This window comes from Saccharothrix sp. AJ9571 (assembly GCF_021725495.1).
In the GTDB taxonomy this organism is placed as follows: domain Bacteria; phylum Actinomycetota; class Actinomycetes; order Mycobacteriales; family Pseudonocardiaceae; genus Amycolatopsis; species Amycolatopsis magusensis.
In genome coordinates, this window is sequence record NZ_CP091382.1 from 6,303,570 (window position 1) to 6,357,760 (window position 54,191).

The following is a 54,191-nucleotide window of genomic DNA, read 5'->3' on the forward strand; positions in this document are numbered from 1 at the left end:
CACGGTTCCGCCCGGGTCACCGCTTGCCGTACCGGTCTAGTTCGAAGAAGAAGTCGGCGACGGTGTGGAGCTCACCGGCCGCGCGGAGCTCGTCCAGCACGTGCCTGCCCACCGCGAGGTCGAGCACGCCGAGCCCGAACGGCGAGAACACCAGCGGGCGCCCGGCGGGTGGGGTGAACTCGCCGGTCATCACGTCGTGCAGGGTGCCGGAGAGGAACTCCCGGCCGCCGGTGGCCTGCTCGGCCAGGTGCACCGAGGTGTTCGCCTTGAGGCAGTGCTCGACGTCGTCGACCACGTTGACCGAGGCGAGGATGACCTCCGGGGCCAGGTCCCGCAGCGAAACGTGCAGCACCAGCGGCGCGTGATCGAAGGCGCTCACGTCGTGGACGTGCGGTTCCCCGGCGACGGTGGCGAAGACGACCAGGTCGCTCGCGCGGATCAGGTCCTCCGCGGTTTCGTGCGTGGTGACCGTGGTGCTTCCGGACTGGCCCGAGGCGCTCAGGTAGTCGCGGAAACCGGCCGCGTGCGCGGCACTGAGGTCGAACACGCCCGCGTCCTCGAACTCCCAGCCGGTGCCCGCCAGGAAGGTGTGCACGTAGCGGGCGATCAGGCCGGTACCGACGAAACCGATCCGCCGCGGACGGCCCCGGACCCGGCTGAGCCAGTCCGCGGCCAGCGCCGCCGAAGCCGCCGTGCGGGTGGCGCTGATGATGGAACTTTCCATGCACGCCAGCGGATAACCGGTCGCCTGATCGTTGAGCACCAGCACCGCCGAGGCGCGGGGAAGCCCGGCGGCCACGTTCTCCGGGAAGCTGGAGATCCACTTGACGCCGTCCACCCCCCGCTCACCACCGAGCGAGGCGGGCAACGCGATGATCCGCGACGACGGCCGATCCGGGAACCGCAGGAAGTACGACGGCGGATTCACCGTGTGCCCCGCCCCGTGCAGCCGGTACGCCGATTCGACCAGCTCCACCAGCGACTTCTCCTGACCCGCGAGCACCTGGTGCACCTGGGCCCCCGACACCACCGCGAACTCCGGCACCGAGTCGATCTCGTTCATGAAAATCTCCTGTGTTGTCTGCCGTGCCTTCGGCACGGCGGGCGAGGTCGCTTTGAGCCGGTCTCCGGAGTGGGGCACGCCGTGCCGCTGGGCGGCCCGTCGCGCCCCACTCCGGAGACCGGCGCGACCTCGCGTGGTGGTTGGGAAGATCGGTTCAGGGGGCTAGCAGGGGGGCGAGAGCGGCGCTGATCCGGGTGTCCAGTTCGGCCAGTTCCGCTTCCGTGGTGGCGATGAGCAGCCCGTAGAGCCGACCGGCGAAGGGTTCCGCGCCGGCCCCGGCGTTCACCGTGGCGAAGTTGTTCACCAGCAGGCCACTGCCCACGCCATCGAACAGCAGCTCGCCCAAGGCGTCGCGGAGGCGGTCGAACGGCAGCGCCGAGGTCAGCCGCACCGGGTAGTGGCGGGCCATCGCGAACTGACCCCGGTCGACGAACCGCTCCTGCAGCACCACCTGGTAGGTCGACATGTTGTTGCGCGCGTTGATCTCCAGCACCGGGAACAGCCCGCCGTCCGGCTCCACCAGCGCGTCGACCCCGACCACGCCGTAGTAACCGTCCTCGGCCAGCCGGGCGCCGAGCAGCGCGGCTGTCTGCTCCAGCGTCCGCACCTGCTCCTCGTCGAGTCGCGCCGGGAAGCGGTGTCCCTTGTGGACTCCGCCCTCGGTGATCGCCTCCTTGACGAAGTCGAACCGGGTGGTCCCGTCCCGCCCGACGGTGAACTGGTAGTTCAGGTCCGCCTTCTTCTCCACCCATTCCTCGAGGACGAACGCGATCCGCTCCCGCCCGGCCCGCCGCGCGGTGGTGTCGATCATCCGGCGCAGCCTGTCCAGCCGCTTCTCCCCGTTGACCACGGAGATGCCCTTGCCGGAGACGCCGAACGCCTCCTTCACCACCACCTGCGAGCCGTCGGCGAGCACCTTCCCGGCCGCGGTCACCGCTTCGGCGAGCTGGTCGAGGGTGTCGCAGGCCCAGCCGCCCGGCTGCCGGATCCCCAGCTCGTCGGCCAGGCGACGGCTGTAGACCTTGCTGTTGACCGCCTTGCACAACGCGGCAGGGGGAGCGGCGAGCGGGATCCCGGTCCGCGCGGACAGTTCTTCCTCCAAAGTGGACACGCCGTGGGCGAGCAGGTGCGCGCCGCCGGAGGCCAGCTCGGCCAGCTCCCGCACCAGTGCCGGATCGGCGAGCGCGTCCTCGGTGACGTTGCGCCCCGGGTCGGACACGACCGGGACGTGGACCTCCGGCAGGTCGAGCCCGAGATCGGCGAGGTAGGCGTGGTACGCCGGTTCCGGGGCGTTCTTGAGCACCACGTGATCGCCCTTGCCGCCGAGCAGCAGCGCGAACTCGTCCATGCTGTTGACCACCGCGGTGCCACCGGCGGCGGACACCCGCGGCAGGCCCTGCTCGTCGGCCGCCCAGTGCTCCTCGACCTCGAAGTTGCCGAGGAAGACCAGCGGCGGTTCGGCCGAGCCGAGCACGGCGGTCTTGAGCCGGGGGATGAAGGCGGGGTTTCCAGTGTCCATTTCGGCCTCTCGCGATGGGGGTGGCGGGGCCGTCAGACGACCAGGCCGCCGTTGATCTCGAACACGCTTCCGGTGATGTAGGCGGCCCGTCCGGAAACCAGGTAGGACACCAGTTCGGCGACCTCTTCGGCCTGGCCGAACCGGCGCAGCGGGATGGTCCGCAGCAGCTTTTCCCTGGCCTGCTCGCCCATCTGGCCGATCATGTCGGTGTCGATCAACCCGGGTGCCACGGCGTTGACCCGCACCCCGAACCGGCCGACCTCCTTCGCCAGCGCCTTGGTGAACCCGATGACCCCGCTCTTGGACGCCGAGTAGTTGGTCTGCGTCGGGTTCCCGTGCACGCCCGACACCGAGGACAGGGTGACCACGCTTCCCGCCCGCTGCTTGATCATCCGGAACACCGCCGGACGGCAGACGTGGTAGACCCCGTCCAGATTGGTCCGCAGCACCTGCGACCAGTCCGGCTCCGGCATCAGCGCCAGCGAGCCGTCCCGGGTGATGCCCGCCGAGGTGACCACCGCTTCCGGCGGGCCGAGTTCGCCCGCGGTGCGGTCGATCCAGGCGGCGGTGGCCTCGTGATCGGTGACGTCCACCTTGGTGCCGACCGCCCGTCCGCCGAGTTCGCGGACCTCCTTGGTCAGCGTCTCGGCCGCGTTCTCGTCGCCGCGGTAGCAGAACGCCACGTCGAACCCGTCCTGCGCGAGACGCAGCACCACGGCCCGGCCGATGCCCCGGGACCCGCCGCTGACCAGTGCGACCTTCGGCGCGTTCACCGTGACCCCCCGAGTTCGAACAACGCGCAGGCCACCGAACCGTCGTCGTCGACGGCCGTCACCACGGCGTGGTCGCGGTCGCCGCGTTCGGCGCCCTCCGCCACGCTGAGCACGGCGGCGAGCTGGAACAACGCCGTCGCCGACGAGGTGTCGCCGATCAGCCCACTGTCCGGGACGCGATCGACGACCTCGTCGCCGAACAACTCGCGCAACACCGCCGACTCGACCGCGTTCCCGTTCGTGTCGAGGAAGTCGCCGCCGGTCGCCGCCCACACCCGGTGGGCGCCGACGCCGGCGCGCTTGAGCATCGACCGCACCGCCGCGGTGATCGCGCCGGGCAGGTACCCGTCGAGGCAGATCCGCGAGTCCGAACCGGCCAGGGTGGCCAGCACGGTCCGCCCGGCCGGGACCTGATCGGCCGGCTCGAGGAGGAACATCGCGCAGCCTTCACCCATCGCGGTCGCCGGGCCGCCGCGCCGGTGGTGTTCCACCCAGGAGCGGGCGGGGGAGTACTCCTCGGCGGCGCCGCAGAGCACCCGGGCGGCGCGGCCGGTGCGCAGCAGCCGCCGGGAGTAGTCCAGCGCCTGCAGCCCGGTGGTGCGCCCGGCCGCGATGGTGGCGTTGGGGCCCTTCAGCCCGTGCCAGATCGCGGCCTGCCCGGCGGCGCAGTTCATCACGCAGCCGGGTACCGCGGCGGGTTCGACGTGATCGGGCTTGTCCCCGGTCAGCGACGCCCTGGTCAGGTTCATCATGCTCTGGGCGCTGCCGGTGGTGGTGCCGAGCACGAAGCCGATGTCGTCACGGGCCGCGCCCGGCGGAACTTCGAGGTCGGCCAGCAGGTTCCGCGCCGCGACCACGGTCAGCCCGCTGACCCGGTTCATCGCTCTGGTGCCCTTGTTGCCGAGGAACTCCCGCGGCTCGAAGCCGGGCACCGTGCCCGCCACCGCTTCGGGGACCCGCGACCAGCGATCCGGATCCGGCGGGGCCGTCGCCACCCGCCGGGTCCGGACCCCTTCGGCGAAGGAGGCCCGGTCGGGGCCGAACGGCGAGATCGCCGTCCACGCCGAGATGACCGGCGCCGTCGTCGTGCTCATACCCCTACCGCCTGTCCGTCGTAGCGGCCGAAGAGCACCACGGAGTTGTTGCCCCCGAAGGCCCAGCCGTTGTTCTGCACGATCCGCAGGTCGGCTTCCACCGAGGTGTTGGGCACGCAGTCGATCGCGCACTCCGGATCGGTTTCCACGTGGTTGATGGTGGGCGGGATGAACCGGTCGGTGATCGCCACCGAGCAGCCGATCGCGGCCAGCGCGCTCGCCGCGCCCATCGTGTGCCCGAGCATGGACTTCATCGACACCACGCGGGGCGGGCGCTCGCCGAAGGTGTCGCGGATCGCGGCGGTCTCGGTCAGGTCGTTGGCCTTGGTCCCGGTGCCGTGCGCGGAGATCAGGTCCACCTCGCCGGGTTTCACCCCGGCGTTGGCCAGCGCCAGTTCCATGCACCGGGCGATGCCGCCCTGGTGCGGGGCGACCGGGTGGTGCGCGTCGCAGGAAAGCCCGTATCCGAGCACTTCGGCGTAGATCCTCGCGCCGCGGGCCGTCGCGGACTCCAGGCTTTCCAGCAGCAGGATCCCGGCGCCCTCACCGGTGAGGATGCCCATCCGGTTGCGGTCGAACGGGCGGCAGCAGTCCGGTGCGATGCTGCGCAGCCGGTAGAAGGAGGTGAAGGTCTTGCGGCACACCGCGTCCGCGCCACCGCAGAGCGCGTAGTCGGCGTCCCCGAAGCGGATCGCGTCGAAGGAGTTGCCGATCGCGTAGTTGCCCGCCGAGCAGGCGGTGACGATGGTCGATGTCTCCACATTAGACAGTTCGAGCTCGCGGGCGATCGAAGTGGCCAGCCTGCCGGCGGAGATCCGCCGGGCCAGCCGGGGGCTCATCGACTCCGGCCCGCCGTTCAGTTCCATCGAGACCAGCTGGTCGAGTTCGTGCGACTCGCCGTCGGTGCTGCCCACCGAGATCAGGCAGCGGGCCTCGGCCAGCGCCTCCTGCGACAGCCCGGAGTCCGCCAGCGCGAGCCGCGCCGCGGCGGTGGAGAACCGGCTGGCCCGTCCGAGCTCCTCGAAGTCGATCTGCCGGATCCACCGCTCCGGCTCGAAATCGGTGACCTCGCACCCGTTCACGTGCTCGAACCCGGTGGTGTCGAACACGCTGATCGGCCGGACGTTGCTGCGCCCGGCCCGCAGTGCGGCGCTGAACTCGGCGACCCCGGTGCCGATGCTGGAGACCACCCCGAGTCCGGTGATCACCACCCGGCGGCCGGGATCGGCTGGCTGCGAAGGCATCCGGGCCTACCAGCGCGCGGATTCGGCGACGACCCCGTACACGTTCCGCAGGTCGGTCATCCGCGAGAACTGCGCCTGGTCGATGCTGACGCCGAAGGTGCGCTCCAGCGCGGCGAGCACGTCCATCAGCGCCAGCGAGTCCGCCTCGTGCTCCTCGACGAACAGGCTGGTCTCGGTCAGCTGGTCGGGTTCGAGCTCCAGGTGCTCGCAGACGATCGTCCGGATCTGGTCCATACGTGCGGAGACTGCCGTCGTCATGAGGGCTCCCGGTAGGAAAGTGTTGACTGGCAAGAAAAAGGTCAGGATGGTGCAGGACGGAAGCTATGCGGATCCGGTGACAGGCGCCTGACCGGGCGCTGACAGGCCGGCGGCGTCGGTGAACTGTCAGCAACCGGTCAACCACACCCGGCACGCTCGGCGCATGAGTCAGGACGTCACGAACCTCGTCCCGGAGCTGCCGCCGCTGGATTCCCGCGACGCCACCGGGCGGGTGCTCGCGCTCACCGACCCCGGCTCGTTCGTCGAACTGGGCAGCCGCGCCCGGCACAACGCCACCGGCTTCGGCATGGCCGCCAAACGGCCGCCGGGCGACGGGGTGGTCACCGGGATCGGCCGGATCGACGGCCGCGACATCGCGCTGTTCGCCCAGGACCCCACGGTGATCGGCGGGTCGCTCGGCGAGACGCACGCCCGCAAGATCACCAGGGTGCTCGATCACGCCGACCGCTCGCGGGTGCCCGTGGTGGGCCTGCTCGACTCCGGTGGCGCCCGTATCCAGGAGGGTGTCGGCGCGCTCGACGGCTATGGCGAGATCTTCGCCCGCAACGTCGCGTTGTCCGGGAAGGTGCCGCAGGTCAGCGTGGTGCTCGGCACCTGCGCCGGTGGCGCGGTCTATTCCCCGGCGCTGACCGACGTGGTGATCATGCGCCGGGGCGCGCGGATGTTCCTCACCGGACCCCGGGTGGTGCACGCGGTGACGCACGAGGACGTCGGCCCCGAGGAACTCGGCGGGGTCGACGTGCACACCCGGCGATCCGGCGTCGTGCACCTGGAGTGCGCGGACGCGGCGGAGGGCTTCGCGCTGGCCCGCCGCGTGCTCGGCTACCTGCCCGCCTCCTGCTGGGAGCCGGCGCCGGTGGCGATGTCCCGCGAGCCCGAGCCGATGCCCGACGTGCCGTCGAACCCGCGGCTGACCTTCGACGTGCGAGGGGTCGCCAGGGCGATCGTGGACGGCGGCAGCTTCCTCGAACTGCAGCCGGACTTCGCCCGCAACGTGGTGATCGGCTTCGCCAGGCTGGACGGCACGCCGATCGGCGTGATCGCCAACCAGCCCCGGTCACGGGCGGGCACGCTGGACATCTCCTCGGCCGAGAAGGCCGCCCGGTTCGTCCGCATGTGCGACGCCTTCGGGCTGCCGATGCTGACCCTGGTGGACACCCCCGGATTCCTGCCGGGAACGGCGCAGGAATCGGCGGGGGTGATCCGCAAGGGCGCCAAACTGCTGCACGCCTACGCGAACGCGACCGTGCCCCGGGTGACCGTGGTGCTGCGCAAGGCCTTCGGCGGGGCGTACATCGTGATGAACTCGCGCTCGCTGGGTGCGGACGCGGTGTTCGCCTGGCCCACCGCGGAACTCGCGGTGATGGGACCCGAAGGCGCGGTCGACGTCATCCACCGCCGGGAGCTCGCCGCCGACCCGGCGAGCCGCGACGAGCTGATCGAGCGGTACCGGTCGACGGTGATGAGCGCGGAGGTGGCGGCGGGCAGGCTGTCGGTGGACGAGGTGATCACCCCCGAGCGCACCCGGCAGGTGGTGAGCACGGTGCTGCGCGCCCGTGCGCGAGGCATGCAGCACCGCTACCGCCACGACAACCTGCCGCAGTGAATCACCGTTGCTAGTCGAGCACCCGGTCCTGCACCAAGATCGCCTGGTAGAGCTGCCGCATGGTGCGGCCGGGTTCCAGGCCGAGTTCGGTGCCGAGCCAGCCGCGGGTGCGGTGGAACACCGACACCGCTTCGCTCTGCCTGCCGGTGCGGTACAGCGCGAGCATCAGGTACTCGCTGAGCCGCTCCCGGCCGGGGTTCTCGGCGGCCAGTTGCCGGAGTTCGTGCACCACGCCGCGTTCGTCGCCGACCGCCAGCCTCGCCGCGATCAGGTCCTCCTGCACGGTGAGCCGTCGTTCGTCCAGGTGCGCGGCGGCCGAGCGGCACCGGGAGCCGTCGAGCACGTCGAGCAGCGCGCCACCCCGCCACAGCAGCAGGGATTCGCGGAGCAGCTCGATCGCCTCCTGCGGTACGGACTCCACCAGCCCGGCGCCGCGCCGGGACAGGGTCAAAAAGCGGCTGGTGTCCACCGAATCCGGCGGCACGTCCAGCAGGTACCCGCCGCTGACCGTGCGGACCAGTTCCTCGCCGGGCTGCCCGGTGACCGATTCGAGCAGTTTGCGCAGACGGGCGATGTTGGCCTGCAGCGCGTTGCGCGAGTTGGCGATGGAGGTCTCACCCCAGAGCTCGTCGGACAGTTGCTCCAGGGACAGTGCTTTTCCCGGGGAAAGCGCCAGCAGGGCCAGCACGGTGCGGACCTTGCGTGAGCCGACCCCGTATCTTCGCCCGCCGTGGGTTAAGGACAGCGAGCCGAGCAGATCGATTTCCATTCCAGTTGTTCCCCCATCGTCAGCGAGGGCGCCCGGACTCCCGCCGCTCCGCGCGCCTGCTTGAAAATTAGTCAAGATGGTGGCAGGGGAAATAAATACGAGGTACCTCCATTTGGACCAAATGGCGCACTTACCTGCGGGTAGGCCGGAAATGTCCCGCTGCTCGGCACCGCCGGACCGGTCATATCCTGGAATGGCTCCGTTGTGGGATGAATAGGTGGTAGTAGTACCACCGACGATGGTGGTGCTAGACCTACCCCCGCGCATTTGCCGTCATTTCTACCCGCACCAATCAATTTGTCGCGCACGGCGAAGCGTACGCAATAAGCGATCGGCCCGGTAGGTTAATGGTGTTCACGAAGCAGGTTCGGGCCCCCGGGTAAAGGGCCGTCCGCGCGACGGGGAAAAGTGCGCCCGGCACACTCTCCGTATGTCTTCGTTCAGGAATCGGCCGCTCGCCGGGCCGTGACCAGCCAGGCTCGCGAGTCGAACCAGACGCCGTCGGCGCCGGAATGACCGGCCATGGTGGAGCGCAGCCGGTCGCGGGCGCGTCCGGCCTCGGCGGTGTCGAGGCGGCGCAGCGGATCGGCCATGCGCAACACGAGCACGGCTTCGACGGCGGCCTCGGGATCCGCGCCGTAGAAGACGGGCTCGCGGAGGTCGGTGAGGTGCACGCCGGTGAACCCGGCCGCGGTCAGCACACCCTCCACCGTGGCCGGATCACCCAGTGAGAAGGCGCCGGCGTCGTTCGCCGGAGCCTCGCCGCCGAGCGCCCGGTGGATCTCGGCCACCCATTCCTGCCGGTCACCGGCCTGCCAGACCAGCTGGACCAGCCGCGCCCCCGGTCGCAGCGCGCGGCCGATGTTGGTGAACGCCCGGACCGGATCGGTGAAGAACATCGTGCCGAACCGGCTCATCCCGAGGGTGAACCCGCCCGGCGGGAACGGGTGGACCTGCGCGTCCGCCTGCTCGAAGCGCACGTTGCGGAGCTGTTCCGCCGCGGCGAGCCGGCGCGCGTGCGCCACCATCGCCGATGAGGTGTCGACGCCGAGCGCGCTGCCCGCCCTCGCCAGCCCGGCGGCCGCCCGGGTGGTCTGCCCGCCACCACAGCCGATGTCGAGCACCCTGTCCTCGGCCCCGATGTCGAGCGCCGCGCTCAGCCGTCGCTGGTACCGCCGCAGTTCGGCGTCGTAGTCGAACACGCACCTGCCCCCACTTCCGCCGGGTGGACCACCAGCATCCCAGCTCACACAGGAGGAAGCGCGGGCCGCTGCGGATACCCCTCCGCCGGGCCGGGTGCGGGGTTTTTCCGCATCGGGATGTGCCTAGATGTGGTGAAGGGTCAACGGGGGTGCGGGCGGCAGTGGATCGAGCGTGGTCTGCCAGGCGGCGAGCATCGAGGCCACCAGCCGCCCGGAGGCCGCGGCGACCACGGCGGCCGGCCGGCCCGCCAGCTCGGCGGCCACCCCGCCGTTGGCCATGACCAGCAGCACCAGGTCGGTGCTGGTGAACTCGGGACGCAGCTTCCCGGTCGCCTGCGCGCGGCGGATCAGCTCGCCGAGCCCCCGTTCGGCGTCCCCGCGGGCCCGGTCGAAGTCCACGGCGCCGGGGAAGGCGGTCAGGAACGCGCCGGTGAACCCGCGGTCGGCGATCTGCATGCGGCACACCGTCTCCACCGCCGTGCGGAACCCGCGCCACGGATCCGGGTCCGCCAGTGCTTCGTCCACAACGGACACACAGCCGACCAGCTGGTCGGTGAACACCTCGGTGATCAGCGCCTCCCTGGTCGGGAACCGGCGGTACAGGGTGGCGACGCCGACCCCGGCCCGGCGGGCGATCGCGGCCATCGGCACGTCCAGCCCGCGGTCGGCGAAGACCTCCCGCGCCGCGGCCAGGATGCGGGTGCGGTTGTGCCGCGCGTCCGCGCGCAACGGGGGCGCGGCGGGTGCTTTGTGAGGGGAATCGGCACGCATGTCTCTCACCTTAGCGTCAAGTGGAAATCTGCGTCCGGTTAGCGCGTTGGCTGGGGCAGCGACGACGGTCCGAGAGAGGAAACGAAAAATGCGCGCAGCGTTGTACGACCGGTACGGCGGTCCCGAAGTGCTCTACGCCGGAACTGTGCCCACCCCCGTTCCCCGGGCGGGTGAAGTGCTGGTCCGCGTCCACGCCGCCAGTGTGAACGGTGGCGAAACCACCGTCCGGGCGGGAAAACTGCGTGCGGTGAGCGCGGTGACCGGCCGGGGTTTCCCGAAGCGGGTGGGCGTCGACTTCGCCGGTGAGGTGGCCGCGCTGGGAAACGGTGTTTCGGAATTCGCGATCGGGGACCGGGTGTGGGGGGTGCTGGGCCGGACCTTCGGCACCGCGGCCGAATACGTGGCCGTGTCCGCCGATCGCCCGGCCCTCGCCCCCGCCGGACTGGACCTGGTGCGGGCTGGCGCGCTTCCCGGCGCCGGTACGACCGCGCTCACCGCCCTGCGTGACAAGGCCCGGCTCGGCAGCGGTGAACGGCTGCTGGTGCGTGGCGCCGCGGGCGGGGTCGGCAGTCTCGCGGTGCAACTGGGCCGTGCCTACGGCGCGCACGTCACGGCACTGGCCGGGGCGAAGCACCTGGATTTCGTGCGCGGGCTCGGTGCGGACGAGGCACTGGACTACTCCACCACCGCACCGGGAGACCTCGGCCGGTTCGACGTCGTCCTGGACACCGTGGGCACGCGGCTCGCCGACTTCCGGCGGCTGCTCTCACCCACGGGCCGGATGGTGGCGATCACCTTCGACAGTGCCCACGTCCTGCGTTCGGCAGGTGCCCTGCTGGTCACCACCGTCTTCGACCGCCGCGTGCACGCCTTCAGCGGCGACCCCCGCCACGACCTGCTCGCGGAGCTGACGCGGCTGACCGAAGCGGGGGACATCGAACCGGTGGTGGACCGGACCTACCCGCTGGCCGGAATCGCCGAAGCGCACCGGGACTTCGAAGCGGGCGGCATCCGGGGGAAGCTGGTCATCACCGTGGCTTGAGCGCGGCTCACGGTGCCGCCGTGGTGAGTTCCCAGAAATCGGCGTAGCGACCGCCGGCGTGGAGCAGGTCCTCGTGCGTGCCTGCTTCCACGATCCGGCCGCGATCGAGGAAGACGACCCGGTCGGCCCGCCGGACGGTACGCAGCCGGTGGGCCACCAGCACCACGGTCCGTCCCGCCATCAGGCGCTCGATCCCTTCGTGGACGGCCATTTCGTTCACCGGGTCCAGCGCGGAGGTCACCTCGTCGAGCAGCACGATCGGCGCGTCCTTCAGCAGTGCCCGCGCGATCGAGACCCGCTGGCGTTCACCACCGGACAGCAGGGCGCCGCCCTCGCCGACCTTCGCCGACCAGCCGCCGGGCAGCCGCTCGATCACCTCGTCCAGCCGTGCCGCCGTCGCGGCTTCCCGCACCTCGGCTTCGGTCGCGTTCGAACGGCCGAGGCGCACGTTCTCCTCGATCGTGCCGTCGAACAGGTAGACCCGCTGGAAGACGATGGCGATCCGCGCCATCAACGCCTCCGTGCTGATCGAGCGCACGTCCACCCCGCCCACGCGCACCGCGCCCGAGTCCACGTCGTAGAACCGCGCGAGCAACTGCAGCAGGGTGCTCTTGCCCCCGCCCGACGGCCCGACCACGGCGAGCCGCTGTCCTTCCGGGACGGACAGCGACAGCCCGTCGGCCACCGTCCGGTCGCCGTGCCGGAAGACCACCGAATCGAACTCCAGCGCGTGGCCCCGCGGTTGGAGCGGCGTGCGGGGTTCCGGCAGGGGTTCGGTGCGCAGCACCTCGTCGAGCCTGCCCAGTTCGGACCGCGCACCGCGCAGTTTGCCGCCGATGTCCGACAACGACAGCAGCGGATCCGCGCAGCGTGCCGCCAGCACCAGGATCGCCAGCACCTCCGCCGCGCCGATGTCCCCGCCGAGCGCGAGCAGGGCACCGAGTGCCAGCAGCCCGGTGAACGCCACCTGCACCACCAGCGTCAGGCCCACCACGCCGGGCAGTGCGGCCAGCGTGGACCGGCGGCCCGCGCGCTGCACCTCCCGCAGCGAGTCGTCGAGCAGCCGGAACCGTTCGGTGGTCCGGCCACCGGCCCGCAGCACCGGTTGCGCCTGCAGGAATTCGATGACCCGCCCGGTGGCCTCGTGCCCGCGTGCGGCGTTTTCGGCGTCGGCGGCGGCCATCGAGCGTCCCGTCCGGACCTGGATCACCGCCACGATCGGCACGGCGACGAGCGCGGCCAGCCCGAGCCGCCAGTCGGCGGCGAGCATCACGGCGACGATCGTCAGCGGGGTCACGCAGGCGGAGATGAACGGCGACAGCAGGTGCGCGATGACCCCCATCGCCTGCAGCACCCCGGGACCGGCCGTCACGGACAACTCGCCGACGCGTTTGGCGTCGTACCAGCCGATGGGCAGCCGGGCCAGGTGGTCGCCGAGGCGGTGGTACATGCCCCGCAGCAGCGTGGTCCCGGAGCGGAAACCGGCCAGATCACTGCGGAAGCGCAGTACCGCGTAGGCCGCGACCGCGCCGCCGAACGCGATCAGCCACGGCCACGCGGCCGTGGGATCGCCGCCGAAGAGCGCCCGCAGCACCGGGACGAGCAGCGCGCAGGCCAGGCCTTCGGCGATCGCAGTCGTGGTCATCAGCGCGACGGTGCGGCGCACCGGCTTGGCGTACTCGTGGCCCAGCACACGCAGCAGCAGTCGGATCATCCGAGTTCTTCTCCTTGGTGGGATCGCCAGAACGCGGCGAATTCCCCGCCACGCGCCAGCAGTTCGGCCGGGCTGCCGCGTTCGGCGATCGACCCGTTCTTCAGCAGCACCACGGTGTCGGCGCCGGCCACCGTTTCCAGGCGGTGGGCGATGACCAGCACGGTCCGCTGACCATCCGATGTGGACAAGGCCTGGCGCACGGCCAGTTCGGTCCGCGGGTCGGCGAAGGCGGTCGCCTCGTCGAGCACCAGCACGGGTGTGTCGGCGAGCAGGGCGCGGGCGATGGCGATCCGCTGTGCCTCGCCACCGGACAGCTCGGCTTCTTCCCCGAGCACGGTGTCGTAACCGCGTGGCAGTTCGAGGATCCGCTCGTGGATGTTCGCCAGCCGGGCCGCGCGGACCACGTCGTCCGGATCGGCTTCCGGTACCGCCAGCGCGATGTTCTCCGCGACGGACGCGCGCAGCAGGCGGACGTCCTGGAAGACGAACGAGACCAGCCGGTAGAGCTGTTCGCTGGGAAGGTCGCGGAGGTCGACCCCGCCGAGGGAGACCGAACCGTGGTCCGGGTCGAAGAACCGCGGCAGCAACTGGACCAAAGTGGACTTCCCGCTGCCCGACGGGCCGGTGATCGCGGTGGTCGTGCCCGGTTCCAGCACCAGGTCGATGCCGCGCAGCACCTCGTGCCCGGTGTCGTAGCCGAACCGGACGTCCCGCAGTTCGACGCGGTGTCCCCGCGGCACGGCCGGGTTCTCCGGCTCCGGCAGCGACTCCACCTCGAGCACGTCCCGGATCCGGCCGACCGCGCGCCGGGCGGCCTGCAGTTCGTCGAAACCGTGGCCGAGCGCGGCCACCGGCGCGGTGAGTCCCAGGCCCAGCACCAGGAACGGCAGCAGGTCCGCCGGGGCCAGGCCACCGGAGGTGATCAGCACCGTGCCCCCGATCAGCACCACCAGCAGCACGAACGGCGGGGACAGGGCCAGCTGCATGCCGGCGGCGGGCCCGGCCATCCCGTGCACCCACCGGTTGAAGGTGGCGACGAACCCGTCCACCGCGCCGCGGAACTCCCGGTGCGCGCGCTCGCCCCCGCCGAACGCCTTGACCTCCGAGATGCCCTGGACGAACTCGACGACCGAATCGGAGATCCGCCCCATGCCCTCGTCGAACTCCGCCTGCTCGCGCAGGCGGGACGGCGTCATCATCAGCGGCACCAGTGCCACCGCCAGCACCACGGGGATCAGCGTGATGAGCGTGAGCCGCCAGTCGACCGCGAACAGGTAGACCAGCGAGACCAGCGGCACCACGAACGCGGCCACCAGTTCGCCGGGGGCGTGCGCGAGGAACGGGTGCACGGCACCGACGTCCTCGCCCACCACCTTCGCCAGCTCACCGGTCCGCCGCCGGGAGAACCAGCCGATGGGCACGCGCCCCAGCCGCTCGGCCAGCCGCCGCCGGAAGGCCAGTTGCACCCGGCCGTCCAGCAGGTGCCCGATCCCGGCCGACGCGGCGGTGAACACCAGCCGGACGAACAGGCCCACCGCGCCGAACACCACGGCGGAGTACACCGGACCGGACTCGACCGGACCGGGGGAGAGCAGCACCCGGCCCAGTTCGACGACCGCCAGCAGCGGCGCCAGCCCCGCGACGGCGCCGATGACCTGGAAGCCGGCCACGGCCGCGAAATCCCGGCGGAACGGGCGCAGGAGCCCGGTCACGGTGGCCATCAGCCGGCCAGCGCGCGCCGCAGCACGGCGCCGAGTTCGGCGTTCTGCCGCTGTGACACCTCGGCCGACAGGATCGCCTGCGAGCCGTGGAAGGTGCCCGCCCACTGGTGCAGTTCGACCGAAACCCCCGCCTGCAGCAGGCGCTGCGCGTAGGCGATGTCCTCGTCGCGGTTCGGGCACAGCTCGGCGGTGGCGATGTAGGCGGGCGGCAGGCCGGTGAGGTCTTCGGCGCACGCCGGGGCCGCGTACGGCGTGGCGGGCTGGGAGCCGAGGTAGTGCCGCCACGCGTCGGTCACCTTGTCGTGGTTCATCCAGGGCGTGTCGGTGAAGTTCCGCGCGGACCACGACTGCTGCGAGTTGTCGAGTCCGGGCTGGTTGAGCAGCTGGAAGCGGATCGGCGGCCCCTGCTCATCACGCGCCCGCAACGCCGTCGCGGCCGCGAGCCCGCCACCGGCGCTGTGCCCGCCGACCGCGATCAGCTCCGGGTCGATGCCGAGTTCGCCCGCGTTCTCGTACGCCCAGTTGAGCACCGCGTAGGCGTCGTCGAACGCGGCCGGGAACGGGTTCTCCGGGGCCAGGCGGTAGCCCACGGAGATCACCACGGCACCGGAGTTGTGCGCGACGCGGGAGGCCCACGGGTGCTCGGTTTCCACGTCTCCCATGACGAACCCGCCGCCGTGCAGCCAGATGAGCGCGCCGTGGGCCTCGTGCGGGCGGTAGATCCGCACCGGCACGGCCGGGTCGGCGGGCACCGTCCGGTCCTCCACGTCCATGCCGGTGGTGTCGGGAGCCGGTACCGAGGTGGCCAGCTTGGCGAAGTGTTCACGCGCGGTGACCGGATCGGACAGGTCGGCCTTGGGGAAGAGCGGGAGGAACGCTTCGAGTTCGGGATCCATGCCGATGATCCTGCCGGTCGGCGCCGCCGGGATCATCCGCCGCGCGTCGCGCATCCGGCCTGGTTCGCGCGCCGATCGTCGCTTACCCTCCGGATATGGAGGCACTCGCCGAACGGCTGTCGCACCTGGACGCGGAAGCCGGGGGCGCGCTGCGGGTCGTGATGTTCTACGACACGCTGATGCGCCGCCGGGTCGACCTGCCCGCCCTCGTGCGGGCCTCCGCCGGGCTGGCCGGATGCGTGGCCGGGGTCCGGCTCCACGGCACGGGCCGGGTGATCCGGATGGGGCCCGACGGCCGCCAGACCACCGATCCGGCCGGGGGCACCTCGGTCAAGCTGCCGATCGTCCTCGACGAGGAGGAGATCGGGCTGGTGTGGCTGGAACGGCCGGGCGAGCCCGTGCCGCTCGACGACCTGGTGCTGGACCGGCTCGCCATCGCCGTCGCGGCCGTGGTCGAACGCTACGGCCCGGCCCGCACCACGATGGCCGATCCCGCGTTGATCGAGCTGGTGATCGGCGGCGACACCGACGAGGCGGGCCGGGCGAGGGCGTTGCGGTTGCTGGGTTTCGGCGCCGGCGTGCCGATCCGGGTCGCCGCCGTGCGTTCGGAGTCGCCGCTGGACCGGGTCGCCGGCGCGATCTGCCAGGGACGGCCGGTGAAGGCGGCGCCGCTGGGCGGGGTGGGTGTCATCCTGGCGTCCACTATGGACACGGCACGGTTCCCGGCTGGCGTGCGCGCGGGTGTCGGCGCCGCGGGCAGCCCCGAGTGTTCCTGGCGGGAAGCACGCACGGCACTGCGCTTCACCACGGCACGGGAGCCGGTCGTGCGGTACGCCGAACTGGGAGCACTGGCGCTGCTGGCGCAGGTCCCGCCCGAAGTCGTCCGGGACAACGCCGACGTGGCCGCGATCGCCTGCCTGGCCGGTCAGCCGGACGAGCTGGCGACACTGGACGCCTACTGCGCCACCGGTTCCCTGCGCCGGGCCGCGGACCGGCTCCACCTGCACCACAGCAGCATCGCCCGGCGGCTCGAGCAACTCGGGAAGGCACTGGGCTTCGACCTCACCGAACCCGCCGGGCTGGTCCGGGTCCGGCTCGCGCTCACCGCGTGGCGGCTGCTCGGCGACTGAGGTGCCTGATCAGCGGCGCAGGGTGATCTCCCGGTCCATGTGGGACAGCTTCTCGGGATTGCGCACCGCGTAGAGACCGGTGATCCGGCCCTCGTCGAACCGGACCGCCAGCACGGAGTCGAGTTCGCCGTCGAACTGGAAGACCAGCGCCGGGTGCCCGTTGACCTGGGCCGGGTGCATCGAGCCCGCGTCGCCGACCCGGCCGAGCCCGGCGGTCAGCACCCGGGCGACCTTGTCCGCGCCGTGGATGGGCCGGAGCACGGCCTGCTTCACGCCGCCGCCGTCGCCGAGCAGCACGACGTCCGGGGAAAGAATGTCGAGCAGGCCCTGAATATCACCGGTTTGGACGGCTCGCTGGAACGCTTCGAGCGCGGAGCGGGTCTGCGCCGGGGTGACGATCCCGCGCGGGCGGCGCTCCGCGACGTGCGCCCGCGCCCGGTGGGCGATCTGGCGGACCGCGGACTCGGTTTTCCCGACGGCTTCGGCGATTTCGTCGTAGGGCAGGTCGAACACCTCGCGCAGCACGAACACCGCCCGCTGCGTCGGGGTCAGCGTCTCCAGCACCAGCAGCATGGCCATCGAGACGCTGTCGGCCAGTTCCACGTCGTCGGCCACGTCGGGTGCGGTGAGCAGCGGCTCGGGCAACCAGGAACCGACGTAGGACTCCTTGCGGCGCCCGAGCGTGCGCAACCGGGTCAGCGCCTGGCGGGTGGCGATCTTGACCAGGTACGCGCGCTGGTCCCGCACCTCGGTGAGGTCCACGTCCACCCACCGCAGCCAGGTCTCCTGCAGCACGTCCTCGGCGTCGGCGGCCGAGCCCAGCATCTCGTAGGCCACGGTGAACAACAGGTTGCGATGGGTGACGAACGCGTCCGTGCTCTCGCTGCCTTCGGTGCCCTGCATGCTGGCTCCCGCCTTTCCTCGTCCGGTTCGCCCACCAGACGCCGGGCCCGCCCGATCTGTGACACCGGTGTGACCGCCGTCTCCCGCTGTCACAGGATCCGGGGTGGCCGGCATCTGGTGTCCGTACCCCCTGCCACGACGAACGAGGAGACACCATGGACGCCCGATTCAACCTGATGGACAACGAGGTCGCCGCCAAGTTCAGCAAGCGCTTCCTCGGTGCCGCGCTGGTGATCGAGCACTCGGCGCTGCCCGCGACCACGCAGGAACTGGTCAAGATCAGGGCCAGCCAGCTCAACGGCTGCGGGTTCTGCCTCGACATGCACACCAAGGACGCCGCGGCCGCGGGGGAGAGCGCGGTCCGGCTCGCCCTGATCGCGGCCTGGCGCGAGGCGACGGTGTTCACCGAAGCCGAGCGGGCCGTGCTGGCCCTCACCGAGGAGGGCACCCGGCTCGCCGACGCGCACCAGGGCGTGTCCGACGAGACGTGGGCCCGGGTGCGCGAGCACTTCGACGACGACCAGGTGGCCGCGCTGGTGTGCCTGGTGGCGATGATCAACGCGGCGAACCGGATGAACGTGATCGTGCGCAACCCGGCGGGCGCCTACGAGCCCGGCATGTTCGCCGCGCTGAGCCAGTGATCGGACAGGCCCCGGATCCGCCGGATCCGGGGCCTCACCCCGGTTCGACGGTGATCGAGGCGAAGGCGCGGGAGAGCAGCGCGGGCAGCGAGCCGCCGGTGGCGACCCAGTCGTCCAGGCAGACGCGGACCGCGCCCATGGCGAGCACCGCCAGCAGGCGCGGCCGTGGATCGGGCTCGGACGACGCGGGGAAGCGGGGCGCCAGCAGCCCGGCGATGGCGTCCTCGTAGCGCTGGTAGGTCTGCGCGGTCCAGGCGTGCAGTGCCGGTGACGAGCGGGTGAGGCGGGCGAGCTCCCAGATCTCGCCGCGGTGGCCGGAGAAGTGCCCGGCGAGCTCGTCGAACGCCGCGACCAGCGCCGCCTTCGCGGACAAGTGCTCCGGCTGACGCGCCAGCGCTTCGGTGACCAGCACGAGCCAGGGGCCGGTGACGCCTTCCGCGATGGCGCTCTCTTTCGTGTTGTAGTACCGGAAGAAGGTGGCACGGGCGACCTCGGCGTCGGCCGCGATCTGCTCCACCGTGGTGCTCGCGACCCCGTGCCGCCCGGCGAGCCGGGCCGCCGACGCGGCGATGCGGGCGCTGGTCGCCCGCCTCTTGCGGGCGGCGAGACCGTCCGGTTCACTGTGAGACACAGTCTCATTATGTGCCCGGTCTTCTCGGAAGGTGTGCCTGCATGGGCGAGAACCAGCGCCGCCGGATCGTCATGTCCGCCGAGGAGATCGCGCGGTTCCTGGACGAGCAGCGCGTGGCCACGCTGGCGACGGTCGGCTCGTCGGGCCAGCCGCACCTGGTGGCGATGTGGTACGCCGTGCTCGACGGGGTGCTGTGGTTCGAGACGAAGGCCAAGTCGCAGAAGGCGGTGAACCTGCGCCGGGACGGCCGGGCCACGGTGATGATCGAGACGGGCCACACCTACGACGCCCTGCGCGGGGTGGCCATGGAGGGCCACGCGACGATCGTCGACGACCCGGACGCGCTGTGGGCGGTCGGGGTCGGCGTGTGGGAGCGGTACAACGGGCCCTACAGCGAAGAGGTCAAGCCGATGGTCGAGTTCATGCTCGCCAAGCGCGTGGCCGTGCGGTTCGACGCCGAGCGGATCCGCTCGTGGGACCACCGCAAGCTCGGCCTGCCCGCGCTGGAGGTCGCCGGGAGCACCGCCGCCCATCTCTGAGCGGTCCGAAGTGGACTTCCCAGAGCCGGCTCGGCGGGAACCCGTCGGGTCCATGGTGGGAGGCTCCCGCACCGAGCCGGCGAGATCGACCGTATCCGGCGTGACTGGTGCCCGGCTCGGTTCCCGCTCGTGAAGCCCCGGACGCCGGTCCCCGGTCGGGCAATTTCCAACCCGGCGCGAAAATGCTTGTCCTTTCGGTGAGTGAAATGAGAAAGCGGTGATTCCGCGCCGTTTCCGAAATGGCATGGCGCACCAGGGGAAAACGGGTAAAGTGTGGCCCCCGAGTGAGGGCGAAGCCTATGCCGAGGGGGCAGCATGAGTATTGTCCGGGAGGATTACCGGTGGACTGATGCGCCCGGCGCGGCGACGGCCGCCGAATCGCTCGGGGTGGCCGTGATCGATCTCGGCGCGATCGCGCACAATACCGAATTGCTGCGGGCACGCAGTTCCGGTGAGCTCATGGCGGTGGTCAAGGCGGACGGTTTCGGGCACGGCGTGCTCCCGGTCGCCACCACCGCGCTCGCGCACGGCGCGACCTGGCTGGGCGTCACCTCGCTCGCCGAGGCGCTGCACCTGCGTGCCGCCGGGATCACCGCGCCGGTGCTGAGCTGGCTCCACCTGCCGGACGAGGACTTCGCCCCGGCCATCACCGGTGACATCGACCTGTCGGTCTCGTCGATCGAGCACCTCGACGGCATCGCCGCGAGCGCCGAACGGGCGGGGAAGTGCGCGTATGTGCACCTCAAGGTGGATACCGGCCTGTCGCGCTCACCGCCGACTGCGCCTGCGGGACCACCATGACCGCCTTCGCGACGGTGACATTCACCAGCAGCACGACGATCGCGACGACGATTAACGCTGCGGTTGAGCGCGGCCATGCGCATGGCCCTGTTCGGCGGCGGCGCCATCGGGGGCCCGGTCGCCGGCCTGCCCGCGACCTGGTGGGGGCTGCACACGGCCCTGTGGGTACTGGCCATCGCCTCGGTGGCGATGTTGTTCCCGCTGATGGCTTCGCCGGTGGGGCGGTTGAAGGAGATGCCTACGCAGCCGGATCTGGTTCCTGGCGGCTGATCGTTGGTGGGGGCCACCCCGGTTTGGGGGCCACCCCGGTTTTTTAGTGTGACTACGGCGGGGGTGCCGTAGTGGTCGCGTTGGGCGGCCGGGTGGCTGTTCCGTGGGGGCGGGAGGGCGTGGGTGGGTGACACGAATGTGGCTTTGGGGGCCGAATCCGCTCCGAAAGCCACATTCGTGACATGGAGGTGGTGGGTTCGGGTACTCGGGGGGCACGAGCAGCGAAAACTAAGGAGTGGACTGATGCCGTCCTACCACCACACCGGCACCGTCGACGTGCCTGCCGAGGACCTCTTCGGCTACCTCGCCGAGCCGGGCAACCTGCCCCACTTCCTGCCCTCGATGACCGAGGCGCACCGCGAAGGCGGCGACCGGGTCCACGTGGAGGCCGAGGTGCACGGCAAGCACGTCGAAGGCGAGGCGTGGCTGCGCGTGGACCAAGGCGCCAGGACCCTGAAGTGGGGCGCGCCCGGCGAGGACGACTACCACGGTGAGCTGAGCGTGACCGAGACCGAACCGGGCACCAGCGAGGTCACCATCGAATTGCACACCGAGCGCGCCGGTGGCGACGACGTCCAGCGTGGGCTGGAGGAGGCCGTCGCCACGTTGTCCCAGCGCGCGGCCGCCGAAACCGACAAGGAGGCGGCCGAGCACCAGGAGGGCTGGTCTTAAACACCACCCGGCTGGGTGACGCCGTTGACCGACAGGGTGTACGGCGCGTACTGCTGCACCCGTTCGGTCGGCTCGTCGTAGGCGATCACCGCGACGACCCGGGGGAACGGGGCCAGCAATAGCAGCCGGGGCCGGTTCAGGCTGAACCGGTCCTGCCCGTCGAACTCCAGTTGCAGGGCCGCGGTGTGCCGCTCGTCGTACCCGATCAGGCGGACGTTCCAGTTGGCCACCTCGATCGGGGCGGCCTCCGTCGGCGAGTCGAACGCGTCGAGGTTCGAGCCGTCGCTGAGGGTGGCGCCGCCGAGGGTGACGTCGTCGACCCGGAGGCCGCCTTCGTTGGTGCCGCCGTCGCTGATGTAGCGGAAGCTGAGCAGGACCGATCGGCCCGCGTAGGCGGACAGGTCGAACGAGTGCGGCTCGAAACCGTCCGTGGTGCCGTTCAGCCCGGGGCCGAGCGGCGCCTCGACGGTCCGGTCACCGGCGACCGCGGTGTAGGTCTTGCCCCCGTCGGCGGAAACCATCACGTAGGCGTGGTCGAAGCCGAACTCGGCGCCGTACTTGGCGAGCAGGCGCAGCGTCGGATCCGCGGACGGCACGGTGACCGGGGTGACCGCCGCGGAGTCCAGGTTGTAGTCGTTGCCCGACCAGAGCACGGGATCGCCGGGCCGGTCCGGGTCGTCGGCGACTACCGTCCACTTGAGAGGGAGCGGTGGTAGCGCGTCCGCTCCGGTGAATTCGAGCGACTTCAGACTTCGTCCACTGAGGACCGTGCCATCGGCGCCGGACAGCAGGGTGTAGTCCGCGCCGTTGGGGGCCGCGCCCGGATCGTCGTGGACGTCCGGATTGGCGAAGTTGACGGTGGAGCGCAGGCTCGCCGTGGTCACGCGGTCCTTCGGGACGCCGAAGGTGACACCGCGCCGCTCGCCGACGACCTTGTCCAGGAGCGTTGAGGACTGGAAGTCGTGCAGCACCCGGTACAGGCCGGGCGCGCCTTCGGCCCGGACCGCGGCTTCCACACTGCCGAGCCCTTGGAGTTCGCCGTCCCGGTGCAGCCGCGTCACCAGGTCGGCACCGAAGTGGTCGTACAGGTAGAGCAGGAACGCGTACGCGTGGCCGATGTCGGCGGGCGATTTCCCCTCACCCCAGAGGTTGAGCGAGTTCTCCGGCCCGCCGCAGTCGCGGGGGGTGTTGAACGGGGTCGCCACGCTGCCGAAGCCCTGGAAACAGGCGATCCGGCTCTCGGAGAACGGTTCGAACACCGTGGCCTTCGTGTTCGCGTAACCGGCGAACGCTTCGGCGAACAGCGAAATGCCTTCTTCGAGCCAGACGGATTCGAAGGGATCGGCGTAGTACATCAGCATGTGCTGCCGCTCGTGGGCGATGCTGGCCTCGAAGTTGCGCGGCCGGGCGGGCCTGCTGGTGCACGGGTCGGCGGTCGGCTCGTCCGGCGGGTTCGCGCCCGTGCGGTGGCGCCAGTCGAAGGCGTCGACGCTGATCACGTTGCGGTCGAGCAGTTCGGTGAACTGGCGGGAGAAGAACCCGGTGATGCCCTGCGGCGCGGCGGGCCGGTCGTAGTAGTTGAGGTCGCGGATGTTGTCGACCAGCACCACGGTCTTGCCGCCGTCACCGGTGTAGGTCCCGCCGTTCCCGGCGGCGTCCGGGCCGAGGAGGGCGCCGGTGCCGTCCCGGCTCGGGGGCGTGCTGAAGAGCGCTTCTTCCTTCGGGAGGATGTTGCCGTCGAACTCGGTGACCATCGCCGCCACCTGGGCGTCGGTGATCTCCGTCGAGGACGGGATCCGGGCGCGGCAGTCGCCGGCCTGGAAGGCCAGGTCGTCGGCCACCCAGACCTCGACGCCGGTGCCGGTGCCGCGCAGGGTGTAGTTCTTGCGGTAGATCCCGCCCTTGAAGTCGTCGAGCGCGATCCACTGCCGGGCCGTGCCCACCGGCGGTGTCTCCGACTGCGCCCGTCTCGTGTTTTCCGTTGGCGTGTGTTTCGCCGGAACGGCGATTTTCCGCCCGTCGACCGGGTAATTCTTCCGGGACAGTTCCCCGGCGTCGGCCGGAGCTGCTCCGGTGGCCGCCGAGGCCGGTGGCACCTGCAGGAACGGAATGACCAGCAGTATGGCCACGGCCTCGGCGAACCGTCTTCTTCTCCGGGTGTCCGGGAAATGAATCATGGTGTTTCCTCCCCTGAGAGAAGGGGAATTTAGCAGGCCTTCCCGGTCGGTCACCATTGTTCGGGAAGGTCGCGGACACCGCAGTTCCTTACGACCGGATAAGCATTCGTGGTGCGTCAGTTCAGGGGACGCGTGCCCTCCGGGATGCCGCCGCCTTCACGGATGGACTCGGTGAGCTCCGCCAGCGCGGTCAGCGCGACCCGCTGCGTGAGCGGGCCGTAGGAGATGCGGGCGACGCCGAGTTCGGTGAGCCGTGCCTGCGGCGGCAGGCCCGGCAGGCCGATGACGGTCAGCCGCTGCGGGCCGAAGGCCTCGACCAGCGTGGTGATCTGCTCTTCGGACAGCACCCCGGGCACGAACACCACGGGCGCCCCGGCGTCCAGGAACGCCTTGCCGCGCCGGACGGCGTCCTCGAGCGTGGCGTCGGCGCCGCGTTCTGCCGCCTTCAGGAAGGCGTCGGTTCGGGCGTTGAGCACGAAGTCCGGCACGCCCTCGGCCTCCGCCGCCTTCATGATCGCCTCGACCTGGGCGGCGGCCTCGGCGAGCGGCTTCAGCTGGTCCTCGATGTTGGCCCCGACCACGCCGGCGCCGATGGCCCGGCGGACCGTATCGGCCGCGTTGCCGTAGCCACCTTCGAGGTCCGCGGTCACCGGCAGGTCCGTCGCGGCGACGATCCTCGCCACCTCGCCGAGCATCTCCTCGACCGGGATGTTCTCGCCGTCCTCGTAACCGCGGGAGGCCGCGATCGAGTGGCTGGCCGTCGCGAGCGCGGTCGTGCCCTCGATGTCGCCGACCACCTTCGCGCTGATCACGTCCCACACGTTGACCACCCGCAGCAACTGCGGATCGCGGTGGAGGCGGAGCAGTTCGGTGGCTTTGGCCGCGACGTCGGCGCCAGTGCTGCCGGTCATGTGGACCTTCCCTCGTCTCGTGGGTGACTGCCCTCGATCTTGCCAGCAGATCGCCCCGCCATCGGCCCGCAGCGGCGTTGATCACCCGGCTGAATGGGGGTCACACGCCTAGGCGCTGTCCGGTGAGCCTGGTCGATGGGCTTGGTGATCCAGGGGCCCGGGCGACCCCCGGGGTCGACTGAGCCCACTTCGATTGCTATGAGTGGGGCATTACTTGCGTTGATTGCAAGTAATGCCCCACTCATAGCATTGGCCGCCTGGGCGCGGAGCGTGACCGGACTCACCGGAGGAGCGCCTAGCCCACCAGGTCGCGTAGCTGGGAGCGGGCGGTGACGCCGAGTTTCGGGAAGCTGCGGTAGAGGTGGGAGCCGACCGTCCTGGGCGAAAGGAACAGGCGTTCGCCGATCTCGCGGTTGCTCAGGCCACGGGCGGCCAGCCGGATGATCTGCTGTTGTTGCGGGGTAAGGGAAGCCAGGGTGGTCGTCACGTCGGAGGCGGGGGTGGCTTCGACACCGGCGGCGCGGAGTTCCCCTTCGGTGCGCGTGATCCACGGGTGGGCGCCGAGGCGGCGGAAGGTTTCCAGCGCGGCCAGCAGCTTCGGCCGGGCGTCGGAGATGCGGCGGCGACGGCGAAGCCATTCCGCGTAGTCCAGCAGGACCTGCGCGCGTTCGAACGGCCACTGCCCACCGGCGGGATCGGCGAGCGCGGCTTCGAAGTGCTCCCCGGCGGACTCCGGGTCGAGCAGGGCGTGGGCGCGGTGGATCAACGCGGTCATCCGCGGCGAAAGCTCACCGTCGAGGTGCTTCCCGCACCGGTCGACGATCTCCGCGGCTTCCGTCTCGTGTCCTGTTCGGACGGCGGCCGCCGCCAGTTCGGCCAGCCCGGCGTAGGAACACGCGTAGTGCACGGGATCACCGGACTCGGTGAACAGCAACCGGAACTGCTCGTACGCCGTCACGTGGTCCCCATCGGCCACGGCGGCCATCCCGAGCGCCCACCGGGTGCGCACGGCCACCGCCCGGCTGCGGTTCGGGTCCACAAGGGACAACCCGGTGCCCGCCACCGCGCGAGCCCGCTCGGTGTCGCCGGACAGGGCCAGCGCGGCGGCTTCCAGCGAGCGCGTCGCCGCGTCGAGGTGGGGCAGGCCCGAACCGGCGGCGATGGCGCCGGTCGCGGCGAGCCGGGCCTGGGCCCACTGGCCGTGGTCCAGGTACGCCCAGCCCGCCGAGCAGCCCAGCCCGGTCGGCAGCGCGCCGCTCATCCGCCACCGGTGCAGCGCGTCGTCGAAGATGCGCACGGCCAGGCCCACTTCGTCGAGCAGCCAGGCCATCGCGCCCAGCGAGACCAGCCGCGCCGGGTCACCGCCTGCCTGCTCGACGAGCGCGGGGAGCGCGGCCGCCAGTTCCGCGCGCCGCGAGGTCGGGTCCAGCAGGGCGAGGGTCCAGGGATCGCCCTTGACCCGGGCGCGCACGGCCACGCGGTGTTCCTCGTCCCCGGAGTAGAACCCGGCGACCGACGCCGAGGCCATGGCGATCCGCTCCAGGTCCGGATCGTCGGCCGCCCGCAACAGCAGGGAGATCGCCGTGTCGTGCTCCGCGCTCAACGTCAGCACCTGGCCCACTCGCAGGGAAGCCTGCGCCACCAGCGCCGGGTCGTCGGTGCTCGCGCTCGCCTTCGCCGCCAGCTGCTCGACCCAGCGCGGCTGCCCGGTGTTGACGGCCGCGCCCGCCGCGGTCACCAGGCGGCGGGCGCGGTCGCGGCGGTCCGGGCTCAGCTCGGCGGCGCGCTCCAGCGCGGTCGCGGCGGCCGCGTAACCACCGCGGTCCTTGGCCCGGTTCGCGGATTTTTCCAGTGCGGCGGCGATTTCCTCGTCCGGTGCACCCGCCGCGGCGGCGAGGTGCCACGCCCGGCGATCCGGCTCGTCGGCGAGCCGGGCCGCGAGCGAACGGTGAGCCGCGCGACGCGTGGCCAGGGGAGCGCCGTGGTAGATCGCGGAGCGGACGAGCGGGTGCCGGAAGCGCACCCGCCCACCGGCGATGCGCAGCAGCCCGGCCCGTTCGGCGGGCGCGAGGGCGTCGGCCAGGTCCGCCACGACGAGGTCCTCGGCGGCGACGAGCAGCAGGGCGTCCCGCGTCGCTTCGGGCAGCTCCGCCAGGTCGGCGGCGAACACCCGCTCCAGCCGTTCGGTCAGCGGCAGCAGGTCCTCGTCCGCGCAGTCCGCCCTGGCCAGTTCCACCAGTGCCAGCGGATTTCCGGCCGCCTGCTCGAGAACGCGCAGGCGGCGCTTGCCGGACGGCGGAGCGGGCTGCGCGTCCAGCAACGCCGACGCCGCCCTGGTGTCGAGTGGACCCAGTACCAGCGAAGGAAAGCCGTCGAACCCGGTGACGTCCCGGGTGCCGCCGAGCACGGCCAGCGGCTCGTCGTCGATGCGCCGCGCGGCGAAGGCCAGCGCCTCGAGCGAGCCGGGATCGAGCCACTGCAGGTCGTCGGCCACCACCAGCACCGGCTCGCGTCCGGCGAGATCGGAGAGCAGGGTGAGCAGCGCGACACCGATGAGCAGCCGGTCCGGCGTGCCGTTCCCGGCCAGGCCGATCGCGCCGAGCAGGGCGGAGCGCTGCCGCTCCGGCAGCCGGCCGATCTCCGCCCGGACCGGCCGCAGCAACTGGTGCAGTCCGGCGAAGGGGAGGTTCGCCTCACCAGCCGAACCGGTCATCCGGAGCAGCCTGCCCTCGTGCGCCGCCGCGGCCTCCTCGAGCAGCGTGCTCTTGCCCGTGCCCGGCTCACCGGCCACGATCAGCACGCCGCCGGTCAGCCCCAGCACGGCCGCGCGTTCGGGGTCCCGTCCGGAGATGGTCACCACCCGACTGTATCCCCGACTGCAGTCGGCTGACCGATACCGCCGGGGCACCCCGGCGCCCAGGCTGGACCCATGGACACCATCACCATCGGAGATGTCGAGATCACCCGGGTGGTCGAGCTGACCACCCGGGGCCTGCCGCGGCAGTTCATGTTCCCCGACGTGCCGGTCGAACGCTGGCGCGAGCACGAGAACTGGCTGGCGCCCGAGTACTTCGACCCCGCCGCCGACGAGGTCCGCACGATGATCCAGACCTGGCTGCTGCGCAGCGAGGGCCGCACCATCCTGATCGACACCGGCATCGGCAACGGCCGTGAGCGCCCGTACATGCCGTTCTTCGCCCACCTCGAGACGGACTTCCTCACCGACCTGTCCACCGTCGTCCGCCCGGAGGAGGTCGACGTGGTCATCACCACCCACGTGCACGGCGACCACGTCGGCTGGAACACCCACCTGCACGACCGCGAGTGGCGCCCGACCTTCCCGAACGCCGAGTACGTCATCGCCCGGCCCGACTTCGACTACTGGAACCCGGAGAACGGGCACACCACCCGCTCCGGCCGCGGCATGCAGAACGTCTTCGAGGACAGCGTCGCCCCGGTCCACCGCGCCGGGCAGACCGTGCTGTGGGAAGGCGGGCACTACGACGTCGACGCCAACCTGCGCATCGAACTGACTCCGGGACACACCCCCGGTTCCTCGGTGGTGCACCTGCGGGACCAGGCGGTGTTCGCCGGTGACCTGCTGCACAACCCGCTCCAGATCGCCGAACCGGACTGCGGCCCGTGCTTCGACGAGGACGAGGCGCAGGCCGCCGTCGCGCGCCGCCGCGTGCTGGAATGGGCGGCGGACCACAACGCGCTGCTGCTGCCCGCGCACTTCCCGGGTGCCGGTGCGGCCGAGGTGCGGCGTGAAGGCGCCAAGTTCGCGGTGAAGGAGTGGGCGACGTGGCGGTGAAGGCGTTCCGCAACATCTCCTACGCGGCCCCGCCGGTGGGTGCCGGCCGATTCGCCGCGCCCGTGCCGGTGGACGGTGTGCCGCGTGCCGACGGCCCGAGCGCGCCCGCGCCGGAACGCCGCTTCCCGGTGGACCTCAGCCCGGTGATCGGCCACGGCTGGAAGCGCGGGGACGACTACCTGACCCTCAACGTCTGGACGCCGTCGACCACGGGCAGCGCGCCCGTCATGGTCTTCGTGCACGGCGGCGGCTTCGTCTCCGGCACCGGCCAGGCACCGCTGTACGACGGCAGTACCTTCGCCCGCGACGGCGTGGTGCTGGTCACGCTGAACTACCGGCTCGGCGCCCCCGGCTGGCTGGACCTGCCGGGCGCCCCGCGCAACCGCGGCCTGCTCGACGTGGTGGCCGCGCTGCGGTGGGTCCGCTCGCACATCGGCGACTACGGCGGCGATCCGGACCAGGTCACCGTGTTCGGGCAGTCGGCGGGCGCGATGATCGTCGGCGCGCTGCTGGTCACGCCCGAGGCGGGCGGCCTGTTCCGGCGCGCGATCAGCCAGAGCGGCGGCCTCAGCACGATGACCGCCGCGCAGGCCGCCGAGACCACCCGTGACCTGGCGGGTGTGCTGGGGATCGAGCCGACCGTGGAGGCGTTCGCCGGGATCCCCGACGAACGGCTGGTCACCGCGCTCACCGAGGTCCGCGCCGGCCCCCGGCTGACGCCGCTCGGCGTGGTGCTCGACGAGCCGGGGCCGCCGCACCCGGTGGACCTGCTGGCAGGCACCAACTCCGAAGAGTCCCGGCTGTACCAGCTCCCCGAGCACAGCGAGGCGATCGACCGGATGTTCCGCGACGGCCGTGACCGCCTGGTCGCGCTCTACGAGAAGGCGGTCACCTACGAGTTCGACTGGCGGGGCGGTCCGTCCGGCGCCTGCCACACCGTGGAGCTGCCGTTCGTCTTCGACCGGCTGGACCTGCCGGAGCTGCGCGAACCGGACGGCCTGCTCGGCCCCGACGTGCCGGAACACCTGGCCGCCGAGCTGCACGGCGCGTGGGTCCGGTTCGCGAAGACCGGCGAGCCCGGCTGGACGGGCGAACGGCGGTTCACCGCCTAGGAAACGCGACCGGGACTCGAGCGACGCCCGCGACCGCCCAGTACCGTGGAGGGTGGACCCGGACCAGGAGGACACGCGCATGGACCCCATCTCCGCCATCGACCTGTACTGGCGGCCCGGCTGCCCGTTCTGCATGGACCTGACGGGCAGGTTGAGCCGCGCCGGACTGCCGGTGCGCGAGTTCAACATCTGGGAGGACGAGGAAGCGGCGGCGCGCGTGCGGGCGGTCGCGGACGGCAACGAGATCGTGCCGACCGTGTTCGTCGGCGGGCACAGCATGATCAACCCGACCCTCGAGCAGATCGAAGCCGCGGTCCGCGAGCACGCCCCGCAGCTGCTCGCCTCCTGAGCGGCGGTGTGGTGCGCAGGTCGCTGCGCACCACACCGCGGCGGCGTCAGCGGTGGCGGGAGGCGCGGAGGAACTCCCGGTTCAGGTTGGCGATGCTGGTGAAGGGAATCCCCTTCGGACAGGCCGCCACGCATTCGCCGACGTTGGTGCAGCCGCCGAAGTCCTCCGCGTCCATGGTGCCCACCATGTCCAGCACCCGCCGCTGTCGTTCCGGGCCACCCTGCGGCAGCACGTTCAGGTGCGCCACCTTCGCCGCGGTGAACAGCATGGCCGAGCCGTTCGGGCAGGCCGCCACACACGCGCCGCAGCCGATGCAGGTGGCGTTGTCGAAGGCCAGTTCGGCGTCCGGCTTGGGCACCGGTGTCGCGTGGGCCTCGGGGGCGGCGCCGGTGGGCGCGGTGACGTAACCGCCGGAGCCGATGATCCGGTCGAACGCCGAGCGGTCCACCACCAGATCCTTGACCACCGGGAAGCCCTTGGCGCGCCAGGGTTCCACGTCGATCACGTCACCGTCGCGGAAGGCCCGCATGTGCAGCTGGCAGGTGGTGGTCCGCTCGGGGCCGTGTGCCTCGCCGTTGATCACCACGCCGCACGAGCCGCAGATGCCCTCCCGGCAGTCGTGGTCGAAGGCCACCGGCTGCTCCCCGTGCTCGATGAGTTCCTCGTTGAGCACGTCGAGCATCTCCAGGAACGACATGTCCGGGCTGATGCCGTCGACCGGGTAGGTGACCATGCCGCCCTCGCTGTCGGGGCCGGACTGGCGCCAGATGCGCACGGTGAGCTTCACGTGTAACTCCGCTGGGTGGGGTGTACGTAGTCGAATCCGAGGTGTTCCTTGTGCAGCACGGGCTTGTCCTCGCCGTACTGCCACGCGGCGACGTAGCTGAACGATTCGTCATCGCGCTGCGCCTCGCCGTCCGGGGTCTGGTGTTCCTCGCGGAAGTGCCCGCCGCAGGACTCCTCGCGGACCCACGCGTCGAGCAGCATCAGTTCGCCGAACTCGAGGAAGTCGGCCACCCGGCCCGCTTTCTCCAGTTCCTGGTTGAGTTCGGCGCCGCTGCCGGGGATGCGCACCCGCCGCCAGAACTCCTCGCGCAGGGCGGGCAGCCGTTCGAGGGCCTTGCGCAGCCCGGTTTCGTTGCGCGCCATGCCGCAGTGGTCCCACATCAGCATGCCCAGTTCGCGGTGGAACGAATCCACCGTGCGGTCTCCCTGGACCGCGAGCAGGCGGTCCACCCGTGACCGCACTTCTGCTTCCACTTCGGACACTGCCGTGTGGTCCGGCCCGATCGGCTCGAAGTCGCCGCGCGCGAGGTAGTCGTTGATCGCGGGCGGCAGGACGAAGTAGCCGTCGGCGAGGCCCTGCATCAGCGCCGAGGCCCCGAGCCGGTTCGCGCCGTGGTCGGAGAAGTTGGCCTCCCCGATGGCGAACAGGCCCGGCACGGTGGTCTGCAGGTCGTAGTCCACCCACAGCCCGCCCATCGTGTAGTGGATCGCCGGGTAGATGCGCATCGGCACCTCGTACGGGTTCTCCGCGGTGATGCGCTCGTACATGTCGAAGAGGTTGCCGTACTGGGCTTCGATGGCCGGACGGCCGAGGCGCGCGATGGCGTCGGCGAAGTCGAGGTAGACGCCGAGCCCGCCGGGGCCGACGCCGAACCCGGCGTCGCACTGGTTCTTCGCCGCCCGTGAAGCGATGTCGCGCGGCACCAGGTTGCCGAAGCTCGGGTACAGCCGTTCGAGGTAGTAGTCGCGTTCGGACTCGGGGATCTCGTGGGGCGGGCGGTCGTCCCCGGCTCGCTTCGGCACCCAGATGCGCCCGTCGTTGCGCAGCGACTCGCTCATCAGCGTCAGCTTCGACTGGTGCTCACCGGACCGCGGGATGCAGGTCGGGTGGATCTGCGTGAAGCACGGGTTCGCCAGGTAGGCACCGCGCTTGTGGGCCCGCCAGATCGCCGTGGCGTTGGAGCCCTTGGCGTTGGTGGACAGGTAGAAGACGTTGCCGTAGCCACCGGTGGCCAGCACGACCGCGTCGGCCAGGTGGCTGGTCACCTCGCCGGTGATCAGGTCGCGCGCGACGATGCCGCGGGCCTTGCCGTCGACCACGATCAGGTCGAGCATTTCGGTCCGTGCGTGCATTTCCACGTTCCCGGCGTCGATCTGCCGGGAAAGCGCCTGGTAGGCCCCGAGGAGCAGTTGCTGCCCGGTCTGCCCGCGCGCGTAGAAGGTCCGCTGCACCTGTACCCCGCCGAAGGACCGGGTGTCGAGCAGGCCGCCGTACTCGCGGGCGAACGGCACGCCCTGCGCCACGCACTGGTCGATGATCTGCCCGGAGATCTGCGCCAGCCGGTACACATTGGACTCCCGCGAGCGGAAGTCGCCGCCCTTGACCGTGTCGTAGAACAGCCGGTGCACCGAATCGCCGTCGTTGCGGTAGTTCTTCGCGGCGTTGATCCCGCCCTGCGCGGCCACCGAGTGCGCGCGGCGCGGGGAGTCCTGGAAGCAGAACTGGATCACGTGGTAGCCCTGTTCGGCCAGGGTGGCGCCGGCCGAACCCCCGGCCAGCCCGGTGCCGACCACGATCACCCGGTGCTTGCGGCGGTTCGCCGGGTTCACCAGCTTCGCGGTGAACTTCCGCTCGTCCCAGCGGCGCTCGATCGGCCCGCCCGGTGCCTTCGTGTCGGAAATCGGTTCGCCCACGGTGTATTCGGGCATGTCACGCCACCATCCCTGTCATCACGGCGATCGGTACCAGCAGGAAGCCCGCGGTGATCACGAACGCCAGCGCGGATCCGGTCACCTTGAGCGCGCGCTGCCGCGCCGGGCGGTTCATCCCGAGCGTCTGCGCGGCACTGAAGAACCCGTGGTTGATGTGCAGGCCGACGAGGATCACCGGCACGAAGTAGACGATGTTGATCCACCAGACCCGGAAGTTGGCCACCACGTTGTGGTACGGGTGGTGCGGCACGAAGTCGGGGTGCACGGCGCCCATGGTCAGGTCGAGGATGTGCCAGACCAGGTAGAAGGCGATGATCACTCCGCCCCAGCGCATGGTCCGGGTGGCGAAGGTGGCCTTCGGGCGCCTGCTGTGCACGTACCGCACCGGCCGTGCCTTCCGGTCCCGCCGCGAGAGCTGCACGGCGGCGGTGACGTGCGCGACCAGTGCGATCAGCAGCGCGACGCGCTGGAACCACAGGTACCACTCGCGGTGCAGCACGGGCTCGCCGATGGTGCGGAGCCAAGCGGAGTAGGAGTCGAACTCGGCCGGGCCGAAGAAGATCTTCAGGTTGCCGACCATGTGCGCCAGCAGGAAGGCGACCATGGCCAGCCCGGTGACCGCCATCACCGCCTTCTTGCCGATCGTCGATCGCCAGAAATCCAGTAGTGCCGGGCTTTTTCGCGACTTCGGCGACGCCTTCGCCGCGGGTGCAAGTACCACGCTCCGACGGTATGCCCGCTCCTGACCAGAGGGCAAACACATCTTTGCTCTGGTCACGAGAGGATCTGTCTATGATGGGGTATGCAGTTCCAGCAGCTGGCCTACTTCGTCGCGGTCGCCGAGACACGGCACTTCACCCAGGCCGCCGAGCGCATGCGGGTGGCGCAGCCGTCGTTGTCGCAGCAGGTCAAGGCACTCGAACGGGACGTCGGCGCGACGTTGTTCCACCGCATCCGCGGCAACGTCACGCTCACCGAGGCGGGGGAGACGCTGCTGCCGATCGCCCGCCGGATCCTCGCCGAGACCGAGGCGGCCTACCGCGCGGTCCGCGAACTCGACGAGCTGGGGCGCGGGCGGGTGCGGTTCGGGGCCACGCCGAGCCTGTGCACCGGGGTGCTCCCGCGCCTGCTGGCGACCTTCCGCGGCAAGTACCCCGGCATCGAACTCGTGTTGCAGGAAGGCGGATCGCGGGATCTGCAGGCGGCGTTGTCCGAGGGCACGCTCGACCTGGCGATGATCGTCGACTCGCGGGTGCACGACGATCCCCGGCTGTCCACCGTGCCGCTGTTCGTCGAGGAGCTGGTGGTGATCTCCCCGAAGGACGCGCCGGCGCCGGTGCAGGGCGCCCGGATGAAGATCCGCGAGCTGCGCGGCCATCCGCTGGTGATGTTCCGGCGCGGCTACGACCTGCGCGAGGCGACCATGGATGCCTGCCGTGCCGAGGGTTTCGAGCCGGACTTCGCCATCGAGGGCGGCGAGATGGACGCCGTGCTGGAATTCGTCCGTGCCGGAATCGGGCTCGCCGTGGTGCCGGGCACGGTGGTCGGCGACCGCTTCCGGATCACCCGGTTCGCCGCGCCCGGCCTGACCCGCACGGTCCGGCTGGCCTACCGCCGCGATGTGGAGCCGTCGCGGGCGGTGCGCGCGCTGCGCGACGCCGTGCCGCGCCTGCTCTACCAGGCGACCGCGGCGACCACCGGCGAGACGCTGACGCGGATCATCCAGCTCGGCTAGCGTCGGCCGTCGTGGATCTCTTCTCACATTCCTGGCCGGCGTTGCTCGCCGCGATCGCCGACCTCCCGGACGCGGACTTCGCCCGCCCGTCCGGCTGTTCCGGCTGGCTCGTCCGGGATCTGGTGTGCCCGCGCTGCTGAAGTGCCAACGCGGGCGACCACTTCTCGGCGTACGTCCTGGAATGGACGCTGCACCACCTCGACCTGATCAGGTACCTGCCGGACGCCGCGTTCCCGCCCGCCGAAGGGCTCGCGCGGTCACGCGAGATGCTGGAGCGGATCGCCGGGGCCGCGTTCCCCGGATCGTTCTCGGATCAGGCTGCCGTTCGTCATCGGCTGATCAGTAGTCGCCCAGCCCGCGTTCGAGCAGGTCGAAGGCTTCCTCGGCGAAGCGGCGGGTTTCGGCGACCACGCGGCCGGGGCTGTGCCCGTCGAGCACACCCCGCCGGACCTGGCAGACCAGCGAGCGGTAGACGCTGACCAGGGAGTTCGCCACGACCCGCGCGGCGAAGTCGCCGCCGAGCACTTCGGTCAGCGCGTCCGCCAGTTCGGCGGTGGCACGGTATTCGCGGGCCCGCAGCGCCGGGCTGGCGTCGACCAGGCGGCTGACCGTGCGCAGGCGATCGAGTGCCTGCCAGTCACCGGCTCTGGCCTCGACGAGCAAACCGCCGGCCTGCATGAGGCAACGGCGGAACGCGGTGATCACCGGTTCGCCCGCCGGGCGGGTGCGCACCGCGTCGAGCAGCCGCCCGCCGAAGGCGTCGATCCCGGCGTAGAAGAGGTCCTCTTTGGTCGGGAAGTAGTTGAACACCGTCGCCTCGGCGACCTGCGCCGCCCTGGCGACCTCGGCCACGCGCACCGCGTCGAACCCGCGGTCGGCGAACATGTCCCACGCGGTCACGGCGATCAGCCGCCGCGTCTGCTCCTTCTTCTGCTCGCGAAGGCTCATCGTTCTCCGGGGCGTCCGACCGTGAGGGCGGGCCCAGCCTATCCACTGGGCGGAAGCGGTGGGCAAGGTATGTAGGTGAATCGCGGATCGGCGTCGAGCAAGGGGATCAACGCGGTCTGATCTTCGCGGACGAACACCGTGGCCCACTGCCCGCTGCCCTCGCGCTGGAAGTTCGCCGGCCGGTAGCCGTCCTGGTAGACCGGGTCGGGGGTGCAGCGGGCGGTGTCGCCGTAGCCGCTGCCGGCGGTGACGGCCAGCGCGGGCCGCCGGACGTCGATGACGTAGGCGTAGTCGTGGGCGATGTGCCCGACCGGGCCGTTGGTCTCGGTGCGCAGGCCCCGGCGGGCGATGTGCTCGTCGGTCAGCCCGAGCACGTCCACCACCCGGATCGAGGGCCCGGCGCGGTAGGACAGCGCGCCGTTGGCGTAGGTGCTGATCACCGTGCCGGGCGGCAGGTTCGCGCCGAGCAGCGAGCCGAATTCCTCCATCTCGAAGATCTGCGCACGCCACTGGTGCATCGCCGGGACCATCTGCGGTGCCGTCGTCGAGACGATCAGCGAGAGGCCGCACACCCCGGCCGCGGCCAGCGGGACCACCCGCAGCTTGTCCGGTGGGAGCAGGCCCGCGGCGGCCACCGCGGCGACGGCGAGCAGCACCGGCACCGGCGCGAGCAGCCGCCAGCCGGGCATCCAGTCCCCACCGGCGTAGGTGATGAACGCCAGGTACGCCACCGCCGTGCCGCAGACCAGCCACACCAGCGACGCCCGCTCCTCGTCGGTTTTCCTGCGGGAGAAGGCGAACACTCCGAGCGCGACCAGTGTCGGCAGCAGGAACCCCTGCGAGACGACGGCGAATCCGGTCAGGTAGTCGCAGCCCTGTGCCAGTTGCCAGCCGAGCGAGCCGCCGGTCTTCGCGGCGAGCGCGTTGGGCACCAGGTGGCCGTAGTAGGCCACGCGCCAGATCGTCCACGGCAACGCAAGGAGCAGTAGCCCGGCCGTGTAGGCGAGCGGCATGCGCCAGCTCGCGCGGCCGCGGAACGCGGTGTAGAGCAGCCAGCCACCGGCGAACACCGCGATCAGCAGCCCGTCCGGGCGGGTCATGCCGGTCAGCGCGACCAGGACACCGGCGACGAACGGGCGCCGTACGGCCAGCGCGTACAGCACGCCGAGCACGAGCAGCACGAACAACGGCGTTTCCAGCCCGGATGGGCCGTAAGCGGCCAGTCCGCTGGCACCGGCGACCAGTAGCGCGGCGGCGATGCCGTCGGCCCGCCCGCCGGTGAGCCGGTTGGTCAGCAGGTAGGCCAGCACCACGCAGCCGGTGGCGCAGACCATGCCCAGCACAGAGGCGGCGAGCACGATCCCCTTGCCGAACAGCGCCTCCGGGATGGCGGCCAGCACCATCCACAGGAAGTTCGAATAACCCTCCACCCGTTCGCCGATGTTGAACACCGGGCCGTTTCCGGTGGCCAGGTTTTCCGAGTAGCGGAAGGTTATGAAGGCGTCCTCGGCGACAGTGGCGAAGGACAGTTGGTGAACGACGGAGAAAGCACAGATGGCCGTGAGCAGGCCGATCCGCCACGCCCGGCCGGTGGGCAACCTTGGCCAAGTGGCCACCACGGAAATGGCCAATGCCACCCAGCCAGAAAGAAGTAAAGCCACCTCGAAATCCCTCACGTCAGTGAACATGCTTTCGCCGTGGCCCAGGTTGTCCGCGAATTGTTTCCGGCGCGTTGCGAATAGCCGAACGATCAACTCAACGGATAATTAATAATTAATCTTGACGTCGCCGGGCTCGGTGGGGCAGACTGCGCTGCGTGCGGGTCGCGATCATCACCGGGGCAGCGCGGGGCATCGGCGAGGCGACCGCGCGCAGGTTCGCCGCCGACGGCACCGCGGTGGCGCTGCTCGACGTCGATCCGGACGTCGAGCGGATCGCGGACGGCATCGGCGGCCGGGCGATCGGCCTCCGTTGTGACGTCAGCTCGGAGCCCGATTGGGCCGAGGCCGTGCGGCGGTGCCGTGAACGGCTCGGGCCGGTGGATGTCCTGGTGAGCAACGCCTACGCGGCCGAGGGCGTGCCGGCGCACGAGATGAGCCTCGCGTCGTGGGAGCGCCAGCTGTCGGTGATGCTGACCGGTTCGTTCCTCGGGTTCAAGGCTTGTCTCGAAGACCTGCGCCGGAATCGGTGTGGCGCGGTGGTTTTCACCTCGTCGGTGCACGCGCTGGCCGGGTTGCCCAGGCGTGCTGCCTACGCTTCGGCCAAAGCCGGGCTGACCGGCCTCGCCCGGCAGCTCGCCGCGGAGTACGGCACCGAACTGCGGGTCAACTCCGTGCTGCCGGGGCCGGTCCTGACCGCTGCGTGGGACGGCGTCAGCGAGGCCGACCGGCGGCGCAGCGCCGAGCAGACCATGCAGAAGCGGCTCGGCCGTCCCGAAGAGGTCGCCGCCGCGATCGCCTTCCTCGCCGGGGACGACGCCTCGTTCGTCACGGGCGCGTCGCTGGTCGTCGACGGCGGGTGGAGCACCTACAAGACTTCGTCCTGAGCTGCCTGAGGAGAGCGCGTGAAGATCACCTCCGTGGAGACGTTCCTGGTGCCGCCCAGGTGGCTGTTCTGCCGCGTCGGCACCGACGAGGGCGTCACCGGCTGGGGCGAGCCGGTGGTCGAAGGCCGCGCGGGGACCGTACGCGCGGCGGTCGAGGAGCTGAGCGAGCTGCTGATCGGCCGCGATCCACACCGCGTCGAAGACCTCTGGCAGCAGCTGACCAAGGGCAGTTTCTACCGCGGTGGGCCGGTGCTCTCCAGCGCGGTCGCCGGGCTGGACCAGGCGCTGTGGGACATCCTCGGCAAGTCGCTCGGCGTGCCGGTGCACCAGCTGCTCGGTGGCGCGGTCCGCGATCGGGTGCGGATCTACGGCTGGATCGGCGGGGATGAACCCGCAGCCGTCGCCGAAGCCGCCGCGGCGCAGGTCGAAGCCGGGCTGACCGCGGTGAAGATGAACGCCAGCGGGCGCATCGGCCGGATCCCCGGACGGGACGAGACGCGCGGCGTGGTCGAGCGGTTGGCCGCGGTGCGTGAGGTGCTGGGGGAGCAGCACGGCGTCGCGGTCGACTTCCACGGCCGGTTCACCGCTGCGGGGGCGCGGCGGGTGATCCCGGAACTGGCGGGGCTGCACCCGTTGTTCGTCGAGGAACCGGTGCTGCCCGAATACCCGCATCGGCTGGCGGACGTGGTCAGCGTGAGCCCGGTGCCGATCGCCTGCGGGGAGCGGCTGTTCTCGCGCACGGATTTCCTGCCGGTGCTGAACGCCGGGGTCGCCGTGGTGCAGCCCGATCTGTCGCACGCCGGTGGCATCTCCGAGGTGCGGCGGATCGCCTCGCTCGCCGAGACCTTCGACGCGCTGCTCGCCCCGCACTGCCCGCTGGGCCCGCTCGCGCTCGCCGCGAGCCTGCAGGTGGCGTTCGCCACGCCGAACTTCCTGATCCAGGAGCAGAGCCTCGGCATCCACTACAACCAGGGGGCGGAACTGCTCGACTACGTGCTCGACCGGGCGCCGTTCGCGTTCCGGGACGGCTCGATCGAGCGCTGGACGGCGCCCGGCCTGGGCGTCGACATCGACGAGGACGCCGTCCGCCGGGCGGACGCCACCGGACACCGGTGGCGCTCGCCGGTGTGGCGGCACGACGACGGCTCGTTCGCGGAATGGTGAGGACCTGTGCTTGACGAACTGAAGGAACACCGGCTGCTGGCGATCATCCGCGGCGACGACCCGGTGGCCGACGAACGCACCGCGCTCACGCTCATCGATGCCGGGGTGCGGATGCTGGAGATCTCACTGACCTCCGCCGACGCGCTGCGGGTGCTGGAGAAGGTCGCCACCCAAGCCGCCGGCGCCTCGATCGGCGCGGGCACCGTGCTGACCGCGGAAGACGCCCGCCGCGCGAAGGACGCCGGCGCCACCTACGCCGTGACCCCGGCACTGGGCGAGGGCGTGAACGCCGCGCTCGAGCTGGGCCTGCCCGTCCTGGCCGGGGCGATGACCCCCACGGAAGTGCAGGCCGCGCACGTCGCCGGGGCCACCGCGGTGAAACTGTTCCCCGCCGAACACCTGGGCCCGTCCTACCTCGCCGCCCTGCGTGGCCCGTTCCCCGACCTGGCCTTCGTCCCCGTCGGCGGCGTCACCCTCGAAGACGTCCCCCCCTACCTCGCCGCCGGTGCCGTCGCCGTCGGCGTCGGCAGCCCCCTCACCTCCCACAACGGCGACCTCACCGCCCTACGCCACCGCGCCACCACCTACCTCCACGCCACCACCCCCTAACCCCCAAGTCCCACGTTCAACCCCCCGAGTCCCACACTCCCGCACCCGAGTTCCACACTCGCGCGGTCGAACCCCACGTTCAGACACCCGAGTTCCACGTTCGGGCGCCCGAACCCCACACTCGGACGCCCGAGTTCGACATTCGGGCAGCCGAGGCGCACGTTGAAGGCAGTCGAGTCACGCACTTCCGCAGTCGAGTCCCACGTTCCAGCACCTGAGTTCCACGTTCAGACAGCCGAGTTCCGCATTCGGAATGCCCGAGTGTGGAACTCGCGGGCGTGAGTGGGAGTTTCAGCTGCCCGAGCGTGGAACTCGGGTGCCTGAACGTGGAGTTCGCCTTCGGCTGCGGATCGAAGGTCGCTGATCGCCAGGAGGTCGCACCCCTGGCATCCGGCCGCGGGTTCTGAACTGACCCCGCGAACGTGGAACTCGCCTGCCTGAGCGCAGAACTCGGCCGCCCGAACGTGGGACTCGGTTGCCTGAACGCAGAACTCGGTTGCCTGAGTGTGGGACTCGGCTGCCTGAACGTGGGACTCGGTTGCCTGAGTGTGGAACTCGGTGTCTGAACGTGGGGTTCGGTTGCCTGAACGTGGGGTTCGGGCGCGCGAATGTGGGGTCAGGGGCGGGCTTGGGTGGCGTCGGTGTTCGCGTCGGCGATCAGGGTGGCCATGGCGCGTTCGGCGGCCGCGGGGTCGCCGGTGGTGATGGCGGTCAGGACGGCCCGGTGGTTCGGGACGGGGTCGCCGGCGGCGGGGGTGCTGTGCACGATGCGGTCCCGTTCGGCCAGGCCGATGGCGATGATCCGTTCCATCCGCACCAGGAAGCTGTTGTGCGTGGCCGCCATCAGCCGGCGGTGGAAGAGCAGGTCGGCGCGGACGGCGGCGTCCACATCGGACCCCGCATCGGCCATCTGAAGCAGGGCGTCTTCCAGCGCGGCCACGTCTTCGGCCGTCGCGCGCGTGGCGGCGAGGCGCGCGGCGGCTGGTTCGACCACCGCGCGTACCTCGCTCAGTTCGTCCAGCAGGCTCGAATCCTCCGCCGCCGCGATCTGCCAGCGCATCACGTCGGCGTCCAGCATGTTCCACCGCGAGCGCGGCTGCACGAACGTGCCGTGCTTCTGCCGCGCCCCGATCATCCCCTTGGCCGACAACACCTTCAGCGCCTCCCGCAACGCGGTCAGGCTGATGTCGAGTTCCTGGCGCAACGTCGGCAGGTCGAGCACCGCGCCTTCCGGCCACTCGTCGGCGAGGATGCGGGTGGCCAGTGCTTCCACGGTCTGCTCGTGCAGCCCGCGCGGCCGCTGCTCAGTCAACGACGGCCCGCCTCGAGCTGGAGTTGCTCTCGCGGAATTGGAGCACAGCCGGTCATGCCGATCAGCCTAGCGCCGCCACCCGCCGGGCCAGCGAGACCAACGCACCCGAGGCGCCCGAGTGTCCTGGGTCACATTCGGGATTCCGTCCGCCGACCATGTCGAGAACGCGGCGCGTGCTCCGTCCAGTCCTCGCAAGCGCCAAGATGGGCGCACGAGACGAGGAGCCAACCGTGCCGAAGTTCCTGCTGCTGATGAACTACAGCCACATCGAAGGCGTGCCCCCGATCACCACCTGGACCCCCGAGGAGATCAACGCCCACATCGAGTTCCAGCACCAGCTCGGCCGCGAGCTCGCCGACCGGGGCGAGGTGGTGGACACGCAGGGCCTCGCCGGGCCCGAGCTGGCGAAGATCGTCACCTCCGACGGCGGCGCGCCGGTGGTCACCGACGGGCCGTTCCCCGAGTCGAAGGAGTTCCTGGCCGGGTACTGGCTGATCGACGTCGACTCCGAGGAGCGGGCGATCGAGATCGCCGCGAAGGCCTCCGCCGCCCCCGGGCCGGGCGGCCGCCCGATCAAGCAGCCGATCGAGATCCGCCAGGTGATGGGCCCGCCGGTGCAGGAGCTGTGAGCGGACCGGTCGCCGAGGGCCTGCTGCGCGAACTGGCGCCGCAGGCCCTCGGCGCGGTCGTCCGCCGGTTCGGCGACTTCGAAGCCGCCGAGGACGCGGTCCAAGAGGCGCTCCTCGCGGCGGCCGCGCACTGGCCGTCCGAGGGGCTGCCGGACAACCCGCGCGGGTGGCTGATCCAGACCGCCACCCGCAAGCTGCTCGACCAGCTGCGCAGCGAGCAGGCGCGCCGCCGTCGCGAGGGAGTCGCGGTGCTGCGCGAGGTCCCGGCTTCCGAGGTCTCCGGCCGTGACGACACGCTGATCCTGCTGTTCCTGTGCGCGCACCCCGCGCTGACCGCGCCCTCGGCGATCGCGCTGACCCTGCGCGCGGTCGGCGGGCTGACCACGGCCGAGATCGCCGTCGCCTTCCTGGTCCCGGAAGCCACCATGGCGCAGCGCATCAGCCGCGCGAAGGCGACGGTGAAGAAGGCCGGGTCGAGCTTCCGCATGCCGTCGGGCGACGAGTGGAAACCGCGGCTGCGCGCGGTCCTGCACGTGCTGTACCTGATCTTCAACGAAGGCCACACCAGCACCGCGGGCGGCGAGCTGCACCGCGTGGAGCTGTCCACCGAAGCGATCCGGCTGGCCAGGGCGATGCACGCGCAACTGCCCGAGGACGGTGAGGTCGCCGGACTGCTCGCGCTGATGCTGCTGACCGACGCCCGGCGGCCCGCCCGTACCGGGCCGCGCGGTGAGCTGATCCCGCTCGACGAGCAGGACCGCACGCTCTGGGACGCCGCGCTGATCCACGAGGGCACCGGGCTGATCACCGAGGCGCTGGCGCGGGGTGCGGTGGGGGAGTACCAGCTGCAGGCCGCGATCGCCGCGGTGCACGACGACGCGCGCCGGGTCGAGGAGACCGACTGGCCGCAGATCCTCGTGCTGTACGGCCTGCTGGAACGGATGTCCGGCAATCCGATGGTGTCGCTGAACCGCGCGATCGCCGTCGCCATGGTCCACGGGCCGCGCGCCGGTCTCGAGCTGCTCGCCGAACTGGACGAACGGCTGCCCGGGCACCACCGGCTGATCACCGTCCGCGCGCACCTGCTGGAGAAGGCCGGTGAACTGGAAGCGGCGATCGAGCACTACGAGACGGCGGCGAAGCGGTCGACCAGCCTGCCGGAGCGGGACTACCTGACCAAGCAGGCCGCCCGGTTGCGGCGCCCCACGGATGTATAACGACCAATACAGCGCCGCTCTGTTGTCGGTTATCGTAGTCAAGCGAGTACGGAGAGGCAGAGAGCATGGCGGAGCGCCGAGGCATCACCGCGCCGCTGCGGGTGCGGGAGTTCCGGGCGCTCTGGTTCGCCGAACTCCTTTCGGTGGCGGGTGACCAGCTCGCCAGGGTCGCGCTGGCGGTCCTGGTCTTCGACCGGACCTCGTCGGCCGCGCTGACCGCGCTCACCTACGCGCTGACGTTCGTGCCGTCCATCCTCGGCGGCTTCCTGCTCTCCGGCCTGGCCGACCGGTTCCCCCGGCGCGCGGTGCTGGTGGTGACCGACTGCGCGCGGGCCGTCTTGGCGCTGCTGATGGCGGTGCCGGGACTGCCGCTGCCGGTCCTGTGGGCCTGTGTCGGACTCCTCAGCGTGGCCTCCGGACCGTTCAAGGCGGCGTCGATGGCTCTGCTGCCGCAGGTCGTGCCGGGGGAGCGGTACGCGCAGGCGCTGGCGTTGCGGCAGGTAACCGGACAGAGCGCGCAACTGGCTGGGTTCGCCGGCGGTGGTGCGCTGCTGGTGGTGCTCGAACCACACCTCGCGCTCGGCTTGAACGCGCTCACCTTCCTGGTCAGCGCGATTCTGATCCGGACCGGTGTCCGGCACCGGCCCGCGGCTTCGCGGGCTTCGGGCGAGACCGCGGACGAGGGCACGACGGATCGCCGCAAGCTCGTCACCTTGTACGCGCTGGTGTCGCTGGTGGGGTTCTACGTGGTGCCGGAGGGGCTCGCCGCGCCCTACGCGGACGGGCTCGGCGCCGCCGCGATCGGGGTCGGCCTGCTGCTCGCCGCCGATCCGCTGGGCAGCGTGCTCGGGGCCTGGCTGGTGGCGCGGTTCCGGATCCCGGCGTCGCCGGGCATCGCGGCCGGGCTCGCCGTGGCGGCGGGGCTTCCGCTGCTCGTGTGCGACCTGGTGCCGGGGCTGGCGTTGTCGATGCTGTGCTGGGCGGCGTCGGGTGTTTTCTCGACGGCGTATCTGGTTCAGACTCAGACCATGGTGGTGGACGCGGTGCCGGACCACCGGCTCGGCACGGTGATGGGACGGCTGGCGACGGTCCTCTACTGCTCACAGGGCGTAGCCGTGCTGCTGGCCGGACTGGCCGCCGACGCGGCCGGGCCGTTCCGCGTGATCGCCGCCGCCGGGCTGCTCGCCGCGGTGCTCGCGGCCGCGGCCGGAATCGGGTGGGCCCGCCCCCGGCGCGGCGGCGGGCCCGATTCCGATTTCACGGTTCACCAGTCTTTGTTACCCATGGCGGGGACCTCCTCACAGCGAATGGACTGCCGGGACGCAAGCGCACTCAGTATGAAGGTTTGAGGTGCACCGGATGACCGATCAGCCAGTGGCTGCCGCACCCGGCAAAAGGCCGGGAAACTGGAAAGTGTGGTCATTGCCGCGCCCGGTGCTGGGCTATGTGCTGGGCGTGGAATTGGTGGCGCTGGCGGTCCTCGCGGTCAGCGTTTTCCGGCCGTTCGCCGGTGCGCCGGAGGCCGCCGATCTGGGCCGCGCCGCGCTCCTGATCGCGCTGGGCGTGGTGTCCGCCGAGGTCACGCGCGGGGTCGAGCGCATGCGCCGCCAGTTCGCCGATGCCCCGCACGTCAACATGACCTCGGTCTGGACCATGGCCGCGGCCTTGCTCGTGCCCCCGGTGGTAGCCGCCGCGGTGACCGTGGTGCTCTATCTGCACCTGTGGTGGCGCAGTTGGCGCGCGGTCGCCGGAATGCAGGCCTTCCGCGTGGTTTTCAGCGCGTGCGTGGTGATCTTGTCTTGCACCGCGGTCGCCGCATTGTCCAGTGTTTTACCGGGCGGTGGAAATTCCGGCTTCGAACGCCCGGAAGGCTTGATTTCGATCATTGCCGTCATCGCCGTTTACTGGCTGGTGAATTCGGCACTGGTGGGTATGGTCATCTTCCTGTCGCGGGGTAAACGCTCGCTGCGGCGGCTCGCGGGGGCGTGGAGCGAGAACAGCCTCGAAGTGGCCACTCTCTGTGTCGGGATGCTGGTCGCGGCGCTGGTGCTGTGGCGGCCGTGGCTGGTGGTGCTGGTGCTGCCGCCGCTGTACGTGCTGCACCGGAGCGTGCTGGTGCGCCAGCTCGAGTACGCCGCCACCACCGACCACAAGACCGGCCTGCTCAACGCGTCGAGCTGGCACAGCCTCGCCGCCACCGAATTCGAGCGGGCGCGGCGGAACGGCACCCGGATCAGCGTGCTGATGGTCGATCTGGACCACTTCAAGCACGTCAACGACGAACTCGGGCACCTGGTCGGGGACCAGGTGCTGCGCGCGGTCGCCGACCTGATGCGGCGGGAGGTCCGGCGGTACGACCTGTGCGGGCGGTTCGGCGGCGAGGAGTTCGTGGTGCTGCTGCCGGAGACCGGCGTGCAGGCCGCCGCCGAGGTCGCCGAACGCATCCGCGTGGCCATCCGCGAGCACCGCATGGACGAGGCCGTGGTCGGGGAGCGGGCCGCCCGGCTGCGCCTGACCGTCTCGATCGGCGCCGCCGCCTGCCCGCAGGCGGGCGACTCGGTCGAAGACGTCCTGCTGGCCGCCGACAACGCCCTGTTCGCCGCGAAGAGCGCGGGCCGGGACAAGGTCCTCTCCGTCGGCCTGCCCTGACCCCCGCCCGAGTGTGGAGTTCAGCTGCACCAACGTGGGACTCAGCCTCCTGAACGCGGAGTTCGGCTGCCTGAACGTGGAACTCGCCCGAACCCGAGTCCCACGTTCAGGCACCCGAGTCCCACGTTCAGGCAGCCGAGTCCCACACTCCCGCAGCCGAACCCCACACTCGGCGCATCGGACTGGACACGAATGTGGCTTTGGGGGCCGAATCCGCCCCGAAAGCCACATTCGGGGCATGCGATGTCACGAAAGCCACATTCGTGACATCGGCTGCGCCGTGAAAGCCACATTCACGGCATGGGCGCGCGGACCCGGGGTCAGATGTTCAGTTTGCGCAGGGCGGCTGAGTCGCCGCCGCCTTCGCTGTATTCGTGTGCCCATTCCAGCAGTGGCCGTACCGCGCGCAGCAGGGCGCGGCCCTTCGGCGTCAGCCGGTACCAGACCGAGCTGAAGTTGCCGGTGCCCGCGCGCCGCTCGATCAGGTCGTGCTCCCTGGCGCGGCGCAGGGTGTCGGTCAGCACGCGGTCCGACAGCGGCCGCCGGGTGGCGTCGCCGTCGGAGCGGCGTTCGTTGTCGTTGATCGTGGCCAGCAGATCGGTGTACTGCGTCTCCCGCAGGGCGAGCGTGGCCAGCACCGCGATGGTCCAGCGGCCGCGGATCACCGCGACGGCGTCGTTGAGCCGCTCCTGGTACGAGACGTCGAACTCGGCGGCGCTGTCCACGCCGCCAGCTAACACGATCGCCCGCTCCGGCCGCTGCCCCGGTGCGACCGAACGGGTGACAAATGGCCCACTGAGCCTTCCCTCAGTGGGCGCCTTACCTTCCCCTCAGCCGGTCGGCGCCCGGTATCCAGGGAGGTGAACGGCGGCGGCCGGGTGCCCATCATTCGGGGGGCTGATGGGATCGCAGACATCCGGCCGGCCGCCGTTCGACGCTCAGCGCCCGGATTCCCGCGGGTACAGCTCGGCCCGCCTGCTCAGCCCCGAGGCGATCTGCCTGCTCAGGGTGGCCAGGTCGTCCTGGAGCCGGTCGAGTTCCTTCGCGTGCTCGTCCAGCCGTCTGCCGTGCCGGGCGATCTGGATGCCGTACTGACCGATCCGCATCTGCAGCCCGTCCAGCGAATCGCCCGCCACGGTGGGCTCGGGCTCGGCTGCATCCGGGTCGGTCATCGGGGGGACCTCGCTGTGGAACGGCACAAATCAGCAGGGGTTTCCCCGGTCGGCCGAAAGCTAAACCCGCGTCGCCGCGATGACCTTGGTCAGCACCGCGTGCAGTTCCTCCAGTTCCCCGAGTTCCATGCCCAGCCGCTCGACCACCCGGTAGGGGATCTTCTCCGCCTCGGCCCGCAGCCGCCGTCCGGCGTCGGTCAGCTCGACCAGCAGCTCGCGCTCGTTGCCCTCGTTCCGCCGCCGCGTCAGGTAGCCGATGCCCTCCAGCCTCTTGAGCAGTGGCGACAGCGTGGCCGGATCCTGGCGCAGGGTGGCCCCGAGGTCCTTGACCGTGCGCGGGGAGCTGTCCCAGAGCGCCAGCAGCACCAGGTACTGGGGATGGGTGAGCCCGTGCGGCTCGAGCAGCGGGCGGTAGAGCGCGATGACCGATCTCGACGCGATCGACAACGCGAAGCAGACCTGCCGCTCCAGGGCGAGCGGGTTCGGTCCCAGGTCGAGCTCGGCCACGGTGTTTCCTCCGGCACACTAATGGTTAACGCACTAACTGTTAGCGTACGCTACTGGCATGCGGAAGCGACCGAACCCGGTGCTGTGGCTCTGGTACGCGCTCGGCGGGCGGCTGCCCGATCGCCATCGCGAGTGGGTGCTGCACGACGTCACGGCGAAGACCTGGATCCTGCGGCACGCCGCGCGCAGCACGGTGCTGATCCTGCCGCTCGTGTCGGTCTGGCTGCTGCTGCCCGGGCCGCTGGGCCTGCGGTTGTCGCTGGTGCTGATGGCGGCGCTGGTGGGCTACTTCTACTCCTTCGCCTACGTCGAGGAGAGCGGGGAGCACCGCCTGGCCAAGCACGGCTACCCGCGCGGGACCGGCAAGCGCCTGCGCGCGGAGGCCAAGGAGGCCGCCAACGCCGAGGTCACCCAGCGCTACCTCGCCCGCTATCGCGAGTGACTTAGCACTCCCTCACTCGGGGGTGTTTACCCATTGTCCCTGCGCCGCCGGAGGGCGTACCGGAAAATGGGGTCATGGCAGTACGTGAGGGGAAGCAGGGGACGGACGAGGAGCCGACGCCGATCTACGACTCGGTGGCCGGTGAACAGGGCGGTCGCGAAGCCGAGCGGTCGGACGACCCGCGGGTCCAGGCGGGGGACAAGTAAGCCCCGTCAAGCGCGGCGCTGGGCGACGAGCGCTTCGATGCCGTCGAGGATGCGGTCCAGGCCGAATTCCACGTCGGAGTCCTGCATGCCGTCCTCGCCGTAGTCCCCGCTGAGGACCGCGGCCACCCGCGGATAACCGCGCTCGCGCAGCCGTGGCTGCAGGAACTCGTTCAACGCCACGGGCTGCTCGTCGGACGCGCTCGCGCGGATGTCGCGGAGCAGGGCGGCCGTGCTGCGCGCCCAGCCGTCGACCAGCGTCGCGCAGCCGAGCGCGTCGCGGTCGCTGAGCCCCGAGTCCGCCATCGCTTCGAGGAAGACCTCCAGCCAGCGCAGCAGGTTCGGCGTGGTCGGGCCGCCGCGCACCGGCACTTCGAGCAGCCACGGGTGCAGGCGGCAGCGGTCGAGCAGGGCGTGGGCCCAGGTCGTCACCGCGGTGCGCCAGTCGCCGGTCAGCGGCTCCGGGGGGAGGCCCCAGCCGGCTTCGGCGGCCAGCACCAGCAGTTCCTCCTTCGAGCGCAGGTACCGGTAGAGCGCGTTCGCGGTGATGCCGAGGCGTTTGGCGATCGCGGGCATGGACAGCGCCGCGAAGCCCTCGGCGTCGGCCTGGGCGACGGCGGCCTCGACGATCTGCTCGACGCTGTAGGCCGGTTTCGGCCCGCGCCGGGGGGTCGCGGTGTGTCCCCAGGCCAGTGCGGTGCCGGGGGGCAGCAACTCCATCCGATCCTCGTTCACCGGCCCATCCTTGCACTCGAAACTGGTAAAGGCATAAACTGTTAGTGTCTTACACAGTTTCAGTTCGCTAGGGGGATCGTCATGACGGAACCGAACAGGCGGAACGTGCTCCGGGGCGCGGCCGCGCTGGCCGCCGGTGGGGTGGCCGCCACGTACGCGGGCGGGGTGCCCGCGTTCGCCGAGAACACGGAGGCGGTGGTCGGCACGGCCGAGCGGCACCCGTTCCTCGAAGGGGCGTTCGCGCCGGTGCGGGAGGAGGTGACCGCGTTCGATCTGCCGGTCACCGGCCGCATCCCGCGTGAGCTGAACGGGCGCTACCTGCGGACCGGGCCGAACGTGCTGGGCCTGGAGGACCCGCGTGCGCACCACTGGATGCTGGGCGAGGGCATGGTGCACGGCGTCCGGCTGCGCGACGGGCGGGCCGAGTGGTACCGCAACCGCTGGGTGCGCTCGTCGGGGGTCGCGGCCAAACTGGGGGAGCGGTACCCGTGGCAGGCGCCCGCTGAGGACTTCGCGCCGAACACGCACGTGATCAACCACCACGGCCGCATCCTCGCGCTGCAGGAGAGCGGCCCGGCGCCGTACGAGCTCGACGGCGAGCTGAACACGCTGGGCCCGTACGACTTCGGCGGTTCGCTCGACGGCGCCTACACCGCGCACACCAAGTTCGACGCCCGCGCCGACGAACTGCACGCGGTGACCTACCACCCGGCCTGGGACCACGTGCGCCACCTGGTGGTCGACCGGAGCGGACGGGTGGTGCGGACCACGCGCATCGCGGTCGCCGACAACCCGATGATGCACGACTTCGCGCTGACCGAGCGCTACGTGGTGGTGTTCGACGTGCCGGTCACCTTCGACCCGCAGCCGGGCAGGGTGGTGCCCTACAAGTGGAACGTCAACCACCAGGCCAGGGTCGGGGTGATGAAGCGGTCGGGCGGCCCGGTCCGCTGGTTCGGCGTGGACCCGGTGTTCTACTCGCACACCCTGAACGCCTACGAGCACGGCCACTCCGTGGTGGTGGACCTGACCACGCTGCCGGCGCCGTTCGAGGTGGCGGGCAAGCCGGGCCACGGCGGCCCGTTCGCCTCCGGGACGCCGGTGCTGGAGCGGTGGACCATCGACCTGGCCGGCGGCCGGGTGCGGCGGCAGGTGCTCGACGACCGGCCCCAGGAGTTCCCGCGGGTCAACGAGAACCTCGTCTCGCGGCGGCACCGCTACGGTTACGCGGCTTCACCGGGGGACCTGCTCGACGCCTACCTGGACAAGCCGGCCAACACCTTCCGCAACGCGCTGATCAAGCACGACCTGCGTGGCGGGCGTTCGGAGGTGCACCGGTTCGGGCCGGGCGCGGCGGCGAGCGAGGCGGTGTTCGTGCCCGCGGCGCGGAGCAAGGCCGAGGACGACGGGTACGCGCTGGCCTACGTGCACAACCCCGACCGCAACGCCTCGGACCTGGTGATCCTGGCGGCGCAGGACTTCACCGCGAAGCCCCTGGCCCGCGTCCACCTGCCGAAGCCGGTGCCGCTCGGCTTCCACGGCAGCTGGGTGGCGGACTGAGGGCTCTCCGTAATTGCGGACTCCGGCGGCGCGGCTTGTCCCGCGCCGCCGCGACTGGGAGCGTTTTGTGTTGTGGAGCCCAGTATTTCGCGCAGCGTGCAGATCGCCGCCCCGGTCGAGGCGGTCTGGGCGCTGGTCACCGACCTGCCGGGCATGGGGCGCTTCAGCCCGGAGAACGCCGGTGGGCACTGGGTGGCCCCGGCGACCGGACCGGCGGCGGGAGCGCGCTTCCGCGGCACGAACCGCAACGGCAGGCGTGAGTGGCGGACACGGGTACGGGTGATCGCCTGCGAACCCGGCCGCCGCTTCACCTTCGACGTGCGCTCGCCGTTCGGCGTGCGGGTTTCGCGCTGGTCCTACGAGTTCGCCCCGGCCGGGGACGGCTGCCTGCTCACCGAGCACTGGTACCGCGTGGGCAACTGGTTCATCCGCCGGATACTGGGGCCCCGGGTGACCGGCCGGGCCGACCGGCCCGGCTTCAACACCCACTCGATCGAGCACACGCTGCGCGCGGTCAAGGCGCACGCCGAAGCGGTCACTCAGGCAGCGTAGCCCGCCCGGCGAACCACTCCCGCACCTCGGCCTTCATCAGCGACTGCAGCACCACGACGCCGAGCACCAGCTGCAGGATCCCGGACGGCACCCCGCCCTGCGCCAGCGTCATCACCAGGCCGAGCGCGCCGCTGGCCACGGTGATCCATTCGAAGACCAGCGCGAGGGTGCGGACCCAGGGCAGTCGCTGGTGCAGCTTGATCGCGCAGATCAGCAGGGGCAGCGCGAGCACGATGGCGGCCACGCCCAGCAGCAGCGGGGCGGTCAGGTCGTCGCTGCCGTTGTCCAGCGAGACGACCAGCAGCGTGATGAAGAAGCCGATGACGATGCTGAGCAGGGACTGGATGTACAACACGATGCGGGTCTGGCGCAGGGTCTTCGGCAGGCGCTGGTGCTGGTTCGGCTGGACGGTCATCGGCGTGCTCCGGCTTTCCTCGGGGACGGGGCCCACGATTCTTAGCAGGTTTTCCGCGCCGGACCCGGGCAGTGACAGGAAAGTGACTTTCCCGGCGGGGGAGCCACCGGGAAAGTCACTTTTCCGTCACTCGACCGGCCGAGCGGTCAGGTGCTCAGCAGCTGGTTGAAGAAGGACCGGTACTGGCGCAGTGCCAGTCGCAGGTCCTCGGTGGCCACCTCGTCACCGCGGCTCCACTGGCCTTCCAGCTCGCTCTTGTGCGCGGCGAAGGTCGCGGCCAGCGACTGGATCACCTGGGCCACCAGCTCGTCGGCTTCGCGGACCGCGCGCTGCGGGTCGTCGACGAAGGCGGTCTGGATGGCCTGCCAGTTGTCCCGGTAGCCGTTGACCTCGTCGGCGGCGAACAACGGCTGGTTGTTCGGCTCGTCGTCGGTGGCCGTCCCGGGGGAGGTGGTGGCCGGGGTGCCGAGCGTGCCCGCCGGTTCGGTGGAGTGGGGCGTGAAGTCCGGCTCGGGCGCGACGTCCTGCTCGGGGATGGTGTCCGGTTCGGACCCGGCCCTGTCCACATCGGACTCGTGGGTGGTCCGCTCGTCGGGGAGCAGATCCTGGGTGGTCAGATTTTCGTGGCGTTCCATGTCTTACCTGCCGTTCCGTACGTCGTGGCGTTCGTTGGCGGTGTCGTGGCGCTCGTCGATCCGATCATCGGCACGTGCCTCGGTCCGCGTCTCGTTGCGGTCGTCGTGCTGGGCATCGTGCTTCGAGTCGTGCTTCGCTTCGCCGTGCCGGTGGCCGTCCTCGGCCGTGTCATCGCCGAGCAGGTCCTCGAACACGGTGCGGTAGCGCACCATCGCGTCGCGCAGGTCCTCTGTGGACTTCTGCTCGTGCTCGTGACCGACCATGGTCTCGTGTGCGTGGCGGTAGTGGTCGAGCGTCTTCGAGTGCTTCACCGACAGGTCGGCCAGCTGCTGGTCGTAGCCCTCGGTGGGGTACCCGCGCTCGGCCATCAGCTGGGTGAGCACCCGGTCGGCTTCGGCCACCGCCGGCGCCGGGCTGTCGACGAACTGCGCCTGGATCTGCGCCCACTGCGCGGTGTAACGCTCCTTGGCCTGCGGGGAGAGCGGCCGGATGTCGAGCTCGTGGTGCCGCTTCTCCCGTGCGGCCAGTTCCCGCTGCGCCGCCCGCGGATTGTCGTGGTCGGCGACCGCACGCTCGTACTCGGGACCGAACTCCCGCTGCAGCCGCTTGCGCTGTATTTCCTGCATGACCAGCCACACCACCGCGCCGGCGACGACGACGGCGGCGATGACGATCAGGACAACTACCCACGTGGGCATTGGTTTCTCCTCGTGCTCTTGGTGAGCTGACCCCCGCTGAGCACTGGATGCCCGGAACCCGCGAACCGAAAACCCTTGCAGGACAAGGCCTTCGCGATCTTGGGCCATCCGGCGGTACCCGCACCGCCGGATGCCACGCCCACCCGGGACCCCGTCGATGTTCAACGACACCGGCCGGACGGCGCGTGGCCCTCCGCCACCCGAGTGCGGGATTCGGCTGCCCGAACGTGGAACTCGCGTGCCCGAGTGTGGAGTCCGGCTTCCTGAACGTGGAACTCGCGTGCCTGAGTGTGGAGTCCGGCTTCCTGAACGTGGAACTCGCGTGCCTGAGTGTGGGGTTCGGGTGTTTGAACGTGGGGTTCGCGGAGGACGAGTTCTGCGTTCAGGAAGCCGAGTTCCACACTCAGGTAGGCGAAACCTGCGTTCGGGGAGCTGAGTTCTACGGTCGTGCGGGCGAACTCCACACTCAGGCGGGCGGGACGGACGGTGGGGCGTGGGGTTATTCGGCGGGGTAGGGGGTGGACTTCAGGAGGGTGGCCAGGTGGGCGGCGTTGCGGGCGAGGGTGGCGTTGGTGGAGGCGACGGCGTCCGGGGTGCTGTCCAGGTCGTTGTAGTCGCCCGGCGTCATGGCTTCGCCGTTCCAGTACGTGCCGCCCTGGGCGGGGATGGTGAAGCCGGTGTCGTTCAGCGCCTGGAACAGGTCGGCGGTGATCTTGTGCGCGCCGTCCTCGTTGCCGACCACGGCGGTGACCGCGACCTTGCCGAACATCAGCGGGCGGCCCTCGTCGTCCGTTTCGGACAGTTCGGCGTCCAGGCGTTCCAGCACCCGCTGCGCCACGCTCGACATGTGCCCGACCCAGGTGGGTGACGCCATCACCAGGATGTCCGCGCCGAGCACCTTTTCCCGGATGGACGGCCACGCGTCGCCGTCGCCCATGTCCTTTTCCACGCCCGGCCGCACGTCGTGGTCCACCACGCGGATGGACTCGCACTCGACCCCGTGCCCGCGCAGCTCGTCGAGCACCTGACCGGCGAGCAGTTCGGTGCTGGACGGGGCGGGCGACGGCTTCAGGCTGCAAGTCAGTGCCACTGCTCGTAACGCGGTCATGCGGGCCGGTTACCCCGCCGACCACGGGGTAACCGCCCCGCATGACCGAGAACGACAAGAACCAGCCACCCCAGCGACAGGAACCCCCCGGCACCACCGGTGACATGCGACCCGAGCCGCAGGATTCGATGACCGGTTACCAGGGCCGGGACCTCCTCGCGGGCAAACGCGCGCTGATCACCGGTGGTGACTCCGGCATCGGGCGGGCGGTCGCGGTGGCGTTCGCCAAGGAGGGCGCGGACGTCGCCATCGCCTACCTGGACGAGCACGAGGACGCCGAGCACACCGCCGGACTGGTGCGCGCCGAAGGCCGCCGCTGCGAACTCTTCCCCGGTGACCTGGCCGACGGCCGTCAGTGCGCCGCGGTGGTCCAGCAGACGGTGGACTCCCTGGGCGGGCTCAACATCCTGGTGAACAACGTGGCCACCCAGTGGCCGGTGGATTCACCCGAAGAGCTGACCGAAGAGCAGTGGATGCGCACCTTCGACGTGAACATGCACAGCTACTTCCGGGTGACCGCCGCCGCGCTGCCGCACCTGGGCGAAGGCGACGCGATCATCAACACCGGGTCGGTCAACGGCCTGCGGGGCAACAAGTCCCTCATCGACTACTCCGCCACCAAGGGCGCCATCCACGCCTGGACCTACTCCATGGCCCAGGCGCTGGCGGACAAGGGCATCCGGATCAACTGCGTGGCCCCCGGTCCGGTGTGGACCCCGTTGATCCCGGCGACCTTCGACGAGGAGAAGGTCGCCGAGTTCGGGCAGCAGGTGCCCTTCGGACGGGCGGCGCAGCCGGACGAGATCGCGCCGTCCTACGTGTTCTTCGCCTCGAACCGGCTGTCCTCGTACTACTCCGGGGAGGTGCTCGCCCCGCTCGGCGGCGAGACCACCCCGGGCTGAGCCTCAGGCACGCTCGGTGACGCGCGTCCTGCTGGACAGGAACCACATCGCGAGTCCGGCCAGCGCGGTGATCCCGTGCAGCCAGTTGCCCG

57 protein-coding genes and 2 pseudogenes (2 of these 59 cut by a window edge) are annotated in these 54,191 nt (G+C 70.9%); 26 read left to right on the plus strand and 33 right to left on the minus strand.

Translation table 11 applies throughout. The annotated features are described in order from the left end of the window. The 7 genes from sbnA to L3Q67_RS29220 all read right to left on the minus strand — a co-directional run. On the minus strand, positions 1-3 hold the start of the coding sequence (sbnA, locus tag L3Q67_RS29190) for a PALP domain-containing protein (RefSeq protein ID WP_499184636.1). The gene continues 987 nt to the left of window position 1, outside the view; only the first 3 of its 990 coding nucleotides appear in the window; its start codon is at positions 1-3; the stop codon falls past the left edge of the window. 13 nt (positions 4-16) lie between these two features. After that, positions 17-1,063: a 2,3-diaminopropionate biosynthesis protein SbnB gene (gene sbnB / locus L3Q67_RS29195; RefSeq protein ID WP_499184637.1), complete on the minus strand. Its 1,047-nt coding sequence runs from the start codon at positions 1,061-1,063 to the stop codon at positions 17-19. Between the two features lie 154 nt (positions 1,064-1,217). Beyond that, on the minus strand, positions 1,218-2,582 hold the full coding sequence (locus L3Q67_RS29200) for a preATP grasp domain-containing protein (protein ID WP_499184638.1): 1,365 nt from the start codon (positions 2,580-2,582) through the stop codon (positions 1,218-1,220). A gap of 32 nt (positions 2,583-2,614) precedes the next feature. Continuing rightward, positions 2,615-3,355, minus strand: coding sequence for a Rossmann-fold NAD(P)-binding domain-containing protein (gene fabG / locus L3Q67_RS29205; RefSeq protein ID WP_499184639.1), 741 nt, complete (start codon positions 3,353-3,355; stop codon positions 2,615-2,617). Next, complete coding sequence (locus L3Q67_RS29210) at positions 3,352-4,449, minus strand: beta-ketoacyl-[acyl-carrier-protein] synthase family protein (RefSeq protein ID WP_499184640.1); 1,098 nt, start codon at positions 4,447-4,449, stop codon at positions 3,352-3,354. Before L3Q67_RS29210 ends, fabG begins: the two co-directional genes overlap by 4 nt. Continuing rightward, entirely contained in the window at positions 4,446-5,693 is a 1,248-nt protein-coding gene (locus L3Q67_RS29215; RefSeq protein ID WP_499184641.1) for a beta-ketoacyl-[acyl-carrier-protein] synthase family protein, read from the minus strand. The genes L3Q67_RS29210 and L3Q67_RS29215 overlap by 4 nt, the downstream gene beginning before the upstream one ends. A gap of 6 nt (positions 5,694-5,699) precedes the next feature. Further along, on the minus strand, positions 5,700-5,951 hold the full coding sequence (locus tag L3Q67_RS29220) for an acyl carrier protein (RefSeq protein WP_499184642.1): 252 nt from the start codon (positions 5,949-5,951) through the stop codon (positions 5,700-5,702). A gap of 163 nt (positions 5,952-6,114) precedes the next feature. Between L3Q67_RS29220 and L3Q67_RS29225 the strand changes: the two genes are divergently transcribed. After that, on the plus strand, positions 6,115-7,578 hold the full coding sequence (locus tag L3Q67_RS29225; protein ID WP_499184643.1) for an acyl-CoA carboxylase subunit beta: 1,464 nt from the start codon (positions 6,115-6,117) through the stop codon (positions 7,576-7,578). Between the two features lie 10 nt (positions 7,579-7,588). On the opposite strand, the gene L3Q67_RS29230 is transcribed toward L3Q67_RS29225, so the two are convergent. The 3 genes from L3Q67_RS29230 to L3Q67_RS29240 all read right to left on the minus strand — a co-directional run bounded on the left by L3Q67_RS29230 (position 7,589) and on the right by L3Q67_RS29240 (position 10,320). Continuing rightward, a complete protein-coding gene (locus tag L3Q67_RS29230) occupies positions 7,589-8,347 on the minus strand; it encodes an AfsR/SARP family transcriptional regulator (RefSeq protein WP_499184644.1) in 759 nt (252 codons plus the stop codon). A 440-nt stretch (positions 8,348-8,787) separates the two neighbouring features. Beyond that, positions 8,788-9,549 carry a class I SAM-dependent methyltransferase gene (locus tag L3Q67_RS29235; protein ID WP_499184645.1) on the minus strand — a complete coding sequence of 254 codons (762 nt, stop codon included), beginning with the start codon at positions 9,547-9,549 and terminating at the stop codon, positions 8,788-8,790. Between the two features lie 123 nt (positions 9,550-9,672). After that, on the minus strand, positions 9,673-10,320 hold the full coding sequence (locus L3Q67_RS29240; RefSeq protein WP_499184646.1) for a TetR/AcrR family transcriptional regulator: 648 nt from the start codon (positions 10,318-10,320) through the stop codon (positions 9,673-9,675). A gap of 88 nt (positions 10,321-10,408) precedes the next feature. Between L3Q67_RS29240 and L3Q67_RS29245 the strand changes: the two genes are divergently transcribed. Continuing rightward, complete coding sequence (locus tag L3Q67_RS29245) at positions 10,409-11,362, plus strand: NAD(P)-dependent alcohol dehydrogenase (protein WP_499184647.1); 954 nt, start codon at positions 10,409-10,411, stop codon at positions 11,360-11,362. Positions 11,363-11,369: 7 nt separating this feature from the next. On the opposite strand, the gene L3Q67_RS29250 is transcribed toward L3Q67_RS29245, so the two are convergent. The 3 genes from L3Q67_RS29250 to L3Q67_RS29260 are packed head-to-tail and all read right to left on the minus strand — an operon-like array spanning position 11,370 to position 15,693. Beyond that, positions 11,370-13,076 carry an ABC transporter ATP-binding protein gene (locus L3Q67_RS29250; protein WP_499184648.1) on the minus strand — a complete coding sequence of 569 codons (1,707 nt, stop codon included), beginning with the start codon at positions 13,074-13,076 and terminating at the stop codon, positions 11,370-11,372. Then, positions 13,073-14,797 carry an ABC transporter ATP-binding protein gene (locus L3Q67_RS29255; protein ID WP_499184649.1) on the minus strand — a complete coding sequence of 575 codons (1,725 nt, stop codon included), beginning with the start codon at positions 14,795-14,797 and terminating at the stop codon, positions 13,073-13,075. Before L3Q67_RS29255 ends, L3Q67_RS29250 begins: the two co-directional genes overlap by 4 nt. Continuing rightward, complete coding sequence (locus tag L3Q67_RS29260; protein ID WP_499191673.1) at positions 14,797-15,693, minus strand: alpha/beta hydrolase; 897 nt, start codon at positions 15,691-15,693, stop codon at positions 14,797-14,799. Before L3Q67_RS29260 ends, L3Q67_RS29255 begins: the two co-directional genes overlap by 1 nt. A 95-nt stretch (positions 15,694-15,788) precedes the next feature. Here L3Q67_RS29260 and L3Q67_RS29265 point away from each other — a divergent pair, with 95 nt between their 5' ends. Further along, positions 15,789-16,823, plus strand: coding sequence for a CdaR family protein (locus L3Q67_RS29265; protein ID WP_499184650.1), 1,035 nt, complete (start codon positions 15,789-15,791; stop codon positions 16,821-16,823). A 9-nt stretch (positions 16,824-16,832) separates the two neighbouring features. Here L3Q67_RS29265 and L3Q67_RS29270 read toward each other — a convergent pair whose 3' ends face one another. Then, positions 16,833-17,726, minus strand: coding sequence for a sigma-70 family RNA polymerase sigma factor family protein (locus tag L3Q67_RS29270; RefSeq protein ID WP_499184651.1), 894 nt, complete (start codon positions 17,724-17,726; stop codon positions 16,833-16,835). 155 nt (positions 17,727-17,881) lie between these two features. Between L3Q67_RS29270 and L3Q67_RS29275 the strand changes: the two genes are divergently transcribed. Further along, positions 17,882-18,367 (plus strand): carboxymuconolactone decarboxylase family protein, encoded by a 486-nt coding sequence (locus L3Q67_RS29275; RefSeq protein WP_499184652.1) that lies wholly within the window; start codon positions 17,882-17,884, stop codon positions 18,365-18,367. Positions 18,368-18,401: 34 nt separating this feature from the next. Here L3Q67_RS29275 and L3Q67_RS29280 read toward each other — a convergent pair whose 3' ends face one another. Next, the gene (locus L3Q67_RS29280; protein WP_499184653.1) at positions 18,402-18,998 is read right to left on the minus strand and encodes a TetR/AcrR family transcriptional regulator; all 597 of its coding nucleotides are present in this window, start codon (positions 18,996-18,998) and stop codon (positions 18,402-18,404) included. Positions 18,999-19,039: 41 nt separating this feature from the next. Here L3Q67_RS29280 and L3Q67_RS29285 point away from each other — a divergent pair, with 41 nt between their 5' ends. The 4 genes from L3Q67_RS29285 (at position 19,040) to L3Q67_RS29300 (ending at position 21,280) form a co-directional block, all read left to right on the plus strand. Further along, positions 19,040-19,537, plus strand: a complete 498-nt coding sequence (locus tag L3Q67_RS29285; RefSeq protein WP_499184654.1) for a pyridoxamine 5'-phosphate oxidase family protein — start codon at positions 19,040-19,042, stop codon at positions 19,535-19,537. A gap of 315 nt (positions 19,538-19,852) precedes the next feature. Then, entirely contained in the window at positions 19,853-20,338 is a 486-nt protein-coding gene (locus tag L3Q67_RS29290; RefSeq protein WP_499184655.1) for an alanine racemase, read from the plus strand. Positions 20,339-20,413: 75 nt separating this feature from the next. Further along, complete coding sequence (locus L3Q67_RS29295; RefSeq protein ID WP_499184656.1) at positions 20,414-20,608, plus strand: hypothetical protein; 195 nt, start codon at positions 20,414-20,416, stop codon at positions 20,606-20,608. A 243-nt stretch (positions 20,609-20,851) separates the two neighbouring features. Continuing rightward, positions 20,852-21,280 carry an SRPBCC family protein gene (locus tag L3Q67_RS29300; RefSeq protein ID WP_209667811.1) on the plus strand — a complete coding sequence of 143 codons (429 nt, stop codon included), beginning with the start codon at positions 20,852-20,854 and terminating at the stop codon, positions 21,278-21,280. Here the strand turns inward: L3Q67_RS29300 and L3Q67_RS29305 are convergent. The 3 genes from L3Q67_RS29305 to L3Q67_RS29315 form a co-directional block, all read right to left on the minus strand. Further along, positions 21,277-23,457 (minus strand): M6 family metallopeptidase, encoded by a 2,181-nt coding sequence (locus L3Q67_RS29305; RefSeq protein WP_499184657.1) that lies wholly within the window; start codon positions 23,455-23,457, stop codon positions 21,277-21,279. The genes L3Q67_RS29300 and L3Q67_RS29305 overlap by 4 nt on opposite strands. Before the next feature lie 116 nt (positions 23,458-23,573). Then, the gene (locus tag L3Q67_RS29310) at positions 23,574-24,368 is read right to left on the minus strand and encodes an isocitrate lyase/PEP mutase family protein (protein WP_499184658.1); all 795 of its coding nucleotides are present in this window, start codon (positions 24,366-24,368) and stop codon (positions 23,574-23,576) included. Positions 24,369-24,663: 295 nt separating this feature from the next. Next, on the minus strand, positions 24,664-27,225 hold the full coding sequence (locus L3Q67_RS29315) for an ATP-binding protein (RefSeq protein ID WP_499184659.1): 2,562 nt from the start codon (positions 27,223-27,225) through the stop codon (positions 24,664-24,666). Between the two features lie 72 nt (positions 27,226-27,297). Between L3Q67_RS29315 and L3Q67_RS29320 the strand changes: the two genes are divergently transcribed. From L3Q67_RS29320 to L3Q67_RS29330, 3 genes are all read left to right on the plus strand, one after another. Beyond that, positions 27,298-28,182 carry an MBL fold metallo-hydrolase gene (locus L3Q67_RS29320; RefSeq protein ID WP_499184660.1) on the plus strand — a complete coding sequence of 295 codons (885 nt, stop codon included), beginning with the start codon at positions 27,298-27,300 and terminating at the stop codon, positions 28,180-28,182. Then, positions 28,173-29,294: a carboxylesterase/lipase family protein gene (locus L3Q67_RS29325; RefSeq protein ID WP_499184661.1), complete on the plus strand. Its 1,122-nt coding sequence runs from the start codon at positions 28,173-28,175 to the stop codon at positions 29,292-29,294. The genes L3Q67_RS29320 and L3Q67_RS29325 overlap by 10 nt, the downstream gene beginning before the upstream one ends. A 79-nt stretch (positions 29,295-29,373) precedes the next feature. Further along, positions 29,374-29,643, plus strand: coding sequence for a thioredoxin domain-containing protein (locus tag L3Q67_RS29330; protein ID WP_499184662.1), 270 nt, complete (start codon positions 29,374-29,376; stop codon positions 29,641-29,643). A 46-nt stretch (positions 29,644-29,689) separates the two neighbouring features. Here the strand turns inward: L3Q67_RS29330 and L3Q67_RS29335 are convergent, their stop codons facing one another. From L3Q67_RS29335 to L3Q67_RS29345, 3 genes are read right to left on the minus strand one after another with little or no spacing between them, the layout of a single operon-like run. After that, entirely contained in the window at positions 29,690-30,430 is a 741-nt protein-coding gene (locus L3Q67_RS29335; protein WP_499184663.1) for a succinate dehydrogenase/fumarate reductase iron-sulfur subunit, read from the minus strand. After that, entirely contained in the window at positions 30,427-32,358 is a 1,932-nt protein-coding gene (locus tag L3Q67_RS29340) for a fumarate reductase/succinate dehydrogenase flavoprotein subunit (RefSeq protein WP_499184664.1), read from the minus strand. Before L3Q67_RS29340 ends, L3Q67_RS29335 begins: the two co-directional genes overlap by 4 nt. 1 nt (position 32,359) lies before the next feature. After that, positions 32,360-33,082, minus strand: a complete 723-nt coding sequence (locus tag L3Q67_RS29345) for a succinate dehydrogenase cytochrome b subunit (RefSeq protein WP_499184665.1) — start codon at positions 33,080-33,082, stop codon at positions 32,360-32,362. A gap of 81 nt (positions 33,083-33,163) precedes the next feature. Between L3Q67_RS29345 and L3Q67_RS29350 the strand changes: the two genes are divergently transcribed. The 3 genes and pseudogenes from L3Q67_RS29350 to L3Q67_RS29360 form a co-directional block, all read left to right on the plus strand. Beyond that, positions 33,164-34,096 carry a LysR family transcriptional regulator gene (locus L3Q67_RS29350; protein ID WP_499184666.1) on the plus strand — a complete coding sequence of 311 codons (933 nt, stop codon included), beginning with the start codon at positions 33,164-33,166 and terminating at the stop codon, positions 34,094-34,096. An 11-nt stretch (positions 34,097-34,107) separates the two neighbouring features. Then, positions 34,108-34,224 (plus strand): annotated as a pseudogene (locus L3Q67_RS29355) (maleylpyruvate isomerase N-terminal domain-containing protein); the annotation flags it as partial. A 21-nt stretch (positions 34,225-34,245) separates the two neighbouring features. Further along, positions 34,246-34,479 (plus strand): annotated as a pseudogene (locus L3Q67_RS29360) (maleylpyruvate isomerase N-terminal domain-containing protein); the annotation flags it as partial. On the opposite strand, the gene L3Q67_RS29365 reads toward L3Q67_RS29360, so the two are convergent. Further along, complete coding sequence (locus L3Q67_RS29365) at positions 34,436-35,044, minus strand: TetR/AcrR family transcriptional regulator (RefSeq protein ID WP_499184667.1); 609 nt, start codon at positions 35,042-35,044, stop codon at positions 34,436-34,438. The pseudogene L3Q67_RS29360 and the gene L3Q67_RS29365 overlap by 44 nt on opposite strands. Positions 35,045-35,082: 38 nt before the next feature. Further along, complete coding sequence (locus tag L3Q67_RS29370; RefSeq protein ID WP_499184668.1) at positions 35,083-36,705, minus strand: DUF8728 domain-containing protein; 1,623 nt, start codon at positions 36,703-36,705, stop codon at positions 35,083-35,085. Positions 36,706-36,860: 155 nt separating this feature from the next. Here L3Q67_RS29370 and L3Q67_RS29375 point away from each other — a divergent pair, with 155 nt between their 5' ends. From L3Q67_RS29375 to L3Q67_RS29385, 3 genes are read left to right on the plus strand one after another with little or no spacing between them, the layout of a single operon-like run. Next, positions 36,861-37,589, plus strand: coding sequence for an SDR family NAD(P)-dependent oxidoreductase (locus tag L3Q67_RS29375; protein ID WP_499184669.1), 729 nt, complete (start codon positions 36,861-36,863; stop codon positions 37,587-37,589). A gap of 18 nt (positions 37,590-37,607) precedes the next feature. After that, on the plus strand, positions 37,608-38,753 hold the full coding sequence (gene dgoD, locus L3Q67_RS29380; protein WP_499184670.1) for a D-galactonate dehydratase: 1,146 nt from the start codon (positions 37,608-37,610) through the stop codon (positions 38,751-38,753). A 6-nt stretch (positions 38,754-38,759) separates the two neighbouring features. Then, positions 38,760-39,362 (plus strand): bifunctional 4-hydroxy-2-oxoglutarate aldolase/2-dehydro-3-deoxy-phosphogluconate aldolase, encoded by a 603-nt coding sequence (locus tag L3Q67_RS29385; protein WP_499184671.1) that lies wholly within the window; start codon positions 38,760-38,762, stop codon positions 39,360-39,362. Positions 39,363-39,978: 616 nt separating this feature from the next. On the opposite strand, the gene L3Q67_RS29390 is transcribed toward L3Q67_RS29385, so the two are convergent. Next, complete coding sequence (locus L3Q67_RS29390; RefSeq protein WP_499184672.1) at positions 39,979-40,674, minus strand: FadR/GntR family transcriptional regulator; 696 nt, start codon at positions 40,672-40,674, stop codon at positions 39,979-39,981. A 230-nt stretch (positions 40,675-40,904) separates the two neighbouring features. Here L3Q67_RS29390 and L3Q67_RS29395 point away from each other — a divergent pair, with 230 nt between their 5' ends. The 4 genes from L3Q67_RS29395 to L3Q67_RS29410 all read left to right on the plus strand — a co-directional run bounded on the left by L3Q67_RS29395 (position 40,905) and on the right by L3Q67_RS29410 (position 45,169). Continuing rightward, positions 40,905-41,303 carry a YciI family protein gene (locus L3Q67_RS29395; protein ID WP_499184673.1) on the plus strand — a complete coding sequence of 133 codons (399 nt, stop codon included), beginning with the start codon at positions 40,905-40,907 and terminating at the stop codon, positions 41,301-41,303. Next, positions 41,300-42,520, plus strand: a complete 1,221-nt coding sequence (locus tag L3Q67_RS29400) for an RNA polymerase sigma factor (RefSeq protein WP_499184674.1) — start codon at positions 41,300-41,302, stop codon at positions 42,518-42,520. The genes L3Q67_RS29395 and L3Q67_RS29400 overlap by 4 nt, the downstream gene beginning before the upstream one ends. A 65-nt stretch (positions 42,521-42,585) precedes the next feature. After that, positions 42,586-43,869, plus strand: coding sequence for an MFS transporter (locus L3Q67_RS29405; protein ID WP_499184675.1), 1,284 nt, complete (start codon positions 42,586-42,588; stop codon positions 43,867-43,869). 10 nt (positions 43,870-43,879) lie between these two features. After that, positions 43,880-45,169: a GGDEF domain-containing protein gene (locus L3Q67_RS29410; protein WP_499184676.1), complete on the plus strand. Its 1,290-nt coding sequence runs from the start codon at positions 43,880-43,882 to the stop codon at positions 45,167-45,169. 320 nt (positions 45,170-45,489) lie between these two features. Here L3Q67_RS29410 and L3Q67_RS29415 read toward each other — a convergent pair whose 3' ends face one another. The 3 genes from L3Q67_RS29415 to L3Q67_RS29425 form a co-directional block, all read right to left on the minus strand. Next, the gene (locus L3Q67_RS29415; protein ID WP_499184677.1) at positions 45,490-45,894 is read right to left on the minus strand and encodes a winged helix-turn-helix transcriptional regulator; all 405 of its coding nucleotides are present in this window, start codon (positions 45,892-45,894) and stop codon (positions 45,490-45,492) included. A 213-nt stretch (positions 45,895-46,107) separates the two neighbouring features. Continuing rightward, the gene (locus L3Q67_RS29420; RefSeq protein WP_499184678.1) at positions 46,108-46,341 is read right to left on the minus strand and encodes a hypothetical protein; all 234 of its coding nucleotides are present in this window, start codon (positions 46,339-46,341) and stop codon (positions 46,108-46,110) included. A 60-nt stretch (positions 46,342-46,401) separates the two neighbouring features. Then, positions 46,402-46,848 (minus strand): MarR family winged helix-turn-helix transcriptional regulator, encoded by a 447-nt coding sequence (locus L3Q67_RS29425; protein ID WP_499184679.1) that lies wholly within the window; start codon positions 46,846-46,848, stop codon positions 46,402-46,404. Between the two features lie 58 nt (positions 46,849-46,906). On the opposite strand from L3Q67_RS29425, the gene L3Q67_RS29430 reads away from it, so the two are divergent. Together L3Q67_RS29430 and L3Q67_RS29435 are read left to right on the plus strand one after the other, a co-directional pair. Further along, positions 46,907-47,290 carry a DUF5313 family protein gene (locus L3Q67_RS29430; protein WP_499184680.1) on the plus strand — a complete coding sequence of 128 codons (384 nt, stop codon included), beginning with the start codon at positions 46,907-46,909 and terminating at the stop codon, positions 47,288-47,290. Positions 47,291-47,364: 74 nt separating this feature from the next. After that, positions 47,365-47,496, plus strand: coding sequence for a hypothetical protein (locus tag L3Q67_RS29435; RefSeq protein WP_395896970.1), 132 nt, complete (start codon positions 47,365-47,367; stop codon positions 47,494-47,496). 6 nt (positions 47,497-47,502) lie between these two features. Here L3Q67_RS29435 and L3Q67_RS29440 read toward each other — a convergent pair whose 3' ends face one another. Then, positions 47,503-48,228, minus strand: a complete 726-nt coding sequence (locus tag L3Q67_RS29440; protein ID WP_499184681.1) for a TetR/AcrR family transcriptional regulator — start codon at positions 48,226-48,228, stop codon at positions 47,503-47,505. A gap of 81 nt (positions 48,229-48,309) precedes the next feature. Here L3Q67_RS29440 and L3Q67_RS29445 point away from each other — a divergent pair, with 81 nt between their 5' ends. Continuing rightward, positions 48,310-49,788 carry a carotenoid oxygenase family protein gene (locus L3Q67_RS29445; protein WP_499184682.1) on the plus strand — a complete coding sequence of 493 codons (1,479 nt, stop codon included), beginning with the start codon at positions 48,310-48,312 and terminating at the stop codon, positions 49,786-49,788. A 72-nt stretch (positions 49,789-49,860) separates the two neighbouring features. Beyond that, on the plus strand, positions 49,861-50,340 hold the full coding sequence (locus L3Q67_RS29450) for an SRPBCC family protein (RefSeq protein ID WP_499184683.1): 480 nt from the start codon (positions 49,861-49,863) through the stop codon (positions 50,338-50,340). Here the strand turns inward: L3Q67_RS29450 and L3Q67_RS29455 are convergent. The 4 genes from L3Q67_RS29455 to L3Q67_RS29470 all read right to left on the minus strand — a co-directional run bounded on the left by L3Q67_RS29455 (position 50,324) and on the right by L3Q67_RS29470 (position 53,197). Beyond that, positions 50,324-50,755, minus strand: coding sequence for a hypothetical protein (locus L3Q67_RS29455; RefSeq protein ID WP_499184684.1), 432 nt, complete (start codon positions 50,753-50,755; stop codon positions 50,324-50,326). The two genes, L3Q67_RS29450 and L3Q67_RS29455, sit on opposite strands and share 17 nt — an antisense overlap. Before the next feature lie 146 nt (positions 50,756-50,901). Continuing rightward, positions 50,902-51,390: a hypothetical protein gene (locus tag L3Q67_RS29460; protein ID WP_499184685.1), complete on the minus strand. Its 489-nt coding sequence runs from the start codon at positions 51,388-51,390 to the stop codon at positions 50,902-50,904. Positions 51,391-51,393: 3 nt separating this feature from the next. Continuing rightward, positions 51,394-52,089, minus strand: coding sequence for a hypothetical protein (locus L3Q67_RS29465; RefSeq protein ID WP_499184686.1), 696 nt, complete (start codon positions 52,087-52,089; stop codon positions 51,394-51,396). A gap of 499 nt (positions 52,090-52,588) precedes the next feature. Further along, positions 52,589-53,197 carry a flavodoxin family protein gene (locus tag L3Q67_RS29470; RefSeq protein WP_499184687.1) on the minus strand — a complete coding sequence of 203 codons (609 nt, stop codon included), beginning with the start codon at positions 53,195-53,197 and terminating at the stop codon, positions 52,589-52,591. Positions 53,198-53,238: 41 nt separating this feature from the next. Here L3Q67_RS29470 and L3Q67_RS29475 point away from each other — a divergent pair, with 41 nt between their 5' ends. Beyond that, positions 53,239-54,099 carry a Rossmann-fold NAD(P)-binding domain-containing protein gene (locus L3Q67_RS29475; RefSeq protein WP_499184688.1) on the plus strand — a complete coding sequence of 287 codons (861 nt, stop codon included), beginning with the start codon at positions 53,239-53,241 and terminating at the stop codon, positions 54,097-54,099. Between the two features lie 3 nt (positions 54,100-54,102). Here L3Q67_RS29475 and L3Q67_RS29480 read toward each other — a convergent pair whose 3' ends face one another. Then, on the minus strand, positions 54,103-54,191 hold the end of the coding sequence (locus tag L3Q67_RS29480; protein WP_499184689.1) for a DUF4383 domain-containing protein. Its footprint extends 316 nt past the window's final position; only the last 89 of its 405 coding nucleotides appear in the window; the start codon falls outside the window, past its right edge; its stop codon occupies positions 54,103-54,105.

What these genes read in the sequence shown, in the direction of transcription:
- sbnB (WP_499184637.1), bottom strand. Translation starts at nt 1,063, where the DNA reads ATGAACGAGATCGACTCGGTGCCGGAGTTCGCGGTGGTGTCGGGGGCC.
- L3Q67_RS29200 (WP_499184638.1), bottom strand. Translation starts at nt 2,582, where the DNA reads ATGGACACTGGAAACCCCGCCTTCATCCCCCGGCTCAAGACCGCCGTG.
- L3Q67_RS29210 (WP_499184640.1), bottom strand. Translation starts at nt 4,449, where the DNA reads ATGAGCACGACGACGGCGCCGGTCATCTCGGCGTGGACGGCGATCTCG.
- L3Q67_RS29215 (WP_499184641.1), bottom strand. Translation starts at nt 5,693, where the DNA reads ATGCCTTCGCAGCCAGCCGATCCCGGCCGCCGGGTGGTGATCACCGGA.
- L3Q67_RS29220 (WP_499184642.1), bottom strand. Translation starts at nt 5,951, where the DNA reads ATGACGACGGCAGTCTCCGCACGTATGGACCAGATCCGGACGATCGTC.
- L3Q67_RS29225 (WP_499184643.1), top strand. Translation starts at nt 6,115, where the DNA reads ATGAGTCAGGACGTCACGAACCTCGTCCCGGAGCTGCCGCCGCTGGAT.
- L3Q67_RS29230 (WP_499184644.1), bottom strand. Translation starts at nt 8,347, where the DNA reads ATGGAAATCGATCTGCTCGGCTCGCTGTCCTTAACCCACGGCGGGCGA.
- L3Q67_RS29240 (WP_499184646.1), bottom strand. Translation starts at nt 10,320, where the DNA reads ATGCGTGCCGATTCCCCTCACAAAGCACCCGCCGCGCCCCCGTTGCGC.
- L3Q67_RS29245 (WP_499184647.1), top strand. Translation starts at nt 10,409, where the DNA reads ATGCGCGCAGCGTTGTACGACCGGTACGGCGGTCCCGAAGTGCTCTAC.
- L3Q67_RS29250 (WP_499184648.1), bottom strand. Translation starts at nt 13,076, where the DNA reads ATGATCCGACTGCTGCTGCGTGTGCTGGGCCACGAGTACGCCAAGCCG.
- L3Q67_RS29255 (WP_499184649.1), bottom strand. Translation starts at nt 14,797, where the DNA reads ATGGCCACCGTGACCGGGCTCCTGCGCCCGTTCCGCCGGGATTTCGCG.
- L3Q67_RS29260 (WP_499191673.1), bottom strand. Translation starts at nt 15,693, where the DNA reads ATGGATCCCGAACTCGAAGCGTTCCTCCCGCTCTTCCCCAAGGCCGAC.
- L3Q67_RS29265 (WP_499184650.1), top strand. Translation starts at nt 15,789, where the DNA reads ATGGAGGCACTCGCCGAACGGCTGTCGCACCTGGACGCGGAAGCCGGG.
- L3Q67_RS29270 (WP_499184651.1), bottom strand. Translation starts at nt 17,726, where the DNA reads ATGCAGGGCACCGAAGGCAGCGAGAGCACGGACGCGTTCGTCACCCAT.
- L3Q67_RS29275 (WP_499184652.1), top strand. Translation starts at nt 17,882, where the DNA reads ATGGACGCCCGATTCAACCTGATGGACAACGAGGTCGCCGCCAAGTTC.
- L3Q67_RS29285 (WP_499184654.1), top strand. Translation starts at nt 19,040, where the DNA reads ATGGGCGAGAACCAGCGCCGCCGGATCGTCATGTCCGCCGAGGAGATC.
- L3Q67_RS29290 (WP_499184655.1), top strand. Translation starts at nt 19,853, where the DNA reads ATGAGTATTGTCCGGGAGGATTACCGGTGGACTGATGCGCCCGGCGCG.
- L3Q67_RS29295 (WP_499184656.1), top strand. Translation starts at nt 20,414, where the DNA reads ATGCGCATGGCCCTGTTCGGCGGCGGCGCCATCGGGGGCCCGGTCGCC.
- L3Q67_RS29300 (WP_209667811.1), top strand. Translation starts at nt 20,852, where the DNA reads ATGCCGTCCTACCACCACACCGGCACCGTCGACGTGCCTGCCGAGGAC.
- L3Q67_RS29305 (WP_499184657.1), bottom strand. Translation starts at nt 23,457, where the DNA reads ATGATTCATTTCCCGGACACCCGGAGAAGAAGACGGTTCGCCGAGGCC.
- L3Q67_RS29310 (WP_499184658.1), bottom strand. Translation starts at nt 24,368, where the DNA reads ATGACCGGCAGCACTGGCGCCGACGTCGCGGCCAAAGCCACCGAACTG.
- L3Q67_RS29320 (WP_499184660.1), top strand. Translation starts at nt 27,298, where the DNA reads ATGGACACCATCACCATCGGAGATGTCGAGATCACCCGGGTGGTCGAG.
- L3Q67_RS29330 (WP_499184662.1), top strand. Translation starts at nt 29,374, where the DNA reads ATGGACCCCATCTCCGCCATCGACCTGTACTGGCGGCCCGGCTGCCCG.
- L3Q67_RS29340 (WP_499184664.1), bottom strand. Translation starts at nt 32,358, where the DNA reads ATGCCCGAATACACCGTGGGCGAACCGATTTCCGACACGAAGGCACCG.
- L3Q67_RS29350 (WP_499184666.1), top strand. Translation starts at nt 33,164, where the DNA reads ATGCAGTTCCAGCAGCTGGCCTACTTCGTCGCGGTCGCCGAGACACGG.
- L3Q67_RS29365 (WP_499184667.1), bottom strand. Translation starts at nt 35,044, where the DNA reads ATGAGCCTTCGCGAGCAGAAGAAGGAGCAGACGCGGCGGCTGATCGCC.
- L3Q67_RS29405 (WP_499184675.1), top strand. Translation starts at nt 42,586, where the DNA reads ATGGCGGAGCGCCGAGGCATCACCGCGCCGCTGCGGGTGCGGGAGTTC.
- L3Q67_RS29410 (WP_499184676.1), top strand. Translation starts at nt 43,880, where the DNA reads ATGACCGATCAGCCAGTGGCTGCCGCACCCGGCAAAAGGCCGGGAAAC.
- L3Q67_RS29420 (WP_499184678.1), bottom strand. Translation starts at nt 46,341, where the DNA reads ATGACCGACCCGGATGCAGCCGAGCCCGAGCCCACCGTGGCGGGCGAT.
- L3Q67_RS29430 (WP_499184680.1), top strand. Translation starts at nt 46,907, where the DNA reads ATGCGGAAGCGACCGAACCCGGTGCTGTGGCTCTGGTACGCGCTCGGC.
- L3Q67_RS29435 (WP_395896970.1), top strand. Translation starts at nt 47,365, where the DNA reads ATGGCAGTACGTGAGGGGAAGCAGGGGACGGACGAGGAGCCGACGCCG.
- L3Q67_RS29445 (WP_499184682.1), top strand. Translation starts at nt 48,310, where the DNA reads ATGACGGAACCGAACAGGCGGAACGTGCTCCGGGGCGCGGCCGCGCTG.
- L3Q67_RS29455 (WP_499184684.1), bottom strand. Translation starts at nt 50,755, where the DNA reads ATGACCGTCCAGCCGAACCAGCACCAGCGCCTGCCGAAGACCCTGCGC.
- L3Q67_RS29460 (WP_499184685.1), bottom strand. Translation starts at nt 51,390, where the DNA reads ATGGAACGCCACGAAAATCTGACCACCCAGGATCTGCTCCCCGACGAG.
- L3Q67_RS29465 (WP_499184686.1), bottom strand. Translation starts at nt 52,089, where the DNA reads ATGCCCACGTGGGTAGTTGTCCTGATCGTCATCGCCGCCGTCGTCGTC.
- L3Q67_RS29470 (WP_499184687.1), bottom strand. Translation starts at nt 53,197, where the DNA reads ATGACCGCGTTACGAGCAGTGGCACTGACTTGCAGCCTGAAGCCGTCG.
- L3Q67_RS29475 (WP_499184688.1), top strand. Translation starts at nt 53,239, where the DNA reads ATGACCGAGAACGACAAGAACCAGCCACCCCAGCGACAGGAACCCCCC.